General features: G+C 43.0%; 50 protein-coding genes, 1 rRNA gene and 1 pseudogene (1 of these 52 running past the window's edge). 19 read left to right on the top strand and 33 right to left on the bottom strand.

What is annotated here, in order from left to right; translation table 11 throughout:
- A 16S ribosomal RNA gene (locus MMB75_RS22455) occupies positions 1–223 on the bottom strand; the annotation flags it as partial.
- A gap of 472 nt (positions 224–695) precedes the next feature.
- Entirely contained in the window at positions 696–1,856 is a 1,161-nt protein-coding gene (locus tag MMB75_RS22460) for a trans-sulfuration enzyme family protein (protein WP_016819047.1), read from the bottom strand.
- A gap of 226 nt (positions 1,857–2,082) precedes the next feature.
- On the opposite strand from MMB75_RS22460, the gene MMB75_RS22465 reads away from it, so the two are divergent.
- From MMB75_RS22465 to MMB75_RS22475, 3 genes are read left to right on the top strand one after another with little or no spacing between them, the layout of a single operon-like run.
- On the top strand, positions 2,083–3,702 hold the full coding sequence (locus tag MMB75_RS22465; RefSeq protein WP_016819046.1) for a spore germination protein: 1,620 nt from the start codon (positions 2,083–2,085) through the stop codon (positions 3,700–3,702).
- Positions 3,703–3,711: 9 nt separating this feature from the next.
- A complete protein-coding gene (locus tag MMB75_RS22470) occupies positions 3,712–4,917 on the top strand; it encodes a Ger(x)C family spore germination protein (protein ID WP_045245171.1) in 1,206 nt (401 codons plus the stop codon).
- 23 nt (positions 4,918–4,940) lie between these two features.
- Entirely contained in the window at positions 4,941–6,047 is a 1,107-nt protein-coding gene (locus MMB75_RS22475; protein WP_016819045.1) for a GerAB/ArcD/ProY family transporter, read from the top strand.
- 125 nt (positions 6,048–6,172) lie between these two features.
- Here the strand turns inward: MMB75_RS22475 and MMB75_RS22480 are convergent, their stop codons facing one another.
- From MMB75_RS22480 to MMB75_RS22550, 15 genes are all read right to left on the bottom strand, one after another.
- Complete coding sequence (locus MMB75_RS22480; RefSeq protein WP_016819044.1) at positions 6,173–6,853, bottom strand: YetF domain-containing protein; 681 nt, start codon at positions 6,851–6,853, stop codon at positions 6,173–6,175.
- Positions 6,854–7,035: 182 nt separating this feature from the next.
- Complete coding sequence (locus tag MMB75_RS22485) at positions 7,036–7,302, bottom strand: metal-sensitive transcriptional regulator (protein ID WP_016819043.1); 267 nt, start codon at positions 7,300–7,302, stop codon at positions 7,036–7,038.
- Positions 7,303–7,377: 75 nt separating this feature from the next.
- The gene (locus MMB75_RS22490; protein ID WP_016819042.1) at positions 7,378–7,893 is read right to left on the bottom strand and encodes a DsrE/DsrF/DrsH-like family protein; all 516 of its coding nucleotides are present in this window, start codon (positions 7,891–7,893) and stop codon (positions 7,378–7,380) included.
- On the bottom strand, positions 7,890–8,480 hold the full coding sequence (locus MMB75_RS22495; RefSeq protein WP_016819041.1) for a sulfurtransferase TusA family protein: 591 nt from the start codon (positions 8,478–8,480) through the stop codon (positions 7,890–7,892). The genes MMB75_RS22490 and MMB75_RS22495 overlap by 4 nt, the downstream gene beginning before the upstream one ends.
- Before the next feature lie 210 nt (positions 8,481–8,690).
- The gene (locus MMB75_RS22500) at positions 8,691–9,218 is read right to left on the bottom strand and encodes a TetR/AcrR family transcriptional regulator (RefSeq protein ID WP_016819040.1); all 528 of its coding nucleotides are present in this window, start codon (positions 9,216–9,218) and stop codon (positions 8,691–8,693) included.
- Positions 9,219–9,361: 143 nt separating this feature from the next.
- Positions 9,362–10,150, bottom strand: coding sequence for a DUF4309 domain-containing protein (locus tag MMB75_RS22505; RefSeq protein WP_016819039.1), 789 nt, complete (start codon positions 10,148–10,150; stop codon positions 9,362–9,364).
- 119 nt (positions 10,151–10,269) lie between these two features.
- Positions 10,270–10,896 (bottom strand): HXXEE domain-containing protein, encoded by a 627-nt coding sequence (locus tag MMB75_RS22510; protein WP_016819038.1) that lies wholly within the window; start codon positions 10,894–10,896, stop codon positions 10,270–10,272.
- Positions 10,897–10,914: 18 nt separating this feature from the next.
- Entirely contained in the window at positions 10,915–11,505 is a 591-nt protein-coding gene (locus tag MMB75_RS22515) for a TetR/AcrR family transcriptional regulator (protein ID WP_016819037.1), read from the bottom strand.
- Positions 11,506–11,750: 245 nt separating this feature from the next.
- A complete protein-coding gene (locus MMB75_RS22520) occupies positions 11,751–12,983 on the bottom strand; it encodes an aminopeptidase (RefSeq protein ID WP_029514312.1) in 1,233 nt (410 codons plus the stop codon).
- A 47-nt stretch (positions 12,984–13,030) separates the two neighbouring features.
- Positions 13,031–14,620 carry an acetate--CoA ligase gene (locus MMB75_RS22525; RefSeq protein WP_016819035.1) on the bottom strand — a complete coding sequence of 530 codons (1,590 nt, stop codon included), beginning with the start codon at positions 14,618–14,620 and terminating at the stop codon, positions 13,031–13,033.
- A 177-nt stretch (positions 14,621–14,797) separates the two neighbouring features.
- Positions 14,798–15,901, bottom strand: a complete 1,104-nt coding sequence (locus MMB75_RS22530; protein WP_277510959.1) for a DNA alkylation repair protein — start codon at positions 15,899–15,901, stop codon at positions 14,798–14,800.
- A 197-nt stretch (positions 15,902–16,098) separates the two neighbouring features.
- On the bottom strand, positions 16,099–18,126 hold the full coding sequence (locus MMB75_RS22535; RefSeq protein WP_045245173.1) for a S9 family peptidase: 2,028 nt from the start codon (positions 18,124–18,126) through the stop codon (positions 16,099–16,101).
- Between the two features lie 320 nt (positions 18,127–18,446).
- Positions 18,447–18,995: a GNAT family N-acetyltransferase gene (locus MMB75_RS22540; RefSeq protein WP_025364830.1), complete on the bottom strand. Its 549-nt coding sequence runs from the start codon at positions 18,993–18,995 to the stop codon at positions 18,447–18,449.
- 286 nt (positions 18,996–19,281) lie between these two features.
- The gene (locus tag MMB75_RS22545; RefSeq protein ID WP_013371107.1) at positions 19,282–19,785 is read right to left on the bottom strand and encodes a ferritin; all 504 of its coding nucleotides are present in this window, start codon (positions 19,783–19,785) and stop codon (positions 19,282–19,284) included.
- Positions 19,786–19,921: 136 nt separating this feature from the next.
- Positions 19,922–22,909, bottom strand: coding sequence for a glycoside hydrolase family 48 protein (locus MMB75_RS22550; protein WP_016819031.1), 2,988 nt, complete (start codon positions 22,907–22,909; stop codon positions 19,922–19,924).
- A gap of 277 nt (positions 22,910–23,186) precedes the next feature.
- Here MMB75_RS22550 and MMB75_RS22555 point away from each other — a divergent pair, with 277 nt between their 5' ends.
- Entirely contained in the window at positions 23,187–23,555 is a 369-nt protein-coding gene (locus MMB75_RS22555; RefSeq protein WP_017428559.1) for a DUF423 domain-containing protein, read from the top strand.
- 93 nt (positions 23,556–23,648) lie between these two features.
- On the opposite strand, the gene MMB75_RS22560 is transcribed toward MMB75_RS22555, so the two are convergent.
- Both MMB75_RS22560 and MMB75_RS22565 read right to left on the bottom strand, forming a co-directional pair.
- A complete protein-coding gene (locus MMB75_RS22560; RefSeq protein WP_044786508.1) occupies positions 23,649–24,494 on the bottom strand; it encodes a sugar phosphate isomerase/epimerase family protein in 846 nt (281 codons plus the stop codon).
- A 16-nt stretch (positions 24,495–24,510) separates the two neighbouring features.
- Positions 24,511–25,245 (bottom strand): thioesterase II family protein, encoded by a 735-nt coding sequence (locus MMB75_RS22565; protein ID WP_277510972.1) that lies wholly within the window; start codon positions 25,243–25,245, stop codon positions 24,511–24,513.
- Between the two features lie 224 nt (positions 25,246–25,469).
- On the opposite strand from MMB75_RS22565, the gene MMB75_RS22570 reads away from it, so the two are divergent.
- From MMB75_RS22570 to MMB75_RS22580, 3 genes are all read left to right on the top strand, one after another.
- Positions 25,470–27,905, top strand: a complete 2,436-nt coding sequence (locus MMB75_RS22570; protein ID WP_277510973.1) for a glycoside hydrolase family 94 protein — start codon at positions 25,470–25,472, stop codon at positions 27,903–27,905.
- Between the two features lie 95 nt (positions 27,906–28,000).
- The gene (locus MMB75_RS22575; RefSeq protein WP_242210904.1) at positions 28,001–29,125 is read left to right on the top strand and encodes a GGDEF domain-containing protein; all 1,125 of its coding nucleotides are present in this window, start codon (positions 28,001–28,003) and stop codon (positions 29,123–29,125) included.
- A 168-nt stretch (positions 29,126–29,293) separates the two neighbouring features.
- A complete protein-coding gene (locus tag MMB75_RS22580; RefSeq protein WP_017428554.1) occupies positions 29,294–29,812 on the top strand; it encodes an NAD(P)H-dependent oxidoreductase in 519 nt (172 codons plus the stop codon).
- A gap of 93 nt (positions 29,813–29,905) precedes the next feature.
- Here MMB75_RS22580 and ectB read toward each other — a convergent pair whose 3' ends face one another.
- Positions 29,906–31,168, bottom strand: a complete 1,263-nt coding sequence (gene ectB, locus MMB75_RS22585) for a diaminobutyrate--2-oxoglutarate transaminase (protein ID WP_017428553.1) — start codon at positions 31,166–31,168, stop codon at positions 29,906–29,908.
- 548 nt (positions 31,169–31,716) lie between these two features.
- On the opposite strand from ectB, the gene MMB75_RS22590 reads away from it, so the two are divergent.
- A complete protein-coding gene (locus MMB75_RS22590) occupies positions 31,717–32,409 on the top strand; it encodes a response regulator transcription factor (protein ID WP_277510976.1) in 693 nt (230 codons plus the stop codon).
- A 5-nt stretch (positions 32,410–32,414) separates the two neighbouring features.
- Here MMB75_RS22590 and MMB75_RS22595 read toward each other — a convergent pair whose 3' ends face one another.
- The 5 genes from MMB75_RS22595 to MMB75_RS22615 form a co-directional block, all read right to left on the bottom strand.
- Positions 32,415–34,979, bottom strand: a complete 2,565-nt coding sequence (locus MMB75_RS22595; RefSeq protein ID WP_277510979.1) for a hybrid sensor histidine kinase/response regulator — start codon at positions 34,977–34,979, stop codon at positions 32,415–32,417.
- Positions 34,980–35,127: 148 nt separating this feature from the next.
- Positions 35,128–37,128 carry a methyl-accepting chemotaxis protein gene (locus tag MMB75_RS22600; protein ID WP_117289872.1) on the bottom strand — a complete coding sequence of 667 codons (2,001 nt, stop codon included), beginning with the start codon at positions 37,126–37,128 and terminating at the stop codon, positions 35,128–35,130.
- A 388-nt stretch (positions 37,129–37,516) separates the two neighbouring features.
- Entirely contained in the window at positions 37,517–39,592 is a 2,076-nt protein-coding gene (locus MMB75_RS22605) for a thioredoxin domain-containing protein (protein WP_277510984.1), read from the bottom strand.
- Positions 39,593–39,794: 202 nt separating this feature from the next.
- A complete protein-coding gene (locus MMB75_RS22610) occupies positions 39,795–40,799 on the bottom strand; it encodes an alpha/beta hydrolase (RefSeq protein WP_117289874.1) in 1,005 nt (334 codons plus the stop codon).
- Positions 40,800–41,196: 397 nt separating this feature from the next.
- Positions 41,197–41,466: a CD3324 family protein gene (locus tag MMB75_RS22615; RefSeq protein ID WP_031463493.1), complete on the bottom strand. Its 270-nt coding sequence runs from the start codon at positions 41,464–41,466 to the stop codon at positions 41,197–41,199.
- A 342-nt stretch (positions 41,467–41,808) separates the two neighbouring features.
- On the opposite strand from MMB75_RS22615, the gene MMB75_RS22620 reads away from it, so the two are divergent.
- Together MMB75_RS22620 and map are read left to right on the top strand one after the other, a co-directional pair.
- Positions 41,809–42,531 (top strand): TetR/AcrR family transcriptional regulator, encoded by a 723-nt coding sequence (locus MMB75_RS22620; protein ID WP_045245184.1) that lies wholly within the window; start codon positions 41,809–41,811, stop codon positions 42,529–42,531.
- 26 nt (positions 42,532–42,557) lie between these two features.
- Positions 42,558–43,304: a type I methionyl aminopeptidase gene (map, locus tag MMB75_RS22625; RefSeq protein WP_016819015.1), complete on the top strand. Its 747-nt coding sequence runs from the start codon at positions 42,558–42,560 to the stop codon at positions 43,302–43,304.
- 226 nt (positions 43,305–43,530) lie between these two features.
- Here the strand turns inward: map and MMB75_RS22630 are convergent, their stop codons facing one another.
- Positions 43,531–44,025 carry a DUF2798 domain-containing protein gene (locus tag MMB75_RS22630; RefSeq protein WP_045245185.1) on the bottom strand — a complete coding sequence of 165 codons (495 nt, stop codon included), beginning with the start codon at positions 44,023–44,025 and terminating at the stop codon, positions 43,531–43,533.
- Positions 44,026–44,319: 294 nt separating this feature from the next.
- Here MMB75_RS22630 and MMB75_RS22635 point away from each other — a divergent pair, with 294 nt between their 5' ends.
- Positions 44,320–44,850, top strand: a complete 531-nt coding sequence (locus MMB75_RS22635; protein ID WP_045245186.1) for a DUF4303 domain-containing protein — start codon at positions 44,320–44,322, stop codon at positions 44,848–44,850.
- A 17-nt stretch (positions 44,851–44,867) separates the two neighbouring features.
- Here the strand turns inward: MMB75_RS22635 and MMB75_RS22640 are convergent.
- Both MMB75_RS22640 and MMB75_RS22645 read right to left on the bottom strand, forming a co-directional pair.
- Positions 44,868–45,284: pseudogene (locus MMB75_RS22640) on the bottom strand (alpha/beta hydrolase); the annotation flags it as partial.
- A gap of 149 nt (positions 45,285–45,433) precedes the next feature.
- Positions 45,434–46,159: an RNA polymerase sigma factor gene (locus MMB75_RS22645; RefSeq protein WP_045245187.1), complete on the bottom strand. Its 726-nt coding sequence runs from the start codon at positions 46,157–46,159 to the stop codon at positions 45,434–45,436.
- Between the two features lie 199 nt (positions 46,160–46,358).
- Here MMB75_RS22645 and clpP point away from each other — a divergent pair, with 199 nt between their 5' ends.
- From clpP to MMB75_RS22665, 4 genes are all read left to right on the top strand, one after another.
- On the top strand, positions 46,359–46,943 hold the full coding sequence (gene clpP / locus MMB75_RS22650) for an ATP-dependent Clp endopeptidase proteolytic subunit ClpP (RefSeq protein WP_045245188.1): 585 nt from the start codon (positions 46,359–46,361) through the stop codon (positions 46,941–46,943).
- Positions 46,944–47,011: 68 nt separating this feature from the next.
- Positions 47,012–47,218, top strand: coding sequence for a hypothetical protein (locus MMB75_RS22655; RefSeq protein WP_044786524.1), 207 nt, complete (start codon positions 47,012–47,014; stop codon positions 47,216–47,218).
- 116 nt (positions 47,219–47,334) lie between these two features.
- Positions 47,335–48,000, top strand: a complete 666-nt coding sequence (locus MMB75_RS22660; protein ID WP_045245189.1) for an MBL fold metallo-hydrolase — start codon at positions 47,335–47,337, stop codon at positions 47,998–48,000.
- A 530-nt stretch (positions 48,001–48,530) separates the two neighbouring features.
- Positions 48,531–48,971, top strand: coding sequence for a hypothetical protein (locus MMB75_RS22665; protein WP_017428547.1), 441 nt, complete (start codon positions 48,531–48,533; stop codon positions 48,969–48,971).
- A gap of 153 nt (positions 48,972–49,124) precedes the next feature.
- Here the strand turns inward: MMB75_RS22665 and MMB75_RS22670 are convergent, their stop codons facing one another.
- From MMB75_RS22670 to mle, 4 genes are all read right to left on the bottom strand, one after another.
- A complete protein-coding gene (locus tag MMB75_RS22670; RefSeq protein WP_017428546.1) occupies positions 49,125–49,457 on the bottom strand; it encodes a hypothetical protein in 333 nt (110 codons plus the stop codon).
- Positions 49,458–49,472: 15 nt separating this feature from the next.
- Positions 49,473–50,693, bottom strand: coding sequence for a WXG100 family type VII secretion target (locus tag MMB75_RS22675; protein ID WP_045245190.1), 1,221 nt, complete (start codon positions 50,691–50,693; stop codon positions 49,473–49,475).
- Positions 50,694–50,919: 226 nt separating this feature from the next.
- Positions 50,920–51,198, bottom strand: a complete 279-nt coding sequence (locus tag MMB75_RS22680; protein ID WP_017428544.1) for a DUF6809 family protein — start codon at positions 51,196–51,198, stop codon at positions 50,920–50,922.
- A gap of 242 nt (positions 51,199–51,440) precedes the next feature.
- Positions 51,441–52,283: an alpha/beta fold macrolide esterase gene (gene mle / locus MMB75_RS22685; RefSeq protein ID WP_025364815.1), complete on the bottom strand. Its 843-nt coding sequence runs from the start codon at positions 52,281–52,283 to the stop codon at positions 51,441–51,443.
- Between the two features lie 790 nt (positions 52,284–53,073).
- Between mle and MMB75_RS22690 the strand changes: the two genes are divergently transcribed.
- From MMB75_RS22690 to MMB75_RS22705, 4 genes are read left to right on the top strand one after another with little or no spacing between them, the layout of a single operon-like run.
- Positions 53,074–54,501 (top strand): spore germination protein, encoded by a 1,428-nt coding sequence (locus tag MMB75_RS22690; RefSeq protein ID WP_045245191.1) that lies wholly within the window; start codon positions 53,074–53,076, stop codon positions 54,499–54,501.
- A gap of 44 nt (positions 54,502–54,545) precedes the next feature.
- Positions 54,546–55,724 carry a Ger(x)C family spore germination protein gene (locus MMB75_RS22695; protein WP_277511072.1) on the top strand — a complete coding sequence of 393 codons (1,179 nt, stop codon included), beginning with the start codon at positions 54,546–54,548 and terminating at the stop codon, positions 55,722–55,724.
- Positions 55,725–55,730: 6 nt separating this feature from the next.
- Positions 55,731–55,958, top strand: a complete 228-nt coding sequence (locus MMB75_RS22700; protein ID WP_016819002.1) for a hypothetical protein — start codon at positions 55,731–55,733, stop codon at positions 55,956–55,958.
- 12 nt (positions 55,959–55,970) lie between these two features.
- Positions 55,971–57,074: a GerAB/ArcD/ProY family transporter gene (locus MMB75_RS22705; protein WP_019687181.1), complete on the top strand. Its 1,104-nt coding sequence runs from the start codon at positions 55,971–55,973 to the stop codon at positions 57,072–57,074.
- Between the two features lie 54 nt (positions 57,075–57,128).
- On the opposite strand, the gene MMB75_RS22710 is transcribed toward MMB75_RS22705, so the two are convergent.
- A protein-coding gene (locus MMB75_RS22710) for a pseudouridine synthase (RefSeq protein ID WP_031463481.1) crosses the window boundary here: on the bottom strand, positions 57,129–57,671 show its 3' portion. 150 nt of this gene lie beyond the right edge of the window; the window shows 543 of its 693 coding nt (coding positions 151–693); its start codon lies beyond the right edge, outside the window — the gene reads right to left on this strand; the stop codon is at positions 57,129–57,131.

The raw sequence follows: 57,671 nt of genomic DNA on the forward strand, positions 1-57,671 counted from the left end.
TTACTCCGCCTTTCCTCCTTCTCCCATGCAGGAAAAGGATGTATCGGGTATTAGCTACCGTTTCCGGTAGTTATCCCTGTCTTGTGGGCAGGTTGCCTACGTGTTACTCACCCGTCCGCCGCTAGGTTAGTTAGAAGCAAGCTTCTAACTAACCCCGCTCGACTTGCATGTATTAGGCACGCCGCCAGCGTTCGTCCTGAGCCAGGATCAAACTCTCCATTAAAGACGTTACAAAGTAACGTCAACCTGTTTCATCTTCATCCACTCCAAGGAGAAGAACCGAAGATGAAACAATATAGAAAGAGCGATTAGCTCATTTTGAAACTGACGAGATAAAACATCTCATTTTTGCTTCCATTTCATACAGCCAGATGGCATGTACCAAAATTTCAGCATTGGATTTTATAAATAAAATCCGTACTCACTCGTTGTTCAGTTTTCAAAGATCAAATCAACAGCCGTTTAACTGGCTGGATATATAATTTATCACGTGTATACCCATCAAGCAAGTTGTAATTTTTCCCAGTAAATAATTTGTGTTTCTACGCAGTGTAATTTTTTTCTGAACCACGCCTACACATAGTGATTTGTCTATAACAACCGAAGGTATAAACGTTATAAAGTATAAAAGCAGAAGCTCTTTATTGATGGAACTGCTGCTTTCGCTTTTTTACATAAAATCCTGAAATGATCCCTTAGCTTAAAGCTGTAGCTAGATCTTCTATTAAAAGTTCAGCAGGTTCATGCCCTACAGCCAAGCGTATTAACGATTCGGGCATGTGTTGTTTTTTTAGACTCTGCTTATTGAACCCGTAGTTCGGTGAGATCACCTGGCTCTCCATAGCCCCCCACGATACACCGATCCGAATCAGTCGCAGTTTATTGATCACTCTGCATATATCCTCATAACCCGAATCTTTTAGTTCAAAGCTGAATAATCCGGCATACCCTTTAAGCTGTCTACATGCCAGCTCATGCTGTGGGTGAGAAGGAAGTCCAGGATGATTTACTTTAGAAATGGCCGGATGATCTGATAGAAAACGGGCAACCAACAGAGCATTCCTTTGATGGGCTTCCATACGGAGCGGGAGTGTTCTTAGACCCCTAATGAGTAGCCAGGCTTCAAAAGGGGCTAACGAACCGCCAATCAATTCATATTCTTCAGCATACATACGATTTATTATCTCTTTAGAAGCGATTACTGCCCCTGCAATTAAATCATTATGTCCCCCCAAGTACTTGGATGCGGAGTGAACGACGATATCAATGCCCCATTCCAATGGTTTTTGGAAAAGGGGTGTAGCCCATGAATTATCTATGATTGTGCGTATACCCTTCGCTTTGGAAAGTGAAGTTACCTCCTGAATATTTACCATATCGAATGTAAACGAGGTAGGAGACTCCATAAGAATAGAACGAGTCTGCGGTTGGATGGCATTAGCAACTGCTTCCGTAGAAGTCGAATGTACAATGGTGTAGTTTATATCGAACTTCGTTAAGTATTTGGCTAGGCTGACGGAAGTTTCATATATATGTCCGACCAGAATCAGATGATCCCCTGCGGATAAGCTACACATTAGAGCGGCACTGATAGCAGCCATTCCAGAGGCAAAGCACTTACAGTCCTCCCCACCTTCTAGCGCAGCAATCATTTGCTCTGCAATCTGAACGGTAGGATTGGTCCCCCTCGAATAGACATAATGCTCCTTTTCATGATTAGCCGCTTCAGCATAGTCTTCGTAGGTATCAAAGAAAAATGGAGCAGTCTCATAAATAGGAGGAGCAGCAGACTTAGCAAAATACCCTAGTTCGTCCTCAAATCGGAGACAGATAAGCTGATCATCCGAGAAACTCAAATCTGATCACCACTTTCTGAAATTTCAAAACCATAAGAGATAGTCTCCTCAATCCGGGACTCAAATATTCTATAAGACAAATTGCTTTGGATCTGTGCTGTTTAATTTTCGAAGGAGCTATGAGGCTGCCAAATGTCTTTCACTAAGTATCCAATTCATAAAAATAGCGTATATTTTTGGGTTGCAGGGCAAAGATATGCTTTATCAATATAGAGGGGGTTTACTTGTGTTAACACGTTGGATTAGAAATGTTCTGAAGCCTGGAAAAAGGTACACACAGGATATCGAAAAATCCAAACAGCAGGCCTCTTCAGAACCCATAAATCCATCATTAACACATACTCTATCTTTACTTAAATTAAAACTCGGGCAAAGCTCTGACTTTATTATTCGTGATTTTCCCGAAAATCCTGCTCATGCTGGCCATCTCGCCGTTTGTTATATTGAAGGACTGATTGACCAAAACTTGCTTTCCGATTTAATGGAGAGCTTGATTACAGAGATGGGCTCCGCAGATAATTTTATGTTTAAGGAAAATACTGCAGCTTCTTTGTTAAAAAACACAATTCCGTCTGGAAATATTCAAATGATACATTCGCAAAATGAAGTATATCAAGCCATCCTCTCCGGGAATGCCGTCATTGTCATCGACGGAAACAACTATGCTTTGGTAGTTTCCATCGCAGGCGGAGTAAGACGAGCTATTCAGGAACCCAGTACTCAAACCGTAGTGCGGGGTCCTAAAGAAGGATTTACGGAGGATATCTCAACCAACATCACACTGATCAGAAGAAAATTGCGGACACCTGACCTTAAATTTGATAGTCATATTATTGGGCGATATACACAAACCAAAGTCATGTTAGCTTACATTGAAAATGTCGCTAATCCAGAAGTAATACAGGAAATTACAAAACGGCTTCAATTTATTGATACAGACAGCATACTTGAAAGTGGCTATATCGAAGAATTTATACAGGATGAACCACTTAGTCTCTTTCCCACCATGCTAAACTCAGAGCGTCCGGATGCAGTCGCAGGTAGCCTTTTAGACGGACAAGTAGCTGTTCTGGTTGATGGGACACCATTCGCTCTGATTGCACCTGTAACCTTCTTTAATTTCTTTCAAACGGCCGAAGACTACTACCAGAGATATGACATTTCAACTTTTTTAAGGGCTCTTCGTGTGGTATCTTTTCTAGTCTCATTGTTGCTTCCCTCTCTATTTATAGCCTTGACGACTTTCCAACAGGAAATGATCCCCACCACGCTGTTAATTACGCTGATGGCTCAACGGGAAGGAACTCCTTTTCCTGCATTATTGGAAGCTTTAATGATGGAATTGATGTTTGAAGTGATTCGTGAAGCAGGTGTGCGAATGCCACGGGTCATCGGACCAGCCGTTTCCATTGTAGGAGCTTTGGTTATCGGGCAGGCAGCGGTGCAAGCCGGACTGGTCTCAGGTGCAATGGTTATCGTTGTTGCCTTCACTGCTATATCGAACTTTGTCATCCCGTATTTTGGTATGGCTTCAGCAGTCAGGTTGTTGCGTTTTGCACTTATGCTACTGGCAGGGGCTCTGGGCTTATTCGGTATTCTGATAGGAATTATCCCCCTTCTTGTTCATCTTGTATCTCTCAAATCATTCGGAGTTGATTATTTTGTGCCCTACAGCCCCACCTTTAAATCTAATATGAAGGACCTTATCATCAGAGCTCCGTGGTGGGCTATGAAAACCAGACCTAGCGAAAAAACGGGACATAACCAGACAAGACAGGCAGCTCACCAATACCCTGCTAGTTCGGATGAAATCAAAAATAATGACAAGTCTGATACCCAAAAATAGGAGGGATCAATGGTGCGGCAATTAAGAGTTAGTTATGTTCTGTTTATTGCAGGATTATTACTTACAGGGTGCGTAGATCGTACAGAATTGAACGAATTAGCCATCACAACAGCAACTGGAATTGATGGACATAAAGGCGACTGGATCAATACCTATCAAATTATAATTCCATCAGCCATGACGACTGGATCAGGTGGTTCTTCCACCGGGGCATCGCAAAGCGCTGTACATACCTTTTCTACACATGGAAAAACATTGAGAGAGACCGTTATGAAGAGTAGCCTGGAATACCCACGTAAACTATATTTCGCCCAAAATAATATACTCGTTATTGGAAAAAAAGCAGCAGAACAAGGCATTGAAGAGATTATCGATATTTACCTCCGCAACCTTGATTCACGAGAAACTGTAAAAGTATTCATTGCCAACGGAGAGGCTCGTGATTTTTTGAGAAAGCTTGTACCACCAGAGAAAATTCCTGGTCAAGCTTTAGAAAAGATTATAGAAAGAGATAGCAAATTAGGCTCAATTTACCCCGCAATATCCATGTATGAATTTATTTCGAAAATTAGCTCCGATAGTGCAGCCGGAGTTCCAGAAATATCTCTTGTGGGTTCCGAGCCGGAGAAACTAGATTCTGTTGATGTTTTCAAGGAAACCTCCGCCAAAAATAAACTCAAGTTATCGGGCTTAAGTATTTTTCAGAAAGACAAGAGAGTCGGCTTCCTAAATGAAAAGGAAAGTATGGGGGTTTCATGGTTAAACAACCAGATTAAAAACACTACTGTAAACTATGTGGATGGAAATGTTATGTCCGCTTTCCTCATCCGGAAAGCCAAGGTTAAGGTTACGCCAATCAAGAATTTAAATCATTATTACCTCAACGTTGACGTTAAAGCTACTGGTGATCTTCTGTCAGCCTCTTCGCAAAGAGAAATGAAAGATATGCAAAGTATACATCAATTGCAGATGCAAGCAGCGGAAATAATCAAATTACAAATTCAGGAAGGCTGGAAAGCCTTACAGCAAAAGAATATCGACCTTATTGGTGTTGGAAATAAAATTCATCACAAGTATCCAAAAGACTGGAAAAAAATAAAAGAGACATGGCCTGAAGAGTTCGCAAACATGGATATAAAAATAGGTGTGAAAATGAAGCTTGCACGTCCGGGATTATTCGAAAAATCTTTTAACGAACTGTTGAAAAATGAATAAGCAGGGAGAGGTGAATTGAAGCAATGCGTAAAAATACAATCCGAGTATCCGAGCTGATCATTTGTATGTCTTTGTTTGAGGTTGGAAGTACAACTTTGTTTTTAATGGGAGCTGAAGCAAAGCAAGATGCTTGGTTAGTTATGTTGATAGGAGCTTTAGCAGGACTACTTCTGCTAATGCTCCATCTTGCTATTCACCATCAAGATCCTGATTTGGATTTGTTCATGTTGTTTCGCCGTTACACAGGGAAATATGTGGGTACAATCATTAACTTACTTTTTGTGATGTATTTTACATATGAAGCATCTCGGAACATACGCGATTTAGGCGAGGTAACCGTAATGACTTTGCTCCGCCAAACCCCTTTGTGGATCATCATCTTGATCACAATCGTGGTGGTATCCAACACGGTTCGTTACGGCTACAAAGCATTGTTCTTATTTTGCTTGTTCCTTTTCCCTTTTTTTGTACTTGGATACGCCATAATTAGTATATTAATTCCGGCAACCGGTCTCTTTCACTTGGAAAATTCCCTTCCGGTTTTAGAGGAAGGATGGAGACCCATATTTAAAGCCGCTATTCCTGAGCTTATCTCCTTTCCATTCGGACAAACTGTGTTATTTCTTGTATTTTATCCGCTTGTACATAAAGGCCGGAATATCACAAAACCCGTTTTCTTTGCCTATATAATGACCGCACTTGCTCTAACATTTGTTAATCAATTGGATATTTTTGTTCTCGGACCCAAGATCGCCGCCAATAGCACACTTCCTCTTTTGGAGACCGTTCAGTTGATTGAATTAGCAGATCTGTTCGAACGAATGGATGCCCTTTTCACCTTGCTTCTTTTTCTTGGCTTGATCATCAAAATGTCTTTATTTTTTAATGGTGCTGTGATAGGACTAGAAAAAATAACTGGAGTCGGATTTAAAAAATGGATTCTTCCCCTGGCAGCACTTATTTATGGTCTTTCTTTTTTGTCCCCTAACTATATTCATCACATGGTAATCGGTCGAAAATTTGTTCTTAATTCCTGGTTTCCTATTTTTCAAATTTTCCTCCCTTTGTTACTGTTTACCGTTATTGTTATTAAAAAAAGAAAAAAGACAAATAAACAGTCCTCTTCATAAGGCTACGGTAGTTCAATACTCCGAAGTTATGCCTCTATCTCAGCAGCTACACCATACACGGTAAGAAGCGCAGAACTATAGTATGTCTATCATTCAAGTATTCAGCCTCTTTTATTGTGCTTTTTCTATTTCATCGGCACGATGTGAAGTGTCCCATCCTCGCTAAACTCTGCATAGGCAATCTCGTCGATACTATCATATCCCTGCTCTCGCACCTTTACTTTAATCTGTTCAATATCGATTGACTTCCCACGCATAGATTCATTTAGCAACCTTCCCTTATCAATGACAGTAACAGAAAAAAGGTCAGGCTGTGCATCTATTCCCATATCCTGAGCAGCAGGTGGCTCGTATTCGGGTTTGCGCATGACTGACAATGAGCCGTTCGTCTCTAGAGTGGCGTACCAGACCTCACGCAGAGAAAAAATATTTTGCTGGCGTAGCATGGAGAGTAGCTGTGTAAATTCTATATCATATTTCTCCAGCATTTTTTGATTAACCTGCCCTTTATCTACGAGCAGCACTGTTCGACCTTCTGCCATATATCCAAATTTCACAAAATGGGTCGTCGCTTTCTCGAAAAAGTAGGCCAGCGCGCACCATAGTGCTAGAGCAAACAAAAGGTGCCAGATCGTCACCTTATCGTCATATAACGTATTCCCTACAATTTCGCTTAATACCAATGATGTCAAAAAATCAAGTGGTGTTAACTGGCTGAGTGTTTTTCGACCTGTAATAAAAGTAATGATCCACAAGCCAAAAAAGCTGATGATCAATTTGACACCAATCGTAACAAATACCTCCATAAATAGACCCTCCGAAAGAAGTTATTTCTCTTATGGGTTATTTACACTCGTATACTTCTGTATAAACAGAGGCTTATTCCATTCCTAAAGTTGTCCGAAAAAAAGCCCGCCGCCAGATACAGGCAGCGAACTTTTTTTAATTACGGCTATTATATATTCTTTGTTTTCGTGTATTCACATAATTATCTACTTTTCACCAGCAGCTGAATTGCTTCTTTAACCAGCTTATCTGTATCTCCTCCAGCTTCTCGCTCTTCCAATATACAACGTTGCAGATTTTCTGCTACAATTTGGGCTATTGCTTTATCTGATGCGTTGCGTACAGCTGATAGCTGGCTGACTACATCCTTGCACGACTTTCCCTCATCCATTAAACGAAGCACCCCACGCACCTGGCCCTCAATCCTTCTCAAGCGCGTTTTCAGTTCATCACTGTAATTGTAATCCATAAGTATGCACTCCTTTTTTGACTTACCATATACACGTATAGGTATATTATAAACCAAAAAAATAAATAGAATACCCTAAATAAATAGATTCACCTTCCCCTGTGAAGCATCCCCCAAGTAGGCGGCCACTCCAGCATACTCCAGACCATCTATTAGCTCTGCTTGCTGCAGTCCTAATAGATCCATTGTCATGGTACAAGCAACGAGCTTGATGCCCTGCTCTCGTGCCAACTCTATAAGCTGCGGCAAGGAAAGCGCATTGTGCTTTTTCATGACATGCTTGATCATCTGTGGACCGAGTCCGGCAAAATTCATTTTGGATAGCCCAAGCTTTTTGGGTCCACGAGGCATGATCCAGCCAAAGGCTTTTTCGAGCATTCCTTTATTGGAGCGTATGAGTTCATCCTTACGCAATATATTTAGTCCCCAAAATGTAAAGAAAATAGTTACTTCATGATCATATGCCGCCGCTCCATTCGCAATAATGAATGCAGCAAGTGCCTTATCCAGCTCGCCGCTGAATAATATAATCGTTGTTTTGGGCTGAGCTTGCTCTTGATTCTCTGCATAAGTTCCTGCTGCTGTACTCATATAGAATCGCTCCCCATTGTTTCTCCTGCCCAGTCGGATATGCCTGAAAGCACAGATTTGACGTTTTTAGCTCCTTTGTCTGCCAACAAGCGGCAGGCCCTTTCACTGCGTGCTCCAGCTTGGCAGATCACTGCGATTTCATCTTCCAGATTCAGCTCAGCGAGTCTGTTCTCCAGTTCGCCAAGAGGGATATGTTTAGATCCAGGGATATGTTTAAGCGCGAATTCGGCGGGTTCACGAACATCGAGCAAAATGAAGTTCTCTTTTAAAGAACATTTTGCTTGTAGCTCTTCATGGCTTATCGTAGAAGAAAATATTTGCTCCTTCTTCACTTCAGCCGGATTTGCTTTGCGTAAATAATGTCGCATTACTTCTCCTTCTTGGAGAGTGCCCAAATATTGATGTCCAGTGTTTTTAGCCCAGCTCTGAAAATCGGCTAATGAACCTTTGTCAGTCGCTTGAACCTCCATAATCTTTCCGGGAACGAGGTCATTCATAGCCTTTTTTGTTTTTACAATAGGCATAGGACAAGCTAGCCCTTTGCAATCAAGAATATGATCTGCTTGGATATTGTTAGTTGATGACATTCTATAACCTCCGCCTGTTTTTTGAGGGGGATTAGTTTAGCAAAATCCCCTAATACATATACCCCTATGGGTATTAGAATAACGAGACTCACTTCCCTTGTCAACCTAGTTAGCTTCTTTCGCTCAGAAACTAACGAATTTATGCCTTGTACTAACTAAAAGCAAACAAAAAAAGCCGCACAAAAGCGCGACTCTACTGCATACATAAAATTAATCGTCTATTTTCATCAGTTCTGGTAGATCCAGCGACATCGAAATATTACATAGCATTCCTCTGGCCAGAAAAAGCATCGTTTTTTCCATCGCATGTTCGATATCTGCCTGCCGGAAAGCGTTATAAACTGTCGTATGAATTTCACGAAATCCTTGCTGCATAACACTTACAATTACATCCTCACGGATCGTCTGCGCCTGCATTTGTAAGAGTATTTCATTGCGATAGTCCATCATAATTTGCGAATAGGCTGCAATCAGTTCTTGCTCTAACTGCTCAGACGAAGCCGAATGAATAACCTGGTGAAAAGAGTCTATGATACGTGCAAATGAAACCTTCAACGCTTCAATAAGCAAAGCTTCCTTGGTAGCAAAAAAGCGGAAAACATAGGGCTGAGAAATATTGGCCCGTTCCGCAACTTTGGCTGTTGTAGCTCGGTAGTAGCCCATCTCTGCAAAGACTTCGATAGCAGCAGATATGATTTCCTTTTGGCGATTTATTGATGTTGATGTAGCTTTAGCCATATTTTCTCATCCTTTGTTTATTACATTTTCCTAGTAGTGATTAATCAATTACTAATTAGTATAAATGTCACACTCTAAAAATGCAATGAACCAGAAAAGTCGCCTCCCTAATCATGATGGAAACGACTCTTTGGCACACTCCATTATGGCGTCATCGTGTTAAAGTAAAACCGAACATAATTGACCTTTTGCGTTTTGGTTTGATAAGAAAATACTAAATAATAACTAAGATCTGACGTGTTGTTGATCGTATAATTAGCTTCTGCTGTGCCGGATGTGTCTTTAGAGGTGTCAATTGTTTCTGTGGGCTGGCCTAGTTCGCTAATAACTTGTTTAATAAGCAACTTCTTATATTGTGGATCGTAAGAAGTAATTTCTGTAACTTTGTCACTTCCATCCAGTATGAGATCTGTATGATATTTAGCGTAACTTCTCATAGGGCCTGTAGAACCAGAATCGGATTTCCCCCATAGCTCGAACAACAGATCGCTGCTCGTTCCTAGACCAAGACCTTTAGGCAGATTGGGCAACGTCCCCTGCTTGGCTGCGCTCATTATAGCAGCTGCGGAGCTGTGTTTACTGTCAGGTGTGGCTGTACTACTAGCAGGTTTCTGCTGTGTCGAGGTTAAACCTTGATCAGACTTTTTTCCAGGTTTCTTGGAATTTTCTGCATCCGCACTAGGCTTACTGATATCTGTATTCGTCTTGTTATTGGGAGTATCTTGCTCATTTGTATTGATGTCTGTGTTCTGATCTGTTGAATTACTGGCAGATGGTGTGGCTGATTTTGTTGTAGATGGAGCAATTGAGCTTGCTTCTCCACTATTGCCGCATCCTGTCATTACAGCAAAACCGATTGCTAATAAAGCGCTGGTAGTGACTAGCTTGCAAGCTAACTTTTTACGATTGCGAGATTGATGTATAGGTTTCATTATGAGATCACTCTTTCCTTGTTCTTGAGTACAAACCAAGTGTAACCGAACCTCGTTTCGAGAATACCTCTACTTGTATCCAACTTGTAAACAATAGCGTTATAAATCTCTAATACATCCTACCTGCGATCGTAAGCGCCTAGCTGTTGTTTAGAAAAGGCGTAAGGGGAGTCACTCTTCTTCAACCATATATTCCCTTTCACAATAAAAATGTATATAGCAAAAACAAAGTAGATTGTGCCTGCAATCCAGTCTATTGCCGTAGGAATGTCTCGCTTTACAATTTCATGGATATACCAGATTCCGACAGGGACATGCAGGAGAACTGCCGTACACAAACCGGGATTATATACAGTTTTTGCTTTGAGATTGACAACAATTCCGTGCCAGATGACCTGAAAAAATCCCATCAAAACAGGTGCGAGTCCAAGCCAGATTACGTGGGGAAACCAGACGGGGAGTAGATAAAATACATAGGCAATTGCCACATTAATGATCATCGCTGATTGAGTGTTCAAGGGGTAATGATCCGGGGCTTCACTTTTAAACAAAACATTGTTAAATAAACCCGCAAAATATCCGGGCCAGCGGTATTCTTCAAATTGGTGAAACAAAATAGCCACAAAGCTTAACCACAGTATGCCTGATAGATCCGATAAGATGGCTGAATTCATAAGCAAAACAATACATACAGCCACTCCAATGATGCCTCCTGCATCTTGCCAATATTTTCTCAAAAAATCCATGGCATTCACCCCTAAGATTTATTTTTGATCAAAATATCTTTCAAACAGCAGGTTTAATTGTTCCTCTATTGTAGGCATTTCCACAACTGCTCCAGATTCAAGAATTGGACTCATCAGTGCAGGCAGAAAAATGGCTCCGAATATTTGCAGCATCATAGCTAACAACCGCTCTGGCTGTTGCTCACCTGTTAGCTCCTTGATTGTGTTCTGGACCTTTGGAAACCCCATTATGTTTAAAAATCTTCCGTATTCCTGTTGAGATGTAAAGGGCGTGCTGCCCATCACAATAATTCGTGATAGTAGCTCTGGATATTGGCGAATGACCTGTAAATAGTTAAGTAAAAATTGTTTCAGTCTATCTTGCGGGGGCATCGCTGTATTGTCCAAAACAGAAAATGTGTGCTGAAAGCTGTTTAGGATCACTTCGATAGCTTCGCTGAGCAAATTTTCTTTGGAGCCAAAATAATAATTAACTAGAGAAATATTAGTACCAGACAGGTCAGCAATTTTTCGGATTGTAACCGCCTCGAAACCTTTCTTTTGGATAAACTCCAGCGTAGACTGTAGAATTTTTTCTTTGGTCTGTTGTTTTTTGTCTGGGTGACTCATCTTTTTCCTCCTCCTGTTTAGTTTAATCCTAAAGGACAAATGAAACGGACTACTTTAAGCAAAACAACAATTTAAACAAAATTAAAACGATATTTAAAACACTGTTTAAATTATTGTTTGAACTTAGCTTAGCACTTTACATTTCACAAAACAAGTAAAGATATGAGAATTAGGCTATGAAAAAACCCGCAAAACGAATCAGATCGTTTGCGGGTTGAGTGAAGTGAGATTAAGAAAAGACTAAACTAAATTGCCCAATTTCCTTTGCGGAACACAGCCTCTGTGCTTCCGTCTTGCAGTTCACCATCAATATCCAGCTCGGCTGAGCCGATCATAAAGTCAACATGAGTCAGGCTGACATTGGCACCGTTCTGGAGTAACTCCTCCCGGTTCATTTGTGTCCCATTTTCGATATTAAATGGATACGCACTGCCTAGGGCCAAGTGACAGGAGGCATTTTCGTCGATACCTGTATTATAAAAGATGCGATTGAGATTGGAAATCGGTGAATCGTGCGGCACCAGGGCAACTTCTCCCAGATAGCAGGCCCCTTCATCTGTAGCGAGCAAATGAGTGAGATGCTGCTCGCCGGATTCTGCTGTATATTCGGTGACCTTACCGTCCTTAAAGGTAAACGTAATGCGATCTACCAGTTGCCCATTTAAATTAAGCGGCATGGTACTTGTGATGTGGCCATTGACACCTGTACGCTTAGGCATTGTGAACACTTCTTCTGTCGGCATATTTGCCACAGTATAAATTCCTTGGGCGTTTTCGCCGCCACCACCACGCCAAATATGTCTTTCGGCCAATTCAATTTTCAAATCTGTTCCTGGTGCACGATAATGGAGGCTTTTATAGTTTTTATGATTCAGCTTGTTTTGTAGCTGTTCGAGATTGTTTAAATGTCCCTGCCAATTTTGAATTGGATCGGAGCCGTCTACACGATTCATTTGGAAAATCGTATCCCACATGACACGAATTCGGTCCTCTTCTGCTATATCGGCAAATACTTTATCTGCCCAAGCCTTCGTCGGCGCTTTAATCAGGCACCAGCTAATCTTAGCATTCCGCGTATAGTGAGCATAACCTTCTCTCGCCGTAGCCGCCGCCTTTGTTGCGCGTGAAACGTGTTCCGGGTCAATACCTTGATATAAATCCGGGTTCGGCACTTTAATCGTTAGCGTAGCTCCACCCTCTTCGGCGAATTTCTCCATCATGTCTGCCTTCCAAGCAGGGTAGTAATCAAAGCTGGCTTCGTCACCATGTTCAAAACGACTGCGTGTAATGGAATCGTCCTCAAACTCTACTTGCACATATTTAGCGCCTGCTTCATAGGCTTTGCTGACAATCAGGCGTGTAAACTCAACAGTTTCCAGTGGTGCAGTTACCAACAACGCCTGTCCTGGCTGAATGTTGACCCCTACTCTTACGACCAGTTCTGCGTATTGCTCCAACAATGATTCAAATGTACTCATTTTTCCACGCTCCTGTTTCGTTTTAATAATATTGAATGGCTTCATCACTACAGTGCAGATTGCTTCTCCAAATCACGCAGCTCCACTCTCCGTATTTTTCCTGAGCTGGTTTTAGGGAGTTCCTGAATAAATTCTATTTTTCGTGGATATTTGTAAGGTGCCGTCCATGTTTTCACATGATGTTGCAGTTCCTTTACTAACTCCGGTGATCCTTCTACCCCGGCTTTGAGCACGATGAAAGCTTTCACAACATGTCCACGGATTTCATCCGGGCTGGCTACCGCTGCACATTCCTGCACAGAATCATGCTTCATCAGCGCTTCTTCTACTTCAAAAGGACCAATGGTATATCCAGAACTGATAATGATATCGTCACCGCGTCCTTCAAACCAAAAATATCCATCCTCGTCCTTTCGAGCCCGGTCTCCTGTAACAAAATAATCTCCATGCACACTAGCTAATTTGCGTTCTGGATCATGATAATACGTATGAAACAATGCCGGCAGATCAGCACGCACTGCAATATCGCCCACTTGCCCTGGAGCCAGCGGAATACCATCCTCGTCTACGACCTCAACAAGTCCCGGTGCAATGGATTTGCCCATCGAGCCTGTGCGCAGAGGTGTGTCTCTTAGATTTCCAATAATTAACGTACTCTCGGTTTGGCCGTAGCCATCACGAATCGTAATGTTGAACTGCTCCTGAAACTTGTTGATAACCTCCTGATTGAGCGGCTCCCCCGCAGAAACTGCGCTGCGCAATAGGGATAGATCGTATTGATCCAAACCATCCATTTTTGCCATAATTCGATATTCAGTTGGCGTACAACATAACACTTGGACTCCGTATTGCTGCAGCAACTGCAAATAACGACCCGGACGGAACGAACCATTATATACGAATCCAGTCGCCCCATTTCCCAGTACCGATAAAAACGGACTCCAAATCCATTTTTGCCAGCCAGGTGCGGCTGTGGCCCATACTATGTCTGAAGCTTGAATGTCCAACCATGGTGATGTTATCCGCAGATGGGCATATCCCCAGCCATGGCTATGTACAACAGCTTTAGGATTTCCTGTGGTACCCGAAGTATAGGCCAGAATGGCCATGTCGTCACGGTGTGTCTTCACAGCTTCAAAAATATCTTCTTGTCCTTCCATCAGCTCATCCAGCACAAGCCAACCAGGTGCATTTGCTGTGTGGTCCCCGGGGACTACAATGCGGTGAGCCAAAGCAGGCAAATCATCACTTATTTTATCTACTTCACCTGTTACTCCGGTCCAGGCAATGACTGCACGCGCTTCCGAATGGCGAAGGCGATATGCAATATCCTTGGCCCGCAGCATTTCTGAAGATGGGATGACAGCAAGCCCCAGCTTCAAGCATGCCAGATAAATGACATATGCAATAATACGCCGTGGTACTACGACCAGAACTCTATCTCCTTTGTTAAATCCCAGACTTGCAAGTCCACCAGCCAGCCGATTTGCCTTTTTCAACAGCTCTCCGTAGGTGATTTCTTCGTATTCCCCTGTCTCACTTAACCACTTGAGTGCGGTCTTACCAGCCTCATGGTGTTCCATTTCCGAAGTCATATTGTAATATTCAGGCGCAAGCCATTGTTGCTGATCAGTCAAGTTATACCTTCCCCTTTATACATAAGATAAGAGCAACTTCCTTTATGTAGTATAACACGTCTTAGTACCAGGTTCTAATACCAGAATTAATTTATTTGGAAAAAAATAAAATTTGTAAAACAAACGACAAAAAGAAAGAGCCTGAATACAGACTCTTTTCTTTACTATTATTGTAATCTACAACTCAATGTCTACCACTGTAGAAGCCGCTTCCTGCCCGTTTACGAGCAGCACAATTCGGTGCGCTCCCGCATAATGACGACGAGTTGTCAGGTCTGCGAACCGGTGTGTTCGTGTACCCGTTAGACGGGTTCCTCCAGGAACCGTTTTGTCAGAAAGCAAAAACAGTTTGCGTGAAACTTGTCCTCTCGCCTTTACAAAGTCGATGCCATATTCGATGCGAACTCGTACAGGTTCACCTTCTCGAAGCTGAAGCACATAGCTCAGTTCACTGTGATCCCCGATCTTTAATACGGCAGGGTCTGTGGTGAAAGAGGCTGCTGTGACCAGCGGCACCCCATCCGTATCATCCGCATAGCCGAACATGGCCATCACTTCAGGGATGGATTTGCGAATCAGGGATCGACAGCCATGACGCACAATCCAGTCGGTATCAGGATGTGCGCCCTTCCACCGTTGAGCCGTTGCGATGACAATATCGGGTTGATCCTTGGCAATATCGTTCAGGTTGTTGGCTACACTTTTACGTACATACAATGATGGATCGGCCTTCAGCAGTTCTAATACAGCCAATACCGGAGCAGGATCACGTTTGAAGACAGGCAGCGCCTGTCCCCAAGGCAGCCGTGGACGACAACCTTCGCTGGCAAGACGGCGGACGTGTTCACTGGGGTGTCCCGCCCAGGTCATCATCTGCCGCATCATCCGTTCTGGTTCACGCAGGAGGAAGGATCTCACAGCGAACTCCGCAGAGGATTTTGATGTAAATCGCTCCAGTGCATTCATGGACAGGTCCCAATGCTCTTCTCCCTGCCCATATACCTCTACGAAATCAGGGAAAAACAAGTACGGAAATCCGCTACAGTACTCATCAATGGCAAATAATATAGAAAGAGCTTCTTCATAACTACTGGGCAAAAACGCCCCTAATGTTAACGAAATACGCCGTATTCGTTCTTTTAGCTCCAGTTCTCCCCATTTTTTATCCATAACTTGATGGATAAATCCGTCAATGTCGAACGGACTGTATGCAGCCTGTACTCTTTCACCGAATAGACGAAGGAATTCCTCCGTGTACATATTTTTTAAGGGTTCAGCCATTGTATATCTCCTTTTAAATATGAATGTAAGCAAGAAGCGATGAACGAACAATATCTTCGTATATGATAACCATAAATCGTGACCCAGCACCAGCACTAAATGGGGTTAAGAGAATGGATATAAGACACATTAAAAAATGCCAAGTCCTAAGATTAGGACCTGACATTTTTCCATAAACACTACAAATCGAATGAGACTTATATTTTGTGTTGGACAAACCAGTCGGTAATGCGTTGCAGTCGTTCCACGCGAAGCTGTGGGTGCCCTTTACGTGAAAGCTCGTGACTCGAAGCTGGGAAACGGACAAATTGGGTGGGCTTTCCCAAACGACGCAATGCTGTAAACAACTGCTCTCCCTGCTCAATAGGGCAACGTAGATCCTGTTCTCCATGTAATATGAGCAGCGGTGTATTGATTTGCTGTACATAAGCCAACGGGGACTGCCTCCACAAAAGCTCGAAATCATCCCATGGATTCCCGCCAACTTCATCTTCCGTAAACGAGTATCCTATGTCACTCACCCCATACATTGACAGCCAGTTAGATATGGAACGCTGGGTCACAGCTGCGCGGAAACGATCCGTATGCCCGACAATCCAGTTTGTCATAAAGCCACCATAGCTGCCTCCCGTGACACCCAGTCTTTCTGGATCGATGAATGGGAATTTGCGTATAGCCTCGTCCACGGCGCTCAGTAGATCGGTGTAATCACGTCCGCCGTAATCTCCAAGGACAACATTGGTAAAAGACTGTCCATACCCTCGACTTCCTCCCGGGTTCGTATAGATGACTACATACCCCCGAGCCGCCAGCAACTGAAACTCATGAAAAAAGGAATTGGAATACATGGCATGGGGACCGCCGTGAATTTCCAAAATGGCAGGACAAGCCTCCCCCTCCTTAAAACCAGCAGGCTTCATCACCCATCCCTGCACGCGTCGACCATCCTCGACCTCCGTCCAGAAGCTCTCAGGCGCACTGATCTCAATCTCATCAAGCAGAGCATCATTCACTCGTGTTAGCCGTTCCTCGGTCCCTGAATGGATCGCAATCCGAAACAAATCGCCTGGTAAAGCGACATTGGTGGAAGCAGCAATGATATGCTGCTCATCCGAAGTAAACTCGAATTGGTAAATTTCCCGTTCTCCTTGGGTTAAAATTTTAAAAGTTCCATCAAGCGAAAACTGATATACGTGCACATTTCCTTCAATGGTTACCAGCGTATACAGGGATTGACTGTCCGCACTGAAGCGTGGTGGTCCTACATGAAGATGTGAACGCATGTCGCTCATACCCGCATTACCGAGGTGAGCATCAAGCGTCTCACTAACACATACTGCCGTCCCGCCACTGGAGGGAACCGTATACAGTCGAGTCTGAGTAGCGCCTTTGGCATGACGATCATGACCGTAAAAGGCAATCAATGTACCATCGGGAGAGAATGCAGCGCTCTCGATTTGAAGCTCGGAATGAGTCAGCTTAAACGGTACTGTCGCATTGCTATTAGAAGTCGCAGGAGCTACCGTAAACAAATCACTTTGCTTGCGTAAATCCGTATCCTCTTTGGAATGCTCCGCTATTCTAGCGACAAATAAAATCTGTTGGCCATTCGGTGACCAGACAGGCTCCGCGACATCATAAGCGCCGGATGTCAATTGAACCGTGTGCCCTGAAGTCACATCAGTTACATACAAGTGATCACGAGTATCATCCCACAGCCCATAGCCGTCGGATTTAGCTTTTGTTCGATTAACCACTCGTCCCTCAAGCTGTGTCTCCTGCTTTCCTGCGTCGCATGTAGGAGTTGACTGGTTCTCAGCAGTTTTAGCTACAAACGATATGTAGGCTCCATCCGGCGACCAGGCTAATGAACGAACATTGTTCCCTACGTGCGTAAGTTGTCGAGCTTCCCCCCCGCGTGCTGGAATAATCCATACCTGACGCTTGCCGTCTGTCGAACGGAGAAAAGCAAGTTGTGACCCGTCCGGTGACCAGACAGGTGTTTCATCTTTCGGTCCATATGTAAAGGGTATTGGAGTTTTACCTTCGAACGGCAACAGCCAAATAGCCGAGTTGTAGTCTGTCCGTTCTTTATTAATATACTGCTCTACGTAAGCAATTTCGCCACTCGTGGGATGAACAGCTGGATCGCTAACCCAGTGAAATCGATATAAATCCTCAGCTGTTATACGGCGTTTGGTTGTGCCAGATTGCGAGTTGCTCAAATAAATTCCTCCTTAATATTGTCAGATTTGTACAACTTCACATTCAATTAATCCGATTAATTTTATATGAATTTAATAAATATACAATTACGTTACTCTTTTTATGTATCTCTGTCAATTTGTCCAAAACTCAAAGAACCCTCTCTCAGTCATAATGACTCGAAAACACCGCTGCTTCGGTTGCTTTCTTGAGAGAAGGTCATATCTGTTATCGTTCTTCTGTACCGTACGCATTAAAGCCAAGTTCCTCTGCAGGCACAGCCTGCCTGACGATATTTTGGAATTTCTGCTGTGAACTCAGGCTTCTCCAGTGATCGTGTCTAATTTCGGTTAGCAGTCTCGGCTTCATTCTTTTCATGGATGTAGGTGGAGAATAATTCAGGATTCACTACTTTACGCAGTAAATGCATCGTCCCGTCTCCTGTTCCATGGTCAAAAGCATGGATACGTTCATATCCCCAACGCTCGTACATGGATAATAAATAGGGATGTTTTTCCGCAGTGGCTAATGTCACTGCAGGAGCTCCAACCTGATCACGAATAATCATTTGTTCTACCCAGTTCAGCAGTTTTTTTCCATATCCTTTGCCCTGAGCAGCCGGATCTACGGCAAACCACATCACAAACGGAAGATCGGTTATAAAATTAAGGGCTCTATTTTTTAGATGACTAACGGTAGCCTGGATGACACCATCGACTTCCAGCACATAGCAATCATTATTTTTAATGTTTTCTTGAATGAGAGCGACGTCTGCCTGAGCGGCAGGCCATTTAAGCTCCAACTGCCGAATTGTTTCATATGCCTCATACGTTATATACTGCAATCTTTCTGCATCCTCTTGACGTGCCAGACGATAGATCTCGCTCATAGTTCCCCGCCTCCCTATAGTATTGTAATAATGTGCATAAATTTTTTTTAACTAATCCTATCTTTTTAATCAGAAATAAAAGTTAACATAACTGTAGCATGCTCACCATTCAGCGACAAATTAATTTTTTCTATACCTTCATTTAAAATAACAATGTCCCTTGAGGGTTGGAAAGTCCGCAATTCAAATAAAAGCAAAAAAGCCCGAAAGCCGGGCTCCTTTACTTTCTAGACCAATAGAATGCTGTCCCTGTCTCTGGGGCATTCAAACCAACCTGTACGCTGTGTTATTCCGCAGGGGCAACAAAGCTGCGTTTGGCAAACTCGCTGTCCAGCATATAAAAGGCATTGCTGTCTCTTTCAATGCGCTTAAGCTTCTGGATAACACTATCGAACAGAGCTTCCTCTTCGACTTGCTCATCAATAAACCATTTCAAGAAATGGATCGTTGCATGCTCACGTGCATCGAGGGCCAAGTCAGCCAAATGATAAAATTTTTGTGTGTTTTGCTGCTCATGCTTGTAGCCATGCTCAAATACGTCCAGCATGGAATCGTAGCTATTTTTGGGCTCCGGTAATGCTGCCAATGTGGCGCGTCCTCGACGGTCGTTAATGTATCTATACAGTTTCATGGCATGAAACCGTTCCTCCTCTGCTTGTACCAGGAAGAAGTTTGCAAACCCATCTAGACTTTCACTAGAGCAATATGCAGCCATCGCCAGATATACGTGAGCGGAGTAAAATTCAAAGTTCATTTGCTCATTCAGAGCCTGTGCCAAATTGTCATTCATGTCTTAGGTCACCTCGGTCAGATATGTAATGATGTAACGTTCTTAGTGTACCATGAATTTGATCACAAAAAAACGGACGGAAGTGAATTCAGACACACTCACGTTCCGCCCGCCTTGCTCAACATTTAGTTCACAATCAAGGCTCCAGACCCCAGACACGTTTGTCGTTTATATACAAAGGTGTTTTGTCCCAATCTGTATAAGAGGTCTTGGTTGCATCATAGGAAAAATCGTCACTTTCGTTATAGTTGCTCCAATCCGTCTTGTTCATGCGAATCTGAATATCCCCCGTGTTTTCCCCTGCTGCCAGACTTCCCGCACCGGCTCCAAAGGAGATCTCCAAATAATAATCTGCCCCAGTTACGGCCTTATCCAGTTTCACAAACCGTCCCTGAACATTGCCGCTGCCCAATTGTGCATAATCACAGTGAAACTCCTGCCCCTTATCGCCATCTACAGTATAGTAGTATCTCAGCTTGACGTTTTTCAGATCAAGAGCCTCTTTACCCTTGTTTACGACACGGAAGAGTGGTCGAATCTGGTTATCTCCCGGGTTGGTGTCGCCCACACGGTATTGGGCAATTACATCTCCCTTCGCCGGAATCGGGGCTGCTGTTGGCTTGGCGCTGACCTCAGCAGAATCCGGGCTGGTTCCTAAGGAATTTGTTGCACTTGCTACATAATAATAAGTGGTTTCATTCACCACCCCTGTATCCTTGTAAGTGGCGTCAGTTACCGTTGCTATCGTGGTATACGGGCCACCACTGGCTGTGGAGCGCTTAACCGTGTAGCTATCAGCACCTGTCGCTTTGCTCCAGGTTAGTGTAACTTGTGCATCTCCTGCACTCGCCTTTACATTTGCCGGAGCTTTGGGAGCTGTAGGTTCGGCTGGTCCACTACCATTAATCAGACGGTCATACTCTGCATAAGCAGTTGCCATATCTACTTGGGACCAGAAACGGTGATACGTAAATTCTGGCGCACCTTTATCCCATTTTTTGGTCTGTTTGTTCCATGAAGTCGTGTATTTGTCTTTAAGATAGGACCATTGCGGATCTTTAGTGATATTAGGGCGGATGTCGCTATAGCTGGAATACGTACCATTCCCTCCCTTGGACGGATCAGACGGTGTAGCGTCTGTGCCTGGGATCGTGTTGCCTTGCCCAGTCTTACCACTCCATCCGCTCGGGATATATACTTCTTTAGTAAAATAACGATAATAATCCTCACGTGCTTCCTTCGTTGTAATTCCTATGCCGTCGTTATAGCCCCATGCTGCATCAAGCAAGGCTTTGGACAGATCTTTGGCTTCCTTGCCTAACTCGGTGTAGTCTCCTTTTTCAGCTTTTGTTCCGGCAGCAAAGAAGGTAAGCGCCTTCACATAACTGCCCAGCACTCCTGCATCCTGTCCTGGATTTTTGGTTACGACATGAAGATTGGCATTTCCTTTATGATTGGCAAATCCGCTCCAGGTTTCAGGCTTTCCACTCCATTCCAGATTGCTCGGCAGCCAGAACTCACCTTTAGCCGCTGTAGTGGCTACCTTCGGATTTTTGCCACCCAGAATACGCTTGCCTTGTGCATCCAAATAGTAACCCTGCGCATCAGTTACAGGCCGTTCGTTGGCAAATACATAGCTCTTGGACCAAGCGATCCAGTTTTCAGTCACTTGTTTAGCCATTTTAAACTGCTCAGACGAAGTGTCACCTTTCTTGGCCAAAATATAGTACAGCTCCGCAATCCGCTCGACAGGCCAAGCCTGCATGCCAAACCAGTTGTTGGACGGTGGATCTTGATATACAGGAGCCCCTGTATAAGCCATGCCATAAAAAGTGCTCGTACCAGATGGATACGCCTTGTAGGCACCATCCCAGCTATTCGTTGCTCCACCTGCAATGGCCCCCTCATCAGATTGCAGCCAAGTGTAAAATTCCAATTGGCGCTTGAGCGAGGTCGCCCAATCCTGTCCTGCCGTAGGTGAATTTGGTATCAATCCGCTATCCTTATCGGATAATGCATATGCAGCAACGACATTCTGGTAGCCTTGATGCGCATGGCTGGCACCAATCCGCCAAGCCCAGTTGCCGCTTTGGCCCAGTCCGCCGCCCCAAGCCGTATACCATGCCATTAGATAAAGACTGGCATCCTTGCCCGTGCCAGCAATCGGACTTCCATTGGAAGCGCTTCCTACTTTCTGGAAGTATTTATCGTACATGCCGTAACGCAAGAAGTCTCCCATCTTTTTCGCTTTGTCCAAATATACCTGGTTGTCATAACCGAGTTCTTTTGCCCAGTACATGGCTTGAACCGCCCGTGCGTCCGCATCCGTGGCATTCGTGTAGCGCCATTGCTGTGCAGGAGCATTATTTTCCTTGGTGAACAGGCTCATGAAGCCTTCATTAGGCTTGCCAAACTTGTGATTATCCTGCGATGGATGCGGTACAGCCTCCCAGACCGATTCCTGTTCCCCGCGCTGGAAGGTGTTCACATAGGTCGTCGTATGTGACGGATTCAGCAGATTGCCAAAACCGTACCAATTGTCTACATCCAGCAACCAATGCATCAGGTAGGTCTGATTGTTGCCATAGGTTGCCTTCAGCTCAGAGTCCAGCGGGTCCTTGCCAGCACCATACTGACCACTCAGACGGCTTGGGTACTGATCCGGCTGTGGATATTCTGCGGCATAAGTGGCAGGGCTGTTCGGATTATAGTTACTCATTGTAGGCTGCTCTTCCTTACCGTCACCCTCATTAACAGGAATGATATATTTCTCCATGTTGTCCCATGCCGATTCCAAATGACCCCAATCCCCGGTATAATGACCATAGAGAACTTCTAGCCACATCCAATAGCTGTATGCTTCCGAGGTCGTTAAGTGTCCATAGTCAGGCGCCTCACTCATAAGTGTTTCAACGGAATGATAAGGGATACCTTCTTTAGAAAAGTAACCGCTAGCTGGGTCCTTCAGTTGTTTATACATTTGCAAAAAGCGTGTTGATTCAGGGGTTGCGGCTGATGCACGGTCGGGTTCGGCCTGAAATAAACCCAAGCTTAACGGAAGTACCAAAATGGCTGACATGACCATAGAGACAGATTTTCTGAACACAGATTTTCTACTGATCACTTTTGCATTCATCCTCTCCATTATCAATATTGGCTTTACTCAAAATTTGGTTCCGAAAAAAGACAGCACAAAAAGACAGCGCCATCACCTCACTTTCCCGTTATAAAGGTGGAGGACACGCTGTCCATAGCTCCAAATGCTTCACATTGGCCCTGGCAAGAATATACCACACTAGTCGCCAAATGAGAGTCGAAAAATTCTATATGTTTAGAGTTGCACAAGGAAAATTGACGAAATCGATAGGAATCGGTACTATTTCACAAGGAGGCGTTAAAACATGAAAGTGTTGCTGTTGCTTGGCTGTATTGTGATGTTTTTAGCTGTAGCTCTGGGAGCATTCGGGGCGCATGCGTTGAAAAAAAGACTTTCCGCAGACATGATGAGCATATTCCAGACAGGAATTCAATATCAAATTGCTCACGGTTTGGGTTTGTTGCTGCTGGGAGTTCTTGCAGGCAACCTTGCCCATTCTTCTCTTATTGTAACCGCAGGTTGGGTTATGCTGGTGGGCATTCTTCTGTTTTCCGGCAGTCTGTATGTTCTTAGTGTGTCTGGTGTGAAAAAGCTTGGAGCCGTCACCCCGATTGGCGGGCTGGCTTTTTTGGCAAGTTGGGTCATTGTGATTGTGGCGGTAATACAAGGCTAAACAAATAAACAGAGACTTGGAAAAGTAGGCGCTTCCAAGTCTCCTGTATCATGGCCGATTTATTGATGAAGATGAACGCGTCTATGATTTCGTTTACACTTGCTGTGCTTTCTGAGCCGCGATCCGATGACCTTCGATATAGCGTTTGGATTGAGCCATTTCATGCTCCTGAGCAGCTTCCATAATAATATGGACCCCTGGCTTGTACTGCTCCAGCAGTTCCATATATAGAGCATAGTTCATGTCACCAAAACCCGGCGGTACGGTCTCGATCTCACCTGATGATGACAAACGTCGGTCTTTGGCATGTGCTGCGATAATCCGAGGTCCTAGCAGCTGAAAAGCTTCGCGGATGATCTCATCCTGTCGCGCCAGGTTTTCCGTTTTTAGCAAATTACCCGGATCAATCACAACACCAATGTGTGAAGACGGTACTTCCTCCAGAAAGGTAGCTAGCTCTGCTGCTGTTCCGACCAAATGATCGTTAGCAGCCTCTAATCCTACAAATACGCCCCACTTCTCCGCCTCATCTGCTAATTCTCGCACAACTTCTTTTACAACTCTCCAGTCTCGCTCCGAATAAGGGGTCCCATCCTCATTTCGTCCGACTTCAGCTGCAACCATTGGTGCTCCTAACAGACTTGCGTATCGGATCAGCTCTTTGAAACGCTCTACATTTTCACGTAACAATTCCTCATCCTGTACAAAAAAATGCAAATAGCACCCGAGCACTGATATGGATACTCCGTGCTTACGAAATTCCTCAGCGATAGACAATGCCAATCCAGGATTGAACTTGCCAGGTTTATTAAAATCGACATCACTGATCGCTCTCCACGGAGCGAGCTGAACATGAGTAAAGCCCGCTTCACCTACCTTTGCAGCCAACTCGCGATAAGGCAACTTGCCAAACAAATGTGCCAATACACCTACTGTCACTAAAAATCACCTCTTTTTATTTTTGTATTCTACTAATCGCCGTACTCAGCTCCAAGGACTCATTGATGATTTCTGTAATTCGTTCTACTTCATCATGAATAAAGAAGTGTCCTCCCTCAAAGGTAAACACACGAAATTGCTGATCCGTATGCTGTGCCCACGCCTCTGCATCTTGTAGGGCCACCGTGTTATCAGTCAGTCCTGTCAAGGCGGTGATAGGGCAATGTAAAGGCGTGGCTTTGCTCATATACTTATACATCTCGACTGCTTTGAAATCTGCTCTTAATACTGGCATAAAATAGTCATACAATTCCTGATTGTCAAAAATGGCTTCCGAAAGTTGACCATACCTCTGCAAATGCGTTCTGAATTGATCTGCAGGCAGATCATGTAACCACGGGAGATTTCTTGGGATATGCGGTGCCCGTCCACCCGAAACAAATAGATGAGCCGGCTGGCCATATCCTCCAGCCACCAGCTTATAATACAGCTCGAATGCAATCATCGTTCCCATGCTGTGACCGTATATGGCATAAGGATCACCAGGGACTAACTCATGGCTGATTTGATGCAGCAGATCCTCGCTCATCTCCTCAATACTATCCTTAAGCGGTTCCCCAGAACGAATACCTCTGCCCGCCAATTCCAAAGGGACAAGTTTAATCTGTGGAAGCAGCAGCTTTTTCCATTTGAAGCTGACTGATGCCGATCCGCCTGCATATGGGATGAAAAATAATGTGATAGGTGCCATTCTTGCAACCTCCTGTGTTGCGGAATTCTAACTTTTTTATTTTAGCACAAAAAGGTATATTTACCCATTTCAAATATTTTGCAAATTCGAAAAAGAGGGTTGACGAATTCAAGCACATTTTGCATAAAGCAGGAAATGTATTTCTTAAGGAAGAACTGCTGTATGTTTGAATATAATCATGTGTTGGGTCTTTTATTTTTCCAATTTGAGAGGAGTCCTGCGCCATGAAGTATGGTTTCTTCGATGATGCCAACCAAGAATATGTCATCACCACCCCTCAAACTCCGTATCCCTGGATTAATTATTTAGGTAATGAACGATTTTTTGGACTCATCTCCAATACAGGCGGCGGCTATGCATTTTATCGAGATGCTCGCTTACGTCGCTTAACACGTTACCGGTACAACAATATTCCTGTCGATAACGGTGGTCGCTATTTTTATATTTATGCTGATGGAGATTATTGGACTCCGGGCTGGATGCCGGTTAAAAGGGCCCTGGAGCAGTATGAATGTCGTCATGGACTTGGATATACCTCAATTATGGGGGAACGCAGAGGGATTCGGGCTACGCAACTAGCTTTTGTGCCCCTATCCTTTGACGGCGAGGTCCACCAGGTCAAGCTTCAGAACACATCGTTACAAACTAAAAAGATCAAACTCTTTTCATTCGTCGAATTCTGCCTGTGGAACGCCTATGACGATATGACCAATTTTCAGCGTAACTTGAACACAGGCGAAGTTGAAATACAGGACTCTGTCATTTATCACAAGACAGAATACCGTGAGCGCCGCAATCATTATGCTTTTTTCTCTGCGAATCGTCCGCTGGCGGGCTATGACACAGACCGTGAAGCTTTTTTGGGTCTCTACAACGGACTGGATCAGCCCCACACCATCACCGCAGGGCAAGCGTCTAACTCGATAGCCAGCGGCTGGTCCCCTATCGGATCGCATTGCATTGAGATTACACTGGAGCCGGGCGAAGAAACAAGCTGTAACTTTGTACTCGGATATGTGGAAAACCCAGAGGAAGAAAAATGGGAGTCCCCCGGTATTATTAACAAAAAACAGGCTCATGCTATGATCGCGCAATTTGCGGATGAAACCGATGTGGACCGTGCGTTAAGTGAGCTGCGAAGTTATTGGAACAATCTGCTGTCTAAGTACACCCTTCAAAGTCACGATGACAAGCTGAACCGAATGGTGAACATATGGAACCCGTATCAATGTATGGTTACATTCAATATGTCACGTTCGGCTTCGTATTTTGAATCCGGTATTGGACGTGGTATGGGTTTTCGGGATTCAAATCAAGACTTGCTCGGCTTCGTCCACCAAATACCGGAGCGGGCAAGGGAACGGATTATCGACATCGCTTCTACTCAATTTGAAAATGGCGGGGCATATCATCAGTACCAACCGTTAACCAAAAAAGGAAATCACGAGGTTGGCGGTGGCTTTAACGACGATCCGCTGTGGCTTATTGTCGGTACCTCAGCATATATCAAAGAAACCGGAGACTTTGGCATACTGGATGAACAAGTTCCCTTTGACGGGAATATAGATCGTGCCGCTTCGCTGTTTGAACATTTGAAGCGTTCTTTTTATCATGTTGTAGACAATCTCGGTCCGCATGGTCTTCCGCTCATTGGCCGGGCTGACTGGAACGACTGTCTGAATCTCAACTGTTTTTCCGCTACACCAGATGAGTCCTATCAGACGACACAGAATTTGGAGGGCCGCATAGCCGAATCTGTGTTTATCGCAGGACTATTCGTATACACTGGGCCGGATTTTATTGAACTTTGCAAGCGCAGAGGTTTGAATGAAGAAGCAGTCGCCGCTCAAGCACATGTGGATTGTATGCGAACAGCCACATTGGAGCATGGGTTTGACGGGGAATGGTTCTTGCGGGCGTACGACCATTATGGTAACAAAATAGGGAGCAAGGATTGTGAGGAAGGGCAAATTTTCATAGAGCCTCAAGGCTTCTGTGTAATGGCAGGAATTGGCGTTGAAGAAGGCTTGGCTCATAAAGCTCTCGACTCTACACGTGATCGGCTGGAAACTCCCTACGGCATTGTACTACAACATCCGCCTTATTCCCGCTACTATATTAATCTGGGTGAAATCTCTTCCTACCCTCCTGGGTATAAGGAAAATGCAGGTATTTTCTGTCACAATAACCCCTGGATTATGATGGCAGAAGCTGTCATAGGACGCGGTGATCGCGCTTTCGAGCTGTATAGCAAAATTGCTCCCGCTTATCTAGAGGATATCAGCGACATTCATCGTACCGAGCCATATGTGTATGCTCAAATGATTGCGGGCAAGGATGCGGTTCGTGAAGGTGAAGCCAAAAATTCCTGGCTAACGGGTACTGCGGCTTGGAATTTTATAGCTATTACTCAATCCATCCTCGGTATTCAGCCGGAATGGGACGGTCTGCGTATTGATCCGTGCATCCCCAAATCCTGGGGAGAATTCACAGTCACCCGTGTCTTCCGAGGCGACACCTATGTGATTCATATCACGAATCCACAGCACGTCTCCAAAGGTGTAGCTACAGTTACCGTAGATGGCACTGTTCTAACGAATAATATTCTGCCGGTTGCAGGAGATGGAACTATTCACCAGGTAAAAGTGTTACTGGGCTAACGAGTTCGTGCCCTTCAAAAAAATTAGCTTCAACTTCACCACATAGTATCTTATAATACGAGAATGGCTATAGATACATTAAGTGTGGTGACATCATGAACAAGACAAAACGGCTAACTCAAACCATGGATTACAGAACAAAGCAAGCCCGCTGGGTGCGCAAAATGTTATTACTTTACTGGATGATTATAACCGTACATTTTATTGTCCAGCTGGGCAGCTACTTATTCCTTGATTATCCCGCTTCGCCTTATGAATTTTACGTTGGGGTCCTTATTGTTCCCACACTAATCATGAGTGGATCCAACTTACTTGCAGAACTGGCACATTTTAAATTTAACAGGTATTCTTTTGCGATTCTGTTTATGGCAAGCACCGTCATTTGTTGGATGATTATTCGCCTTAACTATGACATTCGGATTATTCCAGCGTTGTGCTTGTTGCCTATTTTCTCTTCAATCTTGTTCTTCAATCGTCGCTTAATATGGCTTTCTTTTGTATTGCAAGTGATCGTCTTCTTTCTATTGCTAGCAATAGATGGATCATTCCGCAGCTATTTGTCAGACTTTGATATCGTGGCGATTCCGACATTTTTGATTATGTCCACCTTTATTGCCCTCATTATTCAGGCCAGCGGCCGCGATTTGTTAGTGGATTTATACAAAACAAAGCGTGCTCAGCAGGAATTAATGATCAGTAACGCGATTATTAGTAAAATGTCCATGACTGATGGTTTAACGAAGCTATACAATCATTTGTCTTTCCAAAACTTTTATGAAAAAGCACTGGAATATGCCGAACAAGGCGCGATCATCCATCTGGCGTTAGTGGATATTGATAATTTCAAGAAGATCAATGACACTTACGGGCATCAGTTTGGAGATAAAATTTTGGAAGGCATCTCGCAAATTATTACAGAGCAGATTACAGCAAATGACATTCCGGCCCGCTATGGCGGTGAGGAGTTTGCTATTTTGATGTTCGAGCATACTTTTGAGGAAGCTTATCAGATTGTAGAGAACATTCGGCGTGAAGTGGAGAAAATGACCTTTCAGGAGAAAATGCAAATCGTTTCTGTAACCGTAAGCATTGGATTAAAAAGCTATACCGAGGATATGAACAAAGACAAAGATGTATTTTTCCAGGAGACAGACGACTATTTGTATCAAGCCAAGCGCTCCGGTAAAAATAAAATTGTTGCTCTTAACCATATCGCTTAATGTAAAAATGCATTTAATGCAACTCCGGCATATAGTTGTCGGAGTTTTTTTGTATGTAGAAACTTAAAATTGAGAAGAGTTGACAATTTTATGGATTGCAAACTAAAATGGTTACACGCGGAATGGTTATTTACTTACGAAAAATAAGCTTTAAGGAGATGGTTTTACATGTCAACACTCGTTATTGTTGTTCACCCTGATCTTGCAGAGTCTCGCGTTAACAAAAGATGGATGCAAGAACTCAAGAAGCAATCCAGTGTGACCGTTCACAACCTGTATGAAGTATATCCGGATGAGCAAATCAACGTTGCCCATGAGCAAAAACTGCTAGAGCAGCATGATCGTATCGTTCTGCAATTCCCTTTTTACTGGTATAGCAGTCCTCCCCTGCTGAAAAAATGGCTGGATAAGGTTTTAACCTACGGCTGGGCTTATGGAAGCGAAGGTGACAAGCTACAGGGCAAAGAGTTGTTGATCGCCTTGTCTGCTGCCAGCGTGGAGGAAAACTATCAACATGACGGAAGAAACAGATATACGATCGAAGAGCTGTTGAGACCTTTTGAAGCTACAGGCCTTCTGATTGGTGTCAAATTGCTCCCTTATTTCGTGCAGTATGGTGCCGGAGTTTTGACAGATGAGCAGTTGGAGCAATCTGCACAAAAATACGTGCAGGCGGTTATTTCTTAATTTACACAAAATACCCCTTGGAAGGTGCCCACACCTGCTTGCCCTACAGCAGACGTTGGCTCCAACCAAGGGGCTTTGCTGATAGAATTACATTTACAGCGTAACCAAGTTACTCGTTACCTGAGCCATGCTTTCTTTAATAATATTGCAGCCCTTGCTCAAGTTCTCCATACTTATCGTTAACGCTGGCATAATTTTAAGTACCGTATCGTTACGCCCAGCTCGCTCAATAATAAGCCCCTTACTAAAGCAGAGAGTTGCAACCTCCTTGGCGAAAGCTTCTCCCAGATGGGTCACATCAATTCCCCAGATCAGTCCCAAGCCGCGAATTTCAATAAGTGGATCCATTGTTTGGATATGTTCACGCAAGAACTGCTGAACAAAAGCTTCTTTTTCCTTCACTTGGGCTTCCAACCCAACCGTGTCTCTGAACTCCAGCGCTGCCTTTGCTCCGACAAACGCTAGCTGATTTCCACGGAAGGTGCCGTTATGTTCACCAGGACTCCAAATATCCAGTTCTGGCTTAAGCAGCAACAAGGACATTGGCAGACCGTATCCACTGATCGACTTGGACAAGACAACCATATCAGGCACAATGCCTGCTCGCTCAAACGAGAAGAACGAACCAACTCGGCCGCAACCGACCTGAATATCGTCAGCAATGAGCAAGATATCATGATCATCGCAAAGCTGTCGCAAATCACGCAACCATTCGTTATCTGCAATATTAATACCGCCTTCAGCCTGTATCGTTTCCAAAATAATCGCAGCAGGCTTCTCCACACCGGAATGAGTGTCTGTTAAAAGCTGTTCCATGTACAAAATGGTATCCATTCCGTTAAATGTGCTGTTATAAGGTATAAAGGTAACATTATTCAGTGGGACTCCTGCGCTCTCTCGCATGGAGTTATTGCTGGTAATCGATAAGCTACCGAGCGACATACCGTGGAACGCGCCCATAAAAGCAAAAACACCATTTCTTTTTTTTACCTTACGCGCAAGTTTCAGTGCTGCTTCCACCGCATTGGTTCCCGTCGGTCCGCAAAATTGAAGCTTATAATTCAAGCCCTTAGGCCGGAGAATACGCTCGGAAAAAGACTCTATAAACTCTTGCTTGGCCGTGGTGTACATATCCAGACCATGCATGATCCGATCGGAGGTTAAATAATCTAGTAACCGGTTTTTCATAAAGTCATTATTGTGCCCATAATTTAAAGCCCCTGCACCGGCGAAAAAGTCAATATATCCCTCTCCTGCCTCCGTGTACAAAACATCGTTTTTCGCTTTGTTGAAAACAACTGGAAAACTCCTGCAATAAGACCTTACATTGGACTCCAGTGTTTCGAATGTGTTCATAAATATTCGTCCTCCCGCTGACCTGATTTTTGAAAAATACAAGCATGGAAAGCAAAAAAAGTGTAAATATGTAATCTAAAATGAGTAGACAGTCTGAATTCACAATGGGATATCCACACCATAAAATCTTGAGTACGATCACAAGAACATATAGAGTACAAAAGAATACAACAGAGATGCACATTGAGAGTAAGATGAATAGAAGATTAAATAGTGGGGTTTTCTAAGAGGTCTGTCAGAGGATGTCAACTCCTATGTAATAAAATACCATAATTTTCATTAAAGTCAATGCATGTTTCTGAGATCTTTTGTTAATTTATTGTAATTTTAGGACATTTCCTTGCAGTATATTGTTAAATAAATATGAAATATGACGTAATATAGTAATAAATCTCAAAAATAGTACATTTTCATATCAAATAGATATATATCTAGATCGTCCGGAGACTGGATTTCCATAATAAAGCTGAGCTTTTGACAGACTGACCAAAGGAGTTTACTCTATCAAAAGAACTTGCTAAATTTAAAAATAGATAAGGAAACACATCATGTCTAATGTTTTGATTATTGAAGATGATAATATGCTGGGTGACACTCTCTCCTTATATTTAACAGGGGAAGGCTACCACGTTACACGAGTGGAACAAGCGACTGAGGGTATTGCCCGACTCGATAGGGTACAGCCCGATATTATTTTACTAGATCTGTTGCTTCCAGATTTGGATGGCGTGAATCCCTGCCCACTGATACGCAAGCATACGGACGTACCAATCATCGTGATTTCTACAGAAAACGACATTTCAGAGCGCATTCGTACACTTACGTTGGGAGCAGATGATTATATTTGCAAGCCTTTTAGTATGCAAGAGCTCAAAGCACGGATCGAAGCTCTTTTCCGTCGGATCAAAATCACACGCTCGCAAGGAAGAGGCATTTCACCTGTAGCTGAACCTGAAACAGGCATTACTTTGGATCTGGCGAGAAGAATGGTTACCGTTAATGGTCAGATGGTAGAGATGACCTATTCGGAATTTGAGCTAATGAAACTTTTTTATATGAACCGAGGAATTGTATTTAGTAGATATGCCTTGATTCAGGCTCTCCGTGGCACAGACTCCTTTATTAATGAGAGGGCAGTGGACGTACATATTAACCATTTACGTAGAAAGATCGAAAAAGACCCCAAGAAACCGCAATTGATTAAGACCATTTGGGGAATCGGTTACAAATTTATGCAATAACGCAGCTAGATCCAGGGAATGGATGATTTAATTTGATTAATCTCCTTTTGAACCCTACTCAGTTGCTCTCTCCAGTCTGGATACAGCTCTCCCCCTGAGGTTTCATTGCTGCGCTTCAATGCTTTCTCCAGCTTTATCACCTTTGCCAGCAGCTCAGTCGCGCACAGATTCCCCGTTCCTCCCTTCAGCGAGTGAATTAATCGAAGAGCAGAAGATAACTGACCATTGTCCATTTTTCTCACAACTCTTCTATCAAGATACTGGTATTCCTGTATCCATTTATGTAGGGCAAATTGAAAAATATACACCTTGCCATCCATACCGGCTATCGCTTTCTCCGCGTGAATACCATGTAATTCTTGCAGCCAAGCTAAATGAATCCAGCTATTTAACATTCTTGTTGCGGTTAATTCATGTACAGGCTTGAGCAGCACATCATTAATGCCTGCACGTAGACAAACCTCCTGCTCAGGCTGCACAGCATCCGCGGTAAAAGCGATAATAGGGAGTCTGTTAAAAGCTCTGTTTCTTCGAATATGTCTGGCCGTCTCAAAACCATCCATTTCCGGCATATGCAGATCAAGCAGCACCATATCCCATGAGCACCGCTCCAGTAATTCTATAACTTCTCTTCCATTTGTGACTATCGTTACCTCAAAACCACGCTCTGCCAAAAACTCAGTGATCACAACTTGGCTAATCTCGTTATCCTCTGCTATGAGGATTTGATATTTTTGTGTTGAGACCCCAACTTCATATTGGAGGTCCATTGTTGCAACAGCTTCCAGACTATGATTATCTACAGACACTGGCTTTTCCTGCTCAGGTCTCAAGCGGAGCACCTCCAGAAGAGCGCTCCGGGTTACTGGCTTAGACAAAAAGGCATCTACCCCCTGCTCTGTAGCTTCAGCGGCTACTTCTTCCAACTGGAACACGGTTGTAAGCCCAATGACCTGAGTCATTTGCTTATCCAGTATATGAAGCCAATGCCTGCGTGATTCAAGCTCTCTAAAGTCTTCCATCCCCATATCAATCATAACCAAATCAAAATGTTCACCCTTTTGAAAAGCGTCTGAATATTCCTGTAAGGATGAAACGGTGAGTGTTTGTAGCCCCAAATCTTGCAGTAGTTCGTTCAGGCTGTGGCCCACCAGTTCATGCTGTGCAATGATTAAGGCTTTGCCGTTTACTGGTTTTTCCAGCTGTGTGCTTCTCGCATTAAAATCCCCTATTTCAAGTTCCACATTAAAGTAAAATTGACTGTACTCTCCTAAACGGCTTTTCACTTCTACGCTACCGCCCATAGCTTCAGCCAATTGCTTGCTAATAGCCAAACCCAGCCCGGAACCCCCATATCTGTGGGTTGATGTACTCACTTGTGTAAAAGGGACGAATAGCTTGTCCATTCCCGTCTTAGAAATGCCTATGCCCGTATCTTCTACCATAAAAGAGACACTCACTCGTCCGTCCTGCTGGCCTACCATTTTTACCTGTAACAATACATGTCCCTGGTCCGTGAACTTAATGGCGTTGGTCAGAAGATTTAAAAGCACCTGTTCCATTCGAAGCGGATCTCCCTTGAACCTTTTAGGTAATTTCGGGTCCACTATGAAAACGATCTCTACTTTTTTATGTTCCAGCAAAATCCCAACGGTATCTGCGAGATGCCGAAGCATGTTTTCCAGCTCAAATTCCGCCTTTTCCAGTTCTACCCTACGGGCCTCCATTTTAGAAAAATCCAAGACATTATTGAGCATGGACAAAAGAGTACGCGAGGAGGCGAGCAGCTTATGGAGGTAATCATGTTGAACGTCAGTCAGTTGAGTCTTACTCAACAGCTTTGAGAGGCCAATGATGCCATTCAGCGGCGTTCGAATTTCGTGGCTCATATGAGCTAGAAAAATACTTTTTGCATGGTTAGATTCACTCATCTCCTTTCTTTTCTGCTCGGAAGCTTTATACTCCGTAATATCCAATACATGACCGATGACATATCTGGTGAGCCCCTCGTCCCTGACAGGATGCAAGGTAATTAAAGCTGAATATTCCCAAAACTCCAATTCAAATACGGTCCGATCACCGAACCAAGCCTGTTTGTAGTATTCGGTAAGCTGCTCCAGTGTTTCAAAGGAAAGCTCCAAAATATCCCCGATACGCTTCACATGCTCCCATTTATTGAAATTGACTTGCAGATTCAGACCCATGCGCTCCAGCAATTCACCATCAAGCAGCATATAATAAAATTCATCCCCCCTTTTCTCCAACCTGAAGGTAAAGCCAGGTTGAACTCGAAGTAAAGTTAGCAGATCATGATTTTTGTCAATCGAACGCTGTCCATTTGTATACCTGGCGGGGATTAGTGCCTGCCCAAACAGAGTAATGAACAATAGACCAACCCCTATTTCCAACCCGCAGGTCAGCAGTGTTCCATCACTTATGCCAAAATATAAGAACAGAACTCCTGCCAGCCCGTATAAGACGCCCGTGAACGCCTGACGAATGAGCTGACGCTGAAAAATCAAAACTAATAATAATATCACGATCGTATATAGCAACAAATCTCGAACCAAGTGTTCGTCCTCCTTGTAATCTCCCATACGTTGCGAGAAGCTGTATCGGAAATATAAAAAACTCAGGACAGATTCCTTATGCCATTAGGCTTAAAGAACTGTCCCGAGCATTCATTGTACTATAGATTCCATAAGGTTCAAGCTCGTTTTAATATTTGAAACGACTGATCATCACCTTCAAATCAGCAGCCATATTGGAAAGCAATTGAGCAGAGGCTGAAATTTCCTCCATGGAAGCCAATTGCTCTTCTGAGGAGGCGGCCACTTCTTCAGATGTAGCGGCATTACCGGTTGCAATCGTCGCCAGCTCATTGGCTGTCGCTGCAATCTCTTGTACACTGGCTGAGATTTGCTGGGCTATCGAAGCAACCTCCTCTACCTGAGGAGTGGTCTCTCGAATGCCTTCCATCGCATGATTCAGCTTCACAATGGTCGCTTTGGAAATCTGTAGCCCGTCCTTCACCTCAGTCGTAACCCTATCCATCGTCTCCACCGTAGTTTCGGTTTCATGTTGAATTTCGCCAATCAAGTTGGCAATCTGGGTGGCAGAACTCTGAGACTGTTCTGCCAGCTTACGCACCTCATCCGCGACGATGGCAAAGCCTTTACCATGATCACCTGCTCTGGCTGCCTCAATAGCTGCATTCAACGCCAACAGGTTCGTCTGATTGGAGATATCGCCAATGACCTTCGTAATTTCTCCAATTTCATGAGAGCGGGCTTGCAAGGTTTGAATCATCCGGTTGGAACGCTCTACTGACTCGTGAATGGAATTCATCTGCTCGCCTGTCTGCTCTACAGATTTTCGTCCTTCCTCAGCTTGCAAGGCAGATTGTCTGGCCAGATCCGCTACTGAAGTCGAGCGTTCAGCGATTCGAGTGATTCCACGTGCTATTTCATCCAGTGCCACCGAGTTATTTTCCAGCCCCATAGTCTGCTTCTCCGCACCGCTAGCAATTTCTTGCACGGCTTGGGACACCTGCTCACTTGCAGCGCTGGTTTGTTCCGCGCTTATCGTCAGCTCATTCGAAGAAAGAGCGACGTGATCTGCACTGTTTCCTACATTCTGAATAACAGATCGCAAGTTGTTCTGCATATTCTGAAAAGCTACTCCTAATAGTCCAATTTCGTCTTTGCTCATGACTTGAATGTCCTGTGTCAGATCCCCGGCACTCACATTTTCCGCCTGTTCTTTAAGTTTTAAAATCGGTTTAATGATGGAACGGATCAGGAAATAAACAATGATAGCACCAATCACAAGACAACCAACAATGGTAAGCAAAGTGCTGATCAAAATCGGCTGAGCTGCTTCATCGACTTCAGATAAATAAAGCGTTCCGCCTATCTTCCAGCCTGTCAGCTTATTGGTCGCATAGTTCATATATTTGAGCTGACCTTCATATTCATATTCGTATTCACCAGTATCGCTTTGAAACATGCGTGATTCAATATCTGTAATTTTGGTGCCTGCTGTCTTCGTTGGATGAACAATGTAAGTATGGTTGCTATCCAGCAATATGGCATAACCCTCATGGCCTACTTTAATATTGTTCAATGTATCTTTAATACCACTAATTTTCAGATCAATGCCAATAACACCCGATCCATCTGTCGTTGCTCTCGACACCGTAACCGTCATCTGCTTTGAATCTGCCGAAAGATAAGGTGAACTAATCGCTGTCTTTGTTGGTCCCTTTATCGCTTCATCATACCAAGGTCTGATACGTGGATCATAATTATCGGGTAATTGCTTTTGTGGATAGGTTGTAATTTTAGCGTCTTTCGTACCATAATAGATAGATTCTGCTTCTGGGTGAAGTGCAGCATATTGCTTAAACAACTCTTCCAGTTTAGCTGCTTGTTCCTCCGTCTCGATCCGATTGCCTTTTAGTCTTTCTGCAAAATATTCTGCATCATGTATCTTGGGCTCAATGGCACTATCAATGATAAAATTTGTACGAATTATAGCCTGCTCGGCGCTCTCTTCAATCTGGTTTCGAATCTGCTGACTAGCGCTCACAAACGACAGAGCACCCACGATCATGGATGGTATGATCAAAAATGCAATAAAGGCCACCATTAGCTTTGTTTTGAAATTTTTACTGAGCATCCTCGACACCTTCCGTTTTTTTTCTGAAAACTTCTTCATTACTAAGCATCTCCATTTCATCGCCAGAATTTTGTAACCTATGGTGAACTGCTTAAATCTTGTCGATGATGACAGGTCACCTGACAGATTCTTTTTCACGTTTTTTCACATCTCTTGCTGAAATGCTTCGATATAAAAAGATATAAACACGCTAGTTGAATAGGTATATGTACTTATTTTTGAGCTCCACAAGGCTGAACGGAACCGGTTCTTTGATATAATATACCTAAAAATTATTAAAAAAAATGCAATGTAGATGTTAAGAAAATGTTAGTTTCCCCACACTATACCTACCTCTTTACATAAAATAATCCCCTTGAAGGTGGCACACATAAGGTCATTTATCGAAATCACCATATGCTACACCCGCAAGGGGATTAAATACGCTTTATTCCATTCTATCCAGCAAAGCCTTAAAATCGTCGATATGGGTGACCGGTGCCTGACAAGCAAAATGCTCACACACATATACGGCTGGTTTGCCATTCACAAGATCGTAATCATGGATATAAGGAGCTAATTCTGCAATCTCCGGCTGTCCTTTATCCTTAAAAATAACAACCATATCCGGCCTAAAACCAGCTTGAACCACCTGAACGAACTGGGCAGTCTGCGGATCATCCCTTTGACCCACAATGACAATCTCTCTCGTCTTTCCCGTCGCATACAACAACGCGCTGAGCAGCGCTGAGTAGCCTGAGGGGTAATGAGCAACCATCCCGCCAAAAGCCTTAAACTGCTTGGCTGCATAGTCTTCCAATCGAGTTTCCCCCGTTAGCCGCGCAAGCCGCACAAAATTATGGGCCGCAATGCTGTTACCCGACGGAATCGCACCATCATAAATTTCTTTGGGTCTGGATATCAATTGTTCGCTATCTGATCCGGTAAAGAATAATCCGTCCCGTTCTTCATCCCAAAACAGATCAATCATATTCTGATTAAGCGTCAGTGCCCGCCGTAGATATTGCACATCAAAGGTCGTCTGGTACAACTCGATCAAGCCCCACACATAAAAAGCATAATCATCTACATAGCCGGGGTAAGCTGCCTGACCGTCCCGATACCGTGCCAATAGGCGTCCATCCCCCCGTCTCAAATGGTTCCACAAGAACGTCTCTGCCTTTCGAGCTTGCTCAGTATATCTGGTATCTCCAAAAGCTTGCCCCGCCTTGGCCAAAGCAGCAATCATCAACCCGTTCCACGAGGTCAAAATCTTGTCATCCTTTTGAGGATGAACCCGCTGCTCCCTAGCAGTAAACAGCTTGGCCCGTAGCTCACTGACCCGCTGCTCCAGCTCTGGCTCGGTCAAGTCATGCTTGTTCGCATAGGCTTCCAGATTGATATCAATCAGGTTTGGAATATTGTGGCCTTCAAAATTACCGTAAGGTGTGATTCCGTACAAATCGTTGAAAAAAGCGGCATCCTCATCGCCCAGTACAGACTTTATCTCGGAGTCGCTCCAGACGTAAAATCTACCCTCTTCTCCTTCAGAATCCGCGTCCTCTGCCGAATAAAAGGCACCACCTACATCCGTCATGTCTCTTGCGATATATGTAAAAATTTGTTCAGTGATTTGTCGATACAGTCTCTTGCCTGTCACCTGCCAAGCCTCTGTATACGTGATGGCCAACAAAGCATTGTCATACAGCATTTTTTCAAAATGCGGCACCAACCATTTCTCGTCCACTGAGTACCTTGAGAATCCCATGCCTACATGGTCGTAGATTCCGCCCCGTGACATCGCATCCAGCGTCTTCTCTACCATTTCCAATGCCTGTTGATTCCCCGTATGTTGTGCATATCGCAGCAGAAAAGACAAGTTATGTGGAGAGGGAAACTTCGGCGCTTCTCCGAAGCCACCATATTCATGATCGAAGGTGTGGCTGTATTCATGGAAAGCTTTATTCAAGCACTGCTCATCCAGTTCACCGCGATAACCTGCAAGCAAGTCCTGTCGTTCATGCTCGGTAAGTACCTGCTCACTCAGCTCCATCAGCTCATCCGGCTGTTCTTTCCAGCGGATTCCCACCTTACTCAGCAACTCCAAAAGTCCGACACGCCCAAACTTCTGCTCCTTGGGCAAATACGTACCCGCAAAAAAAGGCTTCTGATCCGGCGTCATCAAAATCGTCAGCGGCCAGCCCCCATGCCCCGTCATCGTCTCACAGATAGACATATAGATATGATCCACATCCGGACGTTCCTCTCGATCCACTTTAATGGATACGTAATCCCGGTTTAATACCTCAGCTACCTCTTCATCCTCGAAAGATTCTCTCTCCATTACATGGCACCAATGACAAGTTGAATAGCCAATCGACAAGAAAATAGGCTTGTTATCACGCTTAGCAATTTCAAAAGCTTCATCTGACCAAGGGAACCAGTTTACCGGATTGTAAGCATGTTGTAATAGGTACGGTGAATTTTCTTTGGCTAATCTATTCGGTTTGCTGCTCGTTGACATGGGGCATCACCACTTCCGTAGTTGGATTTTATGCTTGGTATTATTTTACCCTAAATGGGTGGTAAAAGTCGGAAGAACAGAAAAAAGATAATGACTCTCAACCGAATCTATCAATAAATTATTTATTCAGATCATAAGTAGGTATGAAAAAGCACCGTCGGATATTCTCCAACAGTGCTTTGTTTACTGCAATCGTACCTTATTAGCCTTTAGCATTATACTCATTAGCGTTTATATCAAATATGTTCAGAGCTTTCAGTAAGGCGTGTTCACTTGTTCTGGTCCCTTCTTTTGAAAAATGCGCATCTGGAAAAGCGGGAGACATATGATGGTATCCGGGATAAACATGTAATTCCACTAAGACACCATCAAAGACCAGTTGTTTAGCAAAAGATAAGGCTTCATCAATAAATAAATCAACGGTACCTATATTTATATAAGTCGGTGGTAACCCGGCCAATGACTTTGCACGGGCTGGCACATAATACTCACTTACCTCCTCAGAACCCGGTTCAATCCCCAATACAGATTTCCAGCCAAAATAATTACTTTGTTTTGTCCAAATAAACTCTCCTGCGTATGGATGCTCCGGTGCGATACTTGTGCGGTCATCTAGCATTGGCCTCATTAATCTTAGATGATGGATTTCGAATTCCTTCTGATCGCGAATGTACAAAGCTAAGCCAGCCGCCAAACCACCACCAGCGCTACTGCCCCCGACGGCAACTTTCTGAGTATCTATCTCTAACTCTTCCGCATGTTCAATACACCATTTTAGGCCCGAATAACAATCCTGTAACTGACTTGGCTGTACATGCTCTGGCGCTAGGCGATAGTACACAGATACACAACAGAAACCATGTTCTGCAGCAAGAGCTGCATTAGCAGGACGATCCACGACTGGACTTCCTAAGACCATTCCGCCTCCGTGTATAGAATAATATAGAGGCAACTTATTATGCTTTGATTGTTTGGGCTTAATGATTTCTATTTGAATATCTGGACCACTAAAATAACTTGGCACAACCTTTTTTTCCAATGTAACAGGGAACATCTGCGTTACATCTAATGGTTGCATCATTTGAGATTGGTTTTTACGTGATTCCATTAGTGTAGATTTGGTAAGATCGGTTGTTGGTATTAAATCAACTGCACTGATAATTTCTGGATCAATCAGATGTCTACTTCTACTTTTTTGCTCCCCCATGGTAGTCGTTTCCCCACTTTCTTTTTTCAATGACAATGAATCAACACATGTTTCCCTTCATTTATTCAGAATCGGAACCGTTCCAAATCCGTTGTTGCTGTCGTTTATATTCATATTTTAAAGATTAAAATAAGCTTTATAAATGAAAACAACGAGTTAGAATCATTTTTGACATAAAAACAATAATGAAAAAATGAGGTGCAATCCAATCTTTTGCCAAACAAAAAAACGTGACCGGATTGGTTTTTCACCGCGATCATCCAGTCACGCCCTAAGCTCACCATTTTATGAGCCAAAACTAAATTTATTGACGCGAGTATAGCACCACGCCACTTTGCAAATAGGTGTTTTATGTCCACTTCATGGGGTATCGATCGATATTCGCTGGCGTATCCCCCTACTTTTTATGTGAATACACAATTTTTTTAATGGTTTCGGTAGAGAGAAAAAACTCCTTAGCTAATTGCTCAATACTGCTACGATTTTGAAAAGCATTTCTGATCGCGGCATTTCGCTGTTCAAGCAACCTTCTCCCGCCACTCAAACTGCCCCAATCCATATATTCCGTTTTTGGCTTAGGAATATACAGAGTCTCTCCTTGAACATATTTTTGAATTTCCGTAATTAGTTTTTGAGGTAAAACTTTTGTAGCATTCGTATATCTCAATTTTGCTCGCTCCTTATTTTGATTCTTTAAAATAAGGTGCAAAGCCAAAAATATTAAAAAAGCTTGTTCAGCGTTAAAAAATTGTTTCGCCCCATACAAAGTAACGCTTTCTCAATAATTGGCTTTGCATGAGTGTAAGAAGTCACAGACAATCCCAATAGATTCTCCATCAGTAGGCACCCCCTTTTACTTCGCAAGTATAGCATAACTCTGCTCACCTGATCTTCATCCATTTACGAGGTGCTGTCGGGACGCTTTTTTTGCTCGACTCTTGTTATTCGTAAGCCGATGTTTTATATTGACATAAGAGTAGGTCAAAAACAAAAGAGGTGAACGGACGAGATGTCTCCACGAACGAAGGAACAAAACGAAGAGATCCGGCTGCGGCGACTGGCACAAATCCGGAAAGCCACTGCCGATGTGTTTTTGAATAAAGGGCCTTTACTGGAAATCCGTGATGTGGCCGTGCAGGCGGGACTCGGCTATGGCACGGTATACCATTATTACGGCAATAAGGGTGATCTGCTCCACGATCTGCTATGGGACGCGTTGGAGCGGTCCGGGGGATGGTTGGAGGCCCCGCGTGCTTCGGCTTCGGGGCAGGCGCCGGCGCGCGGGCATTTCGGCTTGGCTGTGGCGGCAGATATCGGGAACACGTCTGCCGCGGATTCCCAAAGCAAAAGCCGCGAAACGGCCGTTACCGCAGAGCTTGGCCCCGTCGCCGCCGCTGGCGTCCGGCTACTGCAGCTTTGGGCGGAGGACCACGCCCTGTACCTGCTGCATAAGCTGGCCGGTGAGGGCTTTGCCTCGCTGCCTGAAGCGCGCTCGGCCCCACTCTCGGCCGCTTTTCGCCGGGAGGTGCTCGCGCCGCTCGCCGCTTTGCTGGAGACTGGGCGTGCGGTGGACGAGGTTGCCGCTTCCGGCGAAAATACGGCAGAGTCGCCGTATCGGCTACACCACGCGGAAATGCTGCTGGCCGCCTTGGTCGGCTGCGCCTCGCTTTCGCTTCGTCGCGGAAAGCTGCACGAGGAGGCCAGGGATATCGCCCGGTTTTTAAAATTATAGAATGGATAAGGAGCGAATCATCAAAGATGATCATCTTAAAATCACCTAGAGAAATCGAAGAAATGAAACCGGCAAGCCAGATCGTTGCGGACTGCTACCGCGAGGTGGTCAAACTGATCGAGCCTGGGATTACCACTCGGGAAATCAATGACTTTGTTGCCAGACACATCACCAAGCTAGGCGGCAAGCAGTTTACGAAAGGGTACAACGGTTTCCCCGCCGAAACCTGCATTTCGGTCAACGATGTGGTCGCCCACGGCATTCCTTCGAACCAGGTGCTTATGGACGGCGACTTGCTGAAGCTCGACATCGTCGTGGAATACGGCGGATGGTTCGGTGATTCGTGCTGGTGCTATGCGGTGGGCAATATCCGGCCGGAGGCGCAAAAATTAATGAAGGTGACAAAGGAATGCTTGGATTTGGGGATTGCCCGTGCACTCCCCGGGGGCCGGCTCGGCGACATAACGTCGGCGATTCAACAGCATGCGGAAGCAAACGGGTTTTCGGTTGTACGCGATCTGCTCGCGCACGGGATCGGACGGAGCCTGCACGAGGAGCCGAGCTACGAGCATATCGGCATAGCTGGTAAAGGCATTCGGTTAAAGGAAGGCATGGTGTTTACCATTGAACCGATGATCAACGAAGGTACGTTTCGTATTACGATCGACGACGATCAATGGACGGCGAGAACAGCCGACGGCAAGTTGTCGGCACAATATGAGCATACGATCGCAGTTACACAGGACGGCCCACTAATTTTAACGGCCCAGTAAGAATAAAGACAAACAGTCGGGAATGCGTCATTTTAGGAAATAAGTCGCCAACCCGGCCTGCTTGGTCTGACGAAAGTTCGTAATCCGAAACGCGAAAAAGCGCTGGTCCAGCCTGGGACCAGCGCTTTTTTACATGGTTTGTAACTTTACAAATTTACGAAAAACCACATTGCTATGCGTTTTTTTAATTACATTATTTTTAATCAATCTACTAGTTGTTACGGATTTACACTCTCTGCTTGGCTAGCCTGTCTTGCGTGTGTTTTCTCATTGCAAATCTTGCTATGGGCTGAGCAACCAATAGCTCAATCCAAAATGCTACACCAAAATTTCTAAACCAACTATGAAAGAAGTTCTGAAAAGGTTCTAGGCTTATTTGTTTCGTACCCACCCAAGTTCCTATAATGGTTAGAAGAATAGATAAGACCGTGACATTCAATAAAGTATTCAATAATACTCTAGCATTAAATCCATCTGTTTGTCCTACGAGTTTTGGTAACACTTTACCCACTAATGGTCCAGCAACCAATCTTACTAACAAAACAACGATAATCCACATAAACGGAATAATCTTTAGCGTTTCTAAATAATTTTTTGTACTAAAGCCGCGTTCCAGGCCCATAATAATCGGGGCGATCGTGTTTACTGAAATAATTGAAATAATCAATAAAAATAATATACCTTCTTTTGCGTTTTGAGGCAGTCTTTCTTCCTTATACATGTTGTTTCCCTCCGAAATAAAAATATTTCAGATGGTAGACGTATCATGCAACATATATTTTTGGTCATTAAAACTAGTACCAATATCTCTACACACTGATCTAACAATTATAGCAATTTTCTTAAAACAAAGTAAGGATTTCAAAACATTTTATCTGAGTGACATTCGTTGACTATGAAGATCCTTGACTGTCTCTACAGAAATAAAAAGAGAATAACAGTAGGCTGCACTGCTTCGAGCTAATGATGTAAAATATAAACAAGCATAAAACTCACAAAGGAGTATATGAACCAGATGAACAATTTTCTGAATGAATTTGAGGAAAGATTTAGAACAGGATTTCTAGATGATCTTAAAAGCATACTGGAAGAAGTGAAGAATGAGAAGGTTTACGCCTGTGCTTTTGGAACAGACAGCGATTTTGTCACCTTATTTCTAGCTGTTAATACGGAGGAATCACTTGTTAGACATGTCACAAACATGAAAGCCGAAGGCCTGTGCGACAGCAAGGAAGATGAAAATTATTACAGATGGGGATTAAGCGAATATCAATATGGCGATACAACACATCTCAATCATATTAGCAAATTTCTGTATGCAACCGAAAATGTGTTGGATTATAAAGATGAAATGATAAAAATTATGGCCAAGGTCGTTAAAGAAACCGACGATGTACTTTTTACTCAATTCGGCCAATCCAAAGAAGATATTATTTTTTTCGTGTCCATGACGGATGATGATATGGCCGAGGAACTGGAAGATCAATCTGTAATGCAGATGACAAATGCCAATTTAGTTGATGGCTTCTTGCATCGTTATCAATAGAAGTCATTTGAAGCAACTCACGAACAGGCAAATTGCAGTTGCTCTTTGGTGTGAAAATAATGCTTTCCATGTTCCATCACTTTTAACTGGCAATGAAATCGGCTTGCAAACGTGGATATAACATCATATTCAGACAAGTCATCTTCAGAGCCATAAAGAATGGCAGTTGGCTTATTCCATGTATCAATTGGATGTGTTTTAACATAGCAATAATAATCCCAATCAAGTGTTTGCCCAATGGGTGTAGATATTTCTTTTTCAACTTTTAATCTCTCGTCGCTAACACTGAACCATGTCATCATATTTTTGATTATTCTATCCATATCTAGCACCGGAGAAAGAAACAGACATTGTCTAAGTGGGAAATGATTATAAGCAAGCAAACTAAAATACGCACCCATGCTACAAGCGAAAGCACTAATGTCATACCATTGTCACCACCCCACAAAATTGCCGGGATGCCCTCTATTATCAATTTTTGCTTCATCATTACTTTATCCTCGCTTAATACAGCCTGTTGTTGTCTTCCTTATCAAAATATTCTTTGTGGTTCTATCCTATGATACTACGATGATGAGAGAAACTACGCCGCCATCATACTTAAGGTATCGAAATTCGTTTGTTTTGCTGAAATGTGACTCCAGAGCAGCTTATTATTGACGATACCGATCATCACATCTGGCTCCATGACATCCTGATAAGAGAGCATAACCAATGTTGCAATATCTCCCATCTGATATGCAGCTGTCAACGCTCTTAGAAAAGTTTTCGATTTTTCACTTTCCGGTAAAGATAATTCTCCTTTGAGGAGTTCCTCCTGAACTGCTCCTAACGATTTTCGTGCCCGATGAAGTGCAACTTTTACCGCTCCCTCTGTTGTGCCCAGTATGTCGGATGTTTCACTAATCGAAAATGCGAACACATCTCGCAGCAGGAAGACAGTTCTCTGAAGCGGTGATAGATGATTCATTAAGGACTGCAACGCTATCTCAATTTCAAAAGTTCCATGATCCGCTTCAGTCACTTTTGCTTGTTCCCTATTCAATATCCGAGTGAAGACTGCTTTTCTCCGTATCTCATCAATCCAGGTGTTTTTAGCAATCCGCAGCAGAAGCGCTTTGGGATTGGTATGTTCGAAATTGTTTAACTTTCCTAATGCTTTTACCCAAGTATTCTGAGCCAATTCTTCCGCATCCCAATTTGATTTCGTAAGCGACAGACAGTAACGCTTCAGGACCGCCTGTAATTCGTCAAAGTTGTGGATGTTCACTGAATTGTCTGTCATCTGTATAGAATCATCTATGTTCATAGGCCTTCTCCTCCACAGTCATATTCTGCCCTCTGCTAAAGCAAAACCATTTGCTACCTTCATTGTAAACGAATTAGGGGTTGTAGAAGTTACACCATATACGCAAATCGTTTTTCTAATAAAAACTCCGTATCTTTTTACAGTCTGGGTTCGTTTACAAGGAGAAATCAACTGAACCAAGAAAATGGGGGTATACAAAATGAGTGTTTATGTTCCTTATGTTGTTGAGCAAACCGCTCAAGGTGAACGATCATACGATATCTATTCCAGACTGTTAAAGGATCGCATTGTGTTTGTAGGAGCAGCCATCGACGATCAATTAGCCAACAGCATTATTGCTCAATTATTGTTTCTGGCGGCAGAAGATCCGGAAAAAGAAATCTACATGTACATCAACAGCCCGGGTGGCTCTACTTCCGCAGGATTTGCCATTTATGATACGATGCAGTACATCAAACCTGATGTGCATACGATATGTACTGGATTTGCTGCTTCGTTTGGCGCGATCCTCTTGCTGGCTGGCACCAAAGGGAAACGTTCGGCACTACCGAATAGTGAAATTATGATCCATCAGCCGCACGGCGGCGCACAAGGGCAGGCCAGCGATATTGCGATCAGCGCCAAAAGAATTTTATTAACTCGTGAAAAGGCAACCCATGTCACAGCTGAACGGACTGGGCAACCTTTGGAAAAAGTCGAGAAAGACATGGACCGGGATTTTTTCATGTCTGCTCAGGAAGCACTGGAGTATGGCATCATCGATCAAGTGATAACTTCTTTGTAGAGTATGCACAAGACTTAATGATCCCCTGCTCTGGCCAAGAAACTACAAGAAAAATACGAGGTGATTTCATGTTAGCAAGTTTGCAAGGCAAGGAAGTAACTATTCATTTCATTGACGGAACATGTGCAAGCGACGGGGTATTGGACCAGATTGACGACAAGTATGTTAAATACCTTACGCAATATCAGACGCTTGTTATTCCTATTACGTCCATTCGCACCGTAACCATTGATATTAAAGAAAGACAACCTTACAGAGTTGGATTCGCCCCATAAATCTACCATAGTATCACAGGTAATCGCCGATCCCACAAGTTTAAGCCATCCTTCCATGATTTGTGGAATCGGCAACCCGCATGGGTGAAAATTTCATTTTACGGAGGCATGGTATTATGGAAATCTCAAAGGGAGTGGAAATGCTTCAACTAGATTTTCATGGGAACAGGATTCATCCTATTCTGTTGTGGGATCGAGAAATGGCAGTGTTAGTAGATACAGGATTTCCAGGACAAATCGAAGATTTACGCATGGCTATGGAAAAGGTAGGCGCGTCGTTTGGCAAACTAAAAGCTGTGATTTTGACACATCAGGATGTGGATCATATAGGTTGTCTTCCTGAGATTTTGCAGGAGTGTGGCAACAATATTACAGTATATGCGCATGAGCTGGATAAGCCGTATATTCAAGGGGAACTCCCTCTTTTAAAAGATGGTCACCTTGAGAATCCCCCGAAGGGCAGAGTGGACAATACCTTAATAGATGGTCAGGAACTGCCGTTTTGCGGAACAATTCGAGTCATCCATACGCCTGGGCATACCCCTGGTCATATCAGCCTTTATTTGAAGCAAAGTAAGATTCTCATTGCTGGTGATTCGATGTACAGCGAAAACGGGATTCTCAGAGGAATTCATGCTCCGACTACACCTAATATAAGTGAAGCTCGACTCTCATTGAAAAAGTACTTGGATCTCGACATTGCATCGGTGGTTTGTTATCACGGGGGATTAAGTAATGTAGAAGTTAATGACCAGCTATTAGGACTTAGCAAAGGATTATAAAATTTACTCTTAGTTACGATATCAAAACTGGATTCCCTTGTAGATCGAAAGGGTCCGGTTTTTTCAGTTATGTGAGATGCCTCCATGTAGCGACTATCACAAAAATTCAATAAGAATTAATGATTGCTGCTTCCGTTGGCGGTGAACAATACTATTAAGAAAATTTATATGGTTCAATTCTTTCTAGATCTTTCATAATACAACAAATTGATTAACCCTCGAAACTGTAAATACAAGACCCCACTTTAACGAGATCGGAAGATACTGAATTTCCAATGCATATGCCAATATTTTTCTTCTCAGCTATTGAAGTTGAAATTTGAGCTAACGCTTAACTCAATCAGGCGAGGTTCTGGAACTCGGGTGTGGTACAGGATTGACAACCATTCACTTATCAAAATAGGGATACATATAACAGGTACTGATATTTCTTCATCAATGCTTGAATATGCGCGGGTTAAAGCTCAAGGTTTGCCTGTGGATTTTATTGAAGCTGGTGCTCGTACATTCGATCCGAAAAGCGTTTTTCCATGATATATTCGACAGAAAATGCATTCCAGGCATTTTTGAGCGATGAGGGTCAACGAGCCTCACTCGAAACCGCCTACAAGCACCTAGAGCCAAATGGGTTGTTTGTTTTTGAAACCCGAACCCCCTTGAAAGTATATTTATCCAATCAAGAGGAAAGCATCTGGGGAAATTTTATCGATAAGGATGGAATTAAAGTCAAGGTTTCTGGGACACAGTTGTATGATTCAAGTAACCAGATCATGCACTGGGCGACGTTTCGTGATTGGGGATCGAAGAAAACAACTTCTCGAATTGCATGTCGCTTTACTGATAATGACACGCTTCAGCGTTTATTAACGAGCCCCGGCTTTTGTATCGAAAATCAATATTCGGACTGGGATAAAACACCGTTCACGCCTTTATCTCCTTCTATCATTAGTGTTTGTCGAAAAAAACATTGAGCCCAGAATGAATAATCCCGGGACGTTCATCCCAAGTGTTCGCCGACTGCGCGTATGCACCAATATTTCCTAATATCAAAAACTTATTTCTCCTCAGCGTTCGAGGTGAAATAAGTTTTGAACTGAGTACATTTATCTAGATGAACAGGAGACTTACCACTCGACTTCTTCAAACAGACGGAAAAGCATCTTTTTTTCGAATTCATCTAAAATTTCAAAACCAGTTATCTCATCTTCTTTTTCTCCAAGTTTTATCATAGTAGCGATTGCTAAGTCTCCCACCTTATAGGTACCTAAAAGCTTATCTTGAGGTTCCCTTTTTAAAGACAATTCATTTAATTTTTTTAATATTTCCTCTGCACGAATGCCTTCTTTTCCGATATGTGTCATTGCATGATATAAAACTATGGGGTTTTTTTCTTCTAGCAAATTTTCTAACTCATCTATTGAACATTTTCCTTCTTCTAATTTTTTTACTATATTCATTTTATTCCTCCTGAATTATTTTAAATGACTTGTTAGTAATTTTCTTTCTTGAATATAATTTTCAAATAACATATTTGCAATATCATTACGTCCCAAATCTTCGGCAATTTTTATTTCTCTCATATATGCATTTAATTCCATTTTCACACGATTTATTGTTTGAAAATGGTAACTCATTCCGGGGAATCCATGCTTTGAATCGTCCAGGTAATGAGTATACTCATGAATTAATGCTCCTATAGAAGCGTCTTCATCTATTATTAGTTGGCCGGGCCCACCTTTGCTAGGGGAATAAGCCATTGTGTTGCCTTTATATATAACTTCTACTCCCTCTGAATGTAATTCGTCAATAATTTTATTCCATTCTTGTGGATGTGACTCTCTTCCGGGTCCAATAACTTCTTTTAAAGGATCATCGGGATTTTTTCTAAATTCTTCACCAATATCTCTATAAAACTCTCTTCCAAGAGCAGGGTGCTGTTCACTATCTTTTAAGATATTGCTCGTACTTTTAGCGCCTTCATACTTAACGGATCCCTCCAAAAGATTTTTGGGCTTAATCAGTGCTTTGGTCGACGTAGAACCTATCATCAATCCTGCTGTACCAATCATATTAGCCCAGTGTTCCTTTGACCACGCATTGGTAGGATTGAATGCACCCTGAATCATGCCTGTTACTCCAAATGTACCGAAATTGAGCATGTCATTCCATGAATCGTTTTGTTTGGCTGCTCGTTCCATGTACCCTTGATACATTCCTTTTGGAATACCGTACGTCATATAATCCATGAAGCTCCAGAATGAATCAAATTTTTTCTCATATCGTTCTGAATTAGCTACTACAAAATCCTGACCAAGCTCTGCTAAAGTATCCGCCGATTTTTGGAAAGCATTTCGAGTATCTGGAGCAGGAACAGAACATGAATTAGGTGGAGGTGGTAAACAACTGGCGTCAATATTACCTGTTTCCAATAAATCAGTTAATCTAAACTTATCTGCATGATGGCGCAATTCTTTTGCAATAGAATCTGTAAGTGTAACAAATTCATTCATATTCTTCTGGGATGTTTGAAATCTGTAATAGAATTGCTCCTTCGTTATGCCCTCCCAGAATCGTTCCATAAACGAGATATGCTGCGATAACTTACTATTCATCTGCATCACCGTTTGCAGCGCAAGCTCAAACTTCTTAGAGACAGCTATAAGATGTTCGGGTGTCACTTTAATGGTTGTCATAATGTACCTCATTTTGAGTTCGTTAGGACATAATACCATTATTCTAATTTATGGAAAACCTGCTTCATTCCTAATTGTTATAAGAATCAGAAGACTTATTCCCTATGACCTCTGACTTATATTTATTCAAATACTTCTCTTTTGCTGTCCATTCCTAAAATACATCTTACTTAAGTTATATGATTCACCTTATAAAAATAAGCCGATACATTGAAAGCTCGATCTCTTAGTTTCGGTAGTTTATCCCATCAATTATTTCAATTATCGTCAAAGCCCCTGCTTTGTACCCTGAAATATAATCTGAGGCAGATAATATAGAAATCAGTACATCATTTAAATCGGATAGTTCTTCGATTAATTCGTAATCTTGTTCCGACAATTTTGCTTTTAATGCTTTCATAGAAGCGGATATTTTCTGATGAACTAGCTCAAGCTCAGGGTTTTTAGGTTTGGTTCGTTCGCTTGGGTACCATTTTCCATAGTATAAATCCTCCAAGATACTCATATATTCATCTTCTTCTCCCTTTTAATAAGATTTTGTGTAAATTCCAGAATCGTAGATGCATTTTGTTCCCTGAAAATAGAATATCCCATTGTAATGTCAATAATGATGATTTAGCGAATATATCACTAGAAACCATTAAAAAGCCCTACCCCGTAGGATAGAGCTCTACTTTTCTAATGACAACTTTGACAAAGTTGCATTTTCTACTCTAATTATCTGATCTAATTGTTCGGGTGATTAAACTAATTTGGCATCGAAGTGTGTTTTGAAATTGAATCGATAATTAAATCCCAGTCGTCATAGTGAATCTCATGTCCGGCACCTTCCAATGCTAGTAAAAACGCACCCGGAATTTCGTTAGCAAGATGTATTCCGTGTTCATAAGGGATAATCGGATCTTCAGTACCGTGTATAACCAGTGTAGGAACGTTTATTTCCCCTGTCCTAGCCAAATAGGATTCTCCACCTGACAGCATTGCGTGATTATTCATACTAGCCATATTATTGCTTCTTTTCCATTCTTCTTTTGCCAATTGATAAACCTTATTCTCATCGAAGGAATGCTTTGAACCTACTAGAATTCTTGATCTACCCACCACAAAATCAACCACCGATTGTTCGTTCGTCCAATCTATTGCTTCCATATTCGAGAAATAGTCCATAACCTTTTCCTCCATCGGTGGAAGATCGGGAGCAAAATTGGACGTGGCTAAAAGAGTCACCGTTAATACTCTGTCTGGATGTCGTAGAGCTATCATCTGAGTCAGCATTCCGCCCATAGACATCCCTACGATATGCGCTTGTTCAATCTTATAAGCATCCAAAACTCGAATCGCATCATCTGCCATGTCTTCAAAAGTATAGTCTGGTTGACCCGGTTCATAAGTTGTAGAACGTCCGACATCTCGGTTATCGTAACGAACGACAAAACGACCTGTATCAGCTAAACGCTGGCAGAATTCTTCCTCCCACCAGATCAGTGAGGATTGAGCGCCCATAATCAGTAATATTGCTGGGTGAACTCGCTCGCCGAAACTCTCACTACAGATTTCTATTCCATCGCTTTTTATAAGTAGTTCATTCATGTAGAATTCCTCCCCTCAATGATATATAACAAAAAAACACCGAATATTACCTTCATCACTTATCCTCATTAAGTACTTCCAGTGCCTCTCCCTTAGACAGACAGGAATTACCGATCTACTCGGTCGCTAGTTTAAGATATTTTGTTGCAAGAAATTTAGAAAATCTCTTTGCATAGAGCCAAGCGTAAGAATTTTTTTGATTATCCTGAACCTACTGTGCTGGCCTTTGATTTTAAATGACCATATTGCAGAAGACAGGTGTCCAGAATGATATTTTTGTTCCTGTAAATCAGCTATTTCATATTCAACTTTTTGTACTACTTTTGTGGAAAATAGATTGAGGAAAAGGATAATAATCCTATCATTATTTAAGAGTAATATGGCTCGACTTGTATAAGCCGAAAAGCTCTGTGGAGTTGAATAGCAGATGAGCATGTCAGATTCTCTATAAGGTTCTGCTAGCTTGTCGATCAATTTTTTTGTAATGAATAGCATGATCAAATCCCTCTCTATCTGGATGTTTAAATGAATTGACAGTAAAGAATATCCGTCAAAAATATTATACTACACAAGTAAACTATTCCAAAAAAAGATAGTCATCTGTAGCCTGTTTGAATAATTGGATGAATTGAAATTTGGATAAATTAAGCTCTTTGCATAGTATTATTGCAGGTATTGTATCCTCCACCGTTAAAGATGTTATTAATCTTAACGACAACGAATAAAATCATGGATTATTGTGGTATTATTTCGGATTATTGTTAATACTACGAATCTGAGGAGGGTAATAATGAAGTTACATACCAAATTTTCAAGACAATTATGCCGGAATATCGAGCTCATTTGTGACTTCATGGGAAACAGTTCGGATTTTGTTGTTCGTGAAATCACAGCTGGCCATAAACACGCCGCTCTTTTTTATTTGGACGGCATGACTGACATGCAAAAGGTACAGGACAACGTGATCCGTCCGTTGCATGATCGTGTCTCCTCTGATGAGATTACTTTATCGTTATTGAAAAACGCAATTTTGGACATTGGTGAAGCAAGCTTTACTCAAAACTTTGAAGATGCCTTGGAACAGATTCTCTCGGGTGGTCTTCTCCTACTACTGGACGATATGGATGAAGGTCTGGTCATTTCTTTGCCTGGATGGGAAGAACGCAGCATTTCGGACTCGAAGACACAGCCAGTGGTCAGAGGTCCGCAAGAAGCGTTTACAGAAACTTTACGTACGAATACGACTATGGTTCGTCGAAGGGTGAAGGATACAAGAGTACGTCTTACTGCGGTAAAAGTTGGCGAAAAAACTAAGACCGATATATCTGTCATGTATTTACATGGAGTCGCTGACCCAAAAAAGGTGCAGGACATGATATCCAAGTTAAAGAACATGCAAGTAGAAGGTGTGCTTGAAAGCGAATATTTGGAAGAATGTCTCCATGAAGATAAGCAATTCACGATATTTCCACTCTTTTATAATTCTGATCGCCCAGACTCCATTGCAGCAGGAATCATGGAGGGGAAAATTGCAATATTTGTGGATGGATCTCCCTTCGCCATCCTTGCACCTGCGGTGTTTGCAGATTTCCTCCAATCCGCAGAAGATTATTATCAGTCCTATGTTTACGGTAGTATCATTCGAATATTAAGGTACATCTGCCTAACAATCTGTATGTTGGCTCCGGCCATTTATGTCGCATTAACGACATTCCATCAGGATATGATTCCAACAGTTTTATTATTAAGCTTATCTGCGCAACGTGAAGGAGTTCCATTCCCAGCATTTATTGAGGCGATGATCATGGAAGTGGTTTTTGAAATTCTGAGGGAGGCAGGTCTCCGTATGCCACGGACGGTCGGTCAAGCCGTTTCTATTGTCGGGTCCATCGTGATTGGCCAGGCAGCTGTAGAAGCAAACATCGTTTCGGCTGTTATGGTCATTGTTGTTGCAATAACTGCCATTTCGAGCTTTGTCATTCCCTCGTACACCTTTGCTATTCCAATTCGGATATTACGTTTCGCTTTCATAGGCATAGCCGCTATGTTTGGTGTGTACGGATTGACTGTTGGTATTCTCATGCTCTTTGTGCATCTAAATGGGCTCCATTCATTCGGTGTACCGTATTTGAGTCCCTTTGCCAATTACAAATCGTCGGAGCAGAGGGACGCCATATTGCGTTTTCCATATAAAACTAAAAAACAACGCAAAAACTAAAGGAGTAGACCATCATGAACTCGTACCGATCCACCATTTTATTAATGTTTATGTGCATCTGGCTAATGGTGTTTCTTACGGGTTGCTGGAACAGTAAGGAATTGAGCGCAATTTCCGTCGTGATGGCTCTGGGCATTGACGCAGTTGATGACCAATATGAAGTCAGTTTACAAGTGGTTGACCCATCGAAAATGTCTCAGAATTCCCCCATGGAACGGACGCCAACGATCGTTTTTTCCAAACGCGCCGATACCATATTTGAAGCTATTCGAAAATTAACAACAGAATCGTCCCGAAAAATGTATATGTCTCACTTAAAATTTGTAATTTTTGATGAAAAAACAGCAAAAAAAGGAATCAAGGAGCCGCTGGACTTTCTATTCCGTGACCATGAAGTTCGGCCTGATTTCTATTTGGCCGTTGTCAGAGAAAACTCAGCAAAGGAGGCCGTTACTTTTGTAGCTCCAACCGAGGTCTTGCCTGCAATGGATATGTATAAGGCATTAAAGAACTCTGAAAAAGCATGGGCTCCAACTTCCGCAGTCAATGTAAAAGATCTTTTGCAGAAATTTACGAAGGATGGCATTGAACCAGTTCTCACCGGTATTCGACTGACAAACCTAGAAAAAGGTCTAACTATTGATAATGTGACAAAGTCGCCCCAACATGTTAAATATTTTTTCACTGGAATTGGTGTTTTCAAGGGCGATCGACTTATCGATTGGATGGATGATTCGCAAAGTAAAGCCTTTACCTATATATCCAACCGTGTTTCCAGTACCGTAGCTTCCATCAATTGTCCGAATTCCAAAGGAAAATTTGTTGTTGAAGTAATCCGTTCCAAAGTAAAAATACGCCCACAAATAATAGACCATGAGCCACGCATTTCTCTTATTGTGGATACAGAATCCAATATCGGAACGGTCTCGTGCAATGCCAACCTTAAGAATGAAGAGACATTTAGAAATCTTCAAGAAACAGCTAAGGAGCATCTGGAACAGTCTTTGAAGGGAGGCATTCGAAACGCACAACAAATGGGTTCCGATATATTCGGATTTGGAGAAGCTTTTCACCGCAAGTTCCCGCATGAATGGCATAGATGGAAAGAGGATTGGCCACAAAAATTCCAAACTCTTAAAGTGGATATTCAGCTCAATTATCGTTTAGTTCGGTTCGGAGACATTACCAGTCCAATTGATATGGGAATACACAATCAGGAGTGAGTACATATGCTTTATGTTATTCTCGTAACTTCCATTTTAGCATCGTTGTATGAGTTTAAAAAATTTAAAGAGAAACAATACGTACGTGAAATTGTATTCAGCTCAATATTGTTGATTATAGGCGTCATATTGATTATCCTACGGATCGTCAGCATTAAACTGCCGACTCCACTGACGGGCATTCAAATCCTATTTCAACCGATAAGCCGGTTACTTACAGAAATGTTATCTTAAGGGGGTATTGGGATGAATTCCAACTTGACCGTTCGACAAGCTATTATGTGGTTTGCATTATATCAAATAGGAAGCGCATATCTGGTACTCCCAGCGGCAATTACCGCTACCGCAAAACAAGATGCCTGGCTCTCCATCCCAGTCTCCTTAGGGTTTCATCTGTTATTGATACCTTTATATGCCTCCATCGCTAGGCAAATACAGGGAAAATCTTTCGTAGAGCATCTCCGTTGCCTCTTCGGTCCTTTTTTGGGCGGGACAATCAGCATCGTTTTCATTTTTTTCTTTCCCTTTCTTGTGTTCATTATGACGCTTCGAAATCTGGGCGACTTTATCACGATAGCTATTATGCCTGAAACTCCCCCCGACGCGATATATTTCATCATGCTAATAGTCATTTATTTCGCCGTTCGATCAGGCCCTGCTGTAATTGGCCGTTGTGCGGAAATCCTGTTTTTTTTCCTTCTTGTTCTGTATCTTTTGGTCAGGATTACCCTTCTTCCTGAGAGCAACATAGATAATGTGCTCCCTATTTTTGAGTATGGTTTAAACCCTATCGTTCTCGCTTCGTTCAATTTGTTTGCCTTTCCCTATCTTGAGGCATTTCTGTATCTTTTTTTCGCACAGTACATCCCTGATCCAAAAAAGTGGAGAAAGACAGTGATAACATGTGCTTTGATTAGCGGCGGCATGTATTTTTTCATGGTTCTACAAATAATCGCCGTGATGAGTGAAGGTGTTGTATCTAATTTGACGTTTCCTACTTTTTTTATTAACCGAACAATCAGTAGCGGAGAGTTTCTTCAACGGTTTGAAATTTTTGTTGCCGTGTTTTGGTTTGTCACCATTTTTTTCCGACTCGCACTGCTTTTATATGTGTCAGCGCAAGGGCTTGCAGATGCTTTTCGCCTGCGGAGCGCTAACTCTCTCTTAATTCCTCTGATCCTAATTGCAATGGCAATGGTTCATTCTATCTGGCCAAACATGCAGTTTATAACCATGTTTTTTTCAGTATGGCCTTTTTACGCCATGATTTTCGGTATTGTGTTTCCTATTGTGTTATGGCTGATGGGCAAGGTAGGCGGCTCGTTGAAATTACGTAAAAAGTATCACTAAAGTTGCGTTGGCTGTATGAACATACGGTCCTCAAATAAACTTTTGTTGTACTCATTATTGCAATTTAGCAAGAAGTAGCTCCAGTTCCTCCTTCTCAAGATGTCTCCATTGCCCACGTTCCAGATGATCCAAGGTAATATTCATAATTCGAACACGTTCCAGCTTTAGCACCCTGTAGCCCAAAGCCTTGCACATTCTACGAATTTGCAGATTCAATCCCTGTGTCAAAATAATACGAAACTCGTATTCGCTTATATGTTCAACCTTACACGGTTTGGTAATGACGTTCAATATTTCAACGCCGCGAGACATGGTCTGTGTAAATTCATCTGTAACAGGCTTGTCTACCCTCACCACGTATTCCTTCTCATGGCCATGCTCGGAACGCATCATTTGGTTGACAATGCTTCCATCGTTGGTTAATAAAATGAGTCCCTCTGACGCCTTATCCAGTCTGCCAATGGCAAAAATACGTGAAGGATAATTGATATAACGAATAATATTGCCCTCCACTTGCTCCGCTGCCGTACATACAATGCCGATAGGCTTATTTAATGCCAAATATACGGGTTTACTACGGTTAACTGGGATAGTTTC

The organism is Paenibacillus sp. P2(2022), from assembly GCF_029522175.1.
GTDB lineage: Bacteria > Bacillota > Bacilli > Paenibacillales > Paenibacillaceae > Paenibacillus > Paenibacillus polymyxa.

Bases quoted from the DNA above. Each gene is read 5' to 3' on its own strand.
- MMB75_RS22635 (WP_045245186.1), top strand. From the start codon at position 44,320: ATGAACAATTTTCTGAATGAATTTGAGGAAAGATTTAGAACAGGATTT.
- MMB75_RS22655 (WP_044786524.1), top strand. From the start codon at position 47,012: ATGTTAGCAAGTTTGCAAGGCAAGGAAGTAACTATTCATTTCATTGAC.
- MMB75_RS22700 (WP_016819002.1), top strand. From the start codon at position 55,731: ATGCTTTATGTTATTCTCGTAACTTCCATTTTAGCATCGTTGTATGAG.
- MMB75_RS22605 (WP_277510984.1), bottom strand. From the start codon at position 39,592: ATGTCAACGAGCAGCAAACCGAATAGATTAGCCAAAGAAAATTCACCG.
- MMB75_RS22510 (WP_016819038.1), bottom strand. From the start codon at position 10,896: ATGGATTTTTTGAGAAAATATTGGCAAGATGCAGGAGGCATCATTGGA.
- MMB75_RS22660 (WP_045245189.1), top strand. From the start codon at position 47,335: ATGGAAATCTCAAAGGGAGTGGAAATGCTTCAACTAGATTTTCATGGG.
- MMB75_RS22475 (WP_016819045.1), top strand. From the start codon at position 4,941: ATGCGTAAAAATACAATCCGAGTATCCGAGCTGATCATTTGTATGTCT.
- MMB75_RS22485 (WP_016819043.1), bottom strand. From the start codon at position 7,302: ATGGATTACAATTACAGTGATGAACTGAAAACGCGCTTGAGAAGGATT.
- MMB75_RS22580 (WP_017428554.1), top strand. From the start codon at position 29,294: ATGTCAACACTCGTTATTGTTGTTCACCCTGATCTTGCAGAGTCTCGC.
- MMB75_RS22630 (WP_045245185.1), bottom strand. From the start codon at position 44,025: ATGTATAAGGAAGAAAGACTGCCTCAAAACGCAAAAGAAGGTATATTA.
- MMB75_RS22520 (WP_029514312.1), bottom strand. From the start codon at position 12,983: ATGAGTACATTTGAATCATTGTTGGAGCAATACGCAGAACTGGTCGTA.
- MMB75_RS22665 (WP_017428547.1), top strand. From the start codon at position 48,531: ATGATATATTCGACAGAAAATGCATTCCAGGCATTTTTGAGCGATGAG.
- MMB75_RS22570 (WP_277510973.1), top strand. From the start codon at position 25,470: ATGAAGTATGGTTTCTTCGATGATGCCAACCAAGAATATGTCATCACC.
- clpP (WP_045245188.1), top strand. From the start codon at position 46,359: ATGAGTGTTTATGTTCCTTATGTTGTTGAGCAAACCGCTCAAGGTGAA.
- ectB (WP_017428553.1), bottom strand. From the start codon at position 31,168: ATGAACACATTCGAAACACTGGAGTCCAATGTAAGGTCTTATTGCAGG.
- MMB75_RS22490 (WP_016819042.1), bottom strand. From the start codon at position 7,893: ATGAGTACAGCAGCAGGAACTTATGCAGAGAATCAAGAGCAAGCTCAG.
- MMB75_RS22505 (WP_016819039.1), bottom strand. From the start codon at position 10,150: ATGAAACCTATACATCAATCTCGCAATCGTAAAAAGTTAGCTTGCAAG.
- mle (WP_025364815.1), bottom strand. From the start codon at position 52,283: ATGAATGAACTACTTATAAAAAGCGATGGAATAGAAATCTGTAGTGAG.
- MMB75_RS22555 (WP_017428559.1), top strand. From the start codon at position 23,187: ATGAAAGTGTTGCTGTTGCTTGGCTGTATTGTGATGTTTTTAGCTGTA.
- MMB75_RS22695 (WP_277511072.1), top strand. From the start codon at position 54,546: ATGTTTATGTGCATCTGGCTAATGGTGTTTCTTACGGGTTGCTGGAAC.
- MMB75_RS22690 (WP_045245191.1), top strand. From the start codon at position 53,074: ATGAAGTTACATACCAAATTTTCAAGACAATTATGCCGGAATATCGAG.
- MMB75_RS22600 (WP_117289872.1), bottom strand. From the start codon at position 37,128: ATGAAGAAGTTTTCAGAAAAAAAACGGAAGGTGTCGAGGATGCTCAGT.
- MMB75_RS22645 (WP_045245187.1), bottom strand. From the start codon at position 46,159: ATGAACATAGATGATTCTATACAGATGACAGACAATTCAGTGAACATC.
- MMB75_RS22575 (WP_242210904.1), top strand. From the start codon at position 28,001: ATGAACAAGACAAAACGGCTAACTCAAACCATGGATTACAGAACAAAG.
- map (WP_016819015.1), top strand. From the start codon at position 42,558: ATGATCATCTTAAAATCACCTAGAGAAATCGAAGAAATGAAACCGGCA.
- MMB75_RS22545 (WP_013371107.1), bottom strand. From the start codon at position 19,785: ATGAATGACAATTTGGCACAGGCTCTGAATGAGCAAATGAACTTTGAA.
- MMB75_RS22680 (WP_017428544.1), bottom strand. From the start codon at position 51,198: ATGAGTATCTTGGAGGATTTATACTATGGAAAATGGTACCCAAGCGAA.
- MMB75_RS22530 (WP_277510959.1), bottom strand. From the start codon at position 15,901: ATGGCTGAACCCTTAAAAAATATGTACACGGAGGAATTCCTTCGTCTA.
- MMB75_RS22590 (WP_277510976.1), top strand. From the start codon at position 31,717: ATGTCTAATGTTTTGATTATTGAAGATGATAATATGCTGGGTGACACT.
- MMB75_RS22515 (WP_016819037.1), bottom strand. From the start codon at position 11,505: ATGAGTCACCCAGACAAAAAACAACAGACCAAAGAAAAAATTCTACAG.
- MMB75_RS22610 (WP_117289874.1), bottom strand. From the start codon at position 40,799: ATGGGGGAGCAAAAAAGTAGAAGTAGACATCTGATTGATCCAGAAATT.
- MMB75_RS22565 (WP_277510972.1), bottom strand. From the start codon at position 25,245: ATGGCACCTATCACATTATTTTTCATCCCATATGCAGGCGGATCGGCA.
- MMB75_RS22705 (WP_019687181.1), top strand. From the start codon at position 55,971: ATGAATTCCAACTTGACCGTTCGACAAGCTATTATGTGGTTTGCATTA.
- MMB75_RS22670 (WP_017428546.1), bottom strand. From the start codon at position 49,457: ATGAATATAGTAAAAAAATTAGAAGAAGGAAAATGTTCAATAGATGAG.
- MMB75_RS22480 (WP_016819044.1), bottom strand. From the start codon at position 6,853: ATGGAGGTATTTGTTACGATTGGTGTCAAATTGATCATCAGCTTTTTT.
- MMB75_RS22495 (WP_016819041.1), bottom strand. From the start codon at position 8,480: ATGTCATCAACTAACAATATCCAAGCAGATCATATTCTTGATTGCAAA.
- MMB75_RS22620 (WP_045245184.1), top strand. From the start codon at position 41,809: ATGTCTCCACGAACGAAGGAACAAAACGAAGAGATCCGGCTGCGGCGA.
- MMB75_RS22675 (WP_045245190.1), bottom strand. From the start codon at position 50,693: ATGACAACCATTAAAGTGACACCCGAACATCTTATAGCTGTCTCTAAG.
- MMB75_RS22500 (WP_016819040.1), bottom strand. From the start codon at position 9,218: ATGGCTAAAGCTACATCAACATCAATAAATCGCCAAAAGGAAATCATA.
- MMB75_RS22470 (WP_045245171.1), top strand. From the start codon at position 3,712: ATGGTGCGGCAATTAAGAGTTAGTTATGTTCTGTTTATTGCAGGATTA.
- MMB75_RS22540 (WP_025364830.1), bottom strand. From the start codon at position 18,995: ATGAGCGAGATCTATCGTCTGGCACGTCAAGAGGATGCAGAAAGATTG.